Annotated in this window: 50 protein-coding genes and 1 pseudogene (1 of these 51 running past the window's edge); 12 read left to right on the forward strand and 39 right to left on the reverse strand. The window is 54.7% G+C overall.

Annotation, left to right across the window (positions count from 1 at the left end):
• The first annotated feature begins 370 nt into the window (after positions 1–370).
• Positions 371–592 (forward strand): hypothetical protein, encoded by a 222-nt coding sequence (locus tag WC859_08315; GenBank protein ID MFA5976149.1) that lies wholly within the window; start codon positions 371–373, stop codon positions 590–592.
• A gap of 104 nt (positions 593–696) precedes the next feature.
• Here WC859_08315 and WC859_08320 read toward each other — a convergent pair whose 3' ends face one another.
• From WC859_08320 to WC859_08330, 3 genes are all read right to left on the reverse strand, one after another.
• Entirely contained in the window at positions 697–1,074 is a 378-nt protein-coding gene (locus tag WC859_08320) for a DUF4405 domain-containing protein (protein MFA5976150.1), read from the reverse strand.
• Between the two features lie 77 nt (positions 1,075–1,151).
• Positions 1,152–5,516 carry a PAS domain S-box protein gene (locus WC859_08325; GenBank protein ID MFA5976151.1) on the reverse strand — a complete coding sequence of 1,455 codons (4,365 nt, stop codon included), beginning with the start codon at positions 5,514–5,516 and terminating at the stop codon, positions 1,152–1,154.
• Positions 5,509–5,754: a hypothetical protein gene (locus WC859_08330; GenBank protein MFA5976152.1), complete on the reverse strand. Its 246-nt coding sequence runs from the start codon at positions 5,752–5,754 to the stop codon at positions 5,509–5,511. The genes WC859_08325 and WC859_08330 overlap by 8 nt, the downstream gene beginning before the upstream one ends.
• Before the next feature lie 128 nt (positions 5,755–5,882).
• Between WC859_08330 and WC859_08335 the strand changes: the two genes are divergently transcribed.
• Genes WC859_08335 through WC859_08350 form a run of 4 tightly spaced genes read left to right on the forward strand, consistent with a single transcriptional unit; the run spans position 5,883 to position 10,054 of the window.
• Positions 5,883–7,070 carry a DUF1343 domain-containing protein gene (locus WC859_08335; protein MFA5976153.1) on the forward strand — a complete coding sequence of 396 codons (1,188 nt, stop codon included), beginning with the start codon at positions 5,883–5,885 and terminating at the stop codon, positions 7,068–7,070.
• A complete protein-coding gene (gene nagZ, locus WC859_08340; GenBank protein ID MFA5976154.1) occupies positions 7,067–8,593 on the forward strand; it encodes a beta-N-acetylhexosaminidase in 1,527 nt (508 codons plus the stop codon). The genes WC859_08335 and nagZ overlap by 4 nt, the downstream gene beginning before the upstream one ends.
• Positions 8,590–9,507 (forward strand): BadF/BadG/BcrA/BcrD ATPase family protein, encoded by a 918-nt coding sequence (locus tag WC859_08345; protein ID MFA5976155.1) that lies wholly within the window; start codon positions 8,590–8,592, stop codon positions 9,505–9,507. The genes nagZ and WC859_08345 overlap by 4 nt, the downstream gene beginning before the upstream one ends.
• Entirely contained in the window at positions 9,500–10,054 is a 555-nt protein-coding gene (locus WC859_08350; protein MFA5976156.1) for a mismatch-specific DNA-glycosylase, read from the forward strand. The genes WC859_08345 and WC859_08350 overlap by 8 nt, the downstream gene beginning before the upstream one ends.
• On the opposite strand, the gene WC859_08355 is transcribed toward WC859_08350, so the two are convergent.
• The 9 genes from WC859_08355 to WC859_08395 form a co-directional block, all read right to left on the reverse strand.
• Positions 10,038–11,234 (reverse strand): MltA domain-containing protein, encoded by a 1,197-nt coding sequence (locus tag WC859_08355; protein ID MFA5976157.1) that lies wholly within the window; start codon positions 11,232–11,234, stop codon positions 10,038–10,040. The two genes, WC859_08350 and WC859_08355, sit on opposite strands and share 17 nt — an antisense overlap.
• A gap of 105 nt (positions 11,235–11,339) precedes the next feature.
• Positions 11,340–11,912: a hypothetical protein gene (locus tag WC859_08360; GenBank protein ID MFA5976158.1), complete on the reverse strand. Its 573-nt coding sequence runs from the start codon at positions 11,910–11,912 to the stop codon at positions 11,340–11,342.
• Positions 11,909–12,832 (reverse strand): hypothetical protein, encoded by a 924-nt coding sequence (locus tag WC859_08365; GenBank protein MFA5976159.1) that lies wholly within the window; start codon positions 12,830–12,832, stop codon positions 11,909–11,911. Before WC859_08365 ends, WC859_08360 begins: the two co-directional genes overlap by 4 nt.
• Positions 12,829–15,888, reverse strand: a complete 3,060-nt coding sequence (locus WC859_08370; GenBank protein ID MFA5976160.1) for a tetratricopeptide repeat protein — start codon at positions 15,886–15,888, stop codon at positions 12,829–12,831. The genes WC859_08365 and WC859_08370 overlap by 4 nt, the downstream gene beginning before the upstream one ends.
• The gene (locus WC859_08375) at positions 15,863–18,889 is read right to left on the reverse strand and encodes a gliding motility-associated C-terminal domain-containing protein (GenBank protein ID MFA5976161.1); all 3,027 of its coding nucleotides are present in this window, start codon (positions 18,887–18,889) and stop codon (positions 15,863–15,865) included. The genes WC859_08370 and WC859_08375 overlap by 26 nt, the downstream gene beginning before the upstream one ends.
• 3 nt (positions 18,890–18,892) lie before the next feature.
• Entirely contained in the window at positions 18,893–20,140 is a 1,248-nt protein-coding gene (locus tag WC859_08380) for a PorV/PorQ family protein (GenBank protein ID MFA5976162.1), read from the reverse strand.
• Between the two features lie 259 nt (positions 20,141–20,399).
• On the reverse strand, positions 20,400–21,977 hold the full coding sequence (locus WC859_08385) for an FAD-dependent thymidylate synthase (GenBank protein ID MFA5976163.1): 1,578 nt from the start codon (positions 21,975–21,977) through the stop codon (positions 20,400–20,402).
• Positions 21,978–22,089: 112 nt separating this feature from the next.
• Positions 22,090–22,791 carry an HAD-IA family hydrolase gene (locus WC859_08390; protein ID MFA5976164.1) on the reverse strand — a complete coding sequence of 234 codons (702 nt, stop codon included), beginning with the start codon at positions 22,789–22,791 and terminating at the stop codon, positions 22,090–22,092.
• A complete protein-coding gene (locus WC859_08395) occupies positions 22,778–23,434 on the reverse strand; it encodes a 7-cyano-7-deazaguanine synthase (GenBank protein ID MFA5976165.1) in 657 nt (218 codons plus the stop codon). Before WC859_08395 ends, WC859_08390 begins: the two co-directional genes overlap by 14 nt.
• A 107-nt stretch (positions 23,435–23,541) precedes the next feature.
• On the opposite strand from WC859_08395, the gene WC859_08400 reads away from it, so the two are divergent.
• Entirely contained in the window at positions 23,542–23,943 is a 402-nt protein-coding gene (locus WC859_08400; protein ID MFA5976166.1) for a 6-carboxytetrahydropterin synthase, read from the forward strand.
• Positions 23,944–24,091: 148 nt separating this feature from the next.
• Here WC859_08400 and WC859_08405 read toward each other — a convergent pair whose 3' ends face one another.
• The 7 genes from WC859_08405 to WC859_08435 all read right to left on the reverse strand — a co-directional run bounded on the left by WC859_08405 (position 24,092) and on the right by WC859_08435 (position 29,802).
• Positions 24,092–25,600 (reverse strand): cellulose synthase family protein, encoded by a 1,509-nt coding sequence (locus tag WC859_08405; protein ID MFA5976167.1) that lies wholly within the window; start codon positions 25,598–25,600, stop codon positions 24,092–24,094.
• A 13-nt stretch (positions 25,601–25,613) separates the two neighbouring features.
• Complete coding sequence (locus WC859_08410) at positions 25,614–26,360, reverse strand: energy transducer TonB (GenBank protein MFA5976168.1); 747 nt, start codon at positions 26,358–26,360, stop codon at positions 25,614–25,616.
• 10 nt (positions 26,361–26,370) lie between these two features.
• The gene (locus WC859_08415) at positions 26,371–26,730 is read right to left on the reverse strand and encodes a biopolymer transporter ExbD (protein MFA5976169.1); all 360 of its coding nucleotides are present in this window, start codon (positions 26,728–26,730) and stop codon (positions 26,371–26,373) included.
• 50 nt (positions 26,731–26,780) lie between these two features.
• Entirely contained in the window at positions 26,781–27,416 is a 636-nt protein-coding gene (locus WC859_08420) for a MotA/TolQ/ExbB proton channel family protein (GenBank protein MFA5976170.1), read from the reverse strand.
• 22 nt (positions 27,417–27,438) lie between these two features.
• The gene (locus WC859_08425) at positions 27,439–28,050 is read right to left on the reverse strand and encodes a DUF502 domain-containing protein (GenBank protein ID MFA5976171.1); all 612 of its coding nucleotides are present in this window, start codon (positions 28,048–28,050) and stop codon (positions 27,439–27,441) included.
• A 111-nt stretch (positions 28,051–28,161) separates the two neighbouring features.
• Positions 28,162–29,292 carry a glycosyltransferase family 9 protein gene (locus tag WC859_08430; GenBank protein ID MFA5976172.1) on the reverse strand — a complete coding sequence of 377 codons (1,131 nt, stop codon included), beginning with the start codon at positions 29,290–29,292 and terminating at the stop codon, positions 28,162–28,164.
• Positions 29,293–29,373: 81 nt separating this feature from the next.
• A complete protein-coding gene (locus WC859_08435; protein MFA5976173.1) occupies positions 29,374–29,802 on the reverse strand; it encodes a hypothetical protein in 429 nt (142 codons plus the stop codon).
• 213 nt (positions 29,803–30,015) lie between these two features.
• Here WC859_08435 and uppP point away from each other — a divergent pair, with 213 nt between their 5' ends.
• Positions 30,016–30,816: an undecaprenyl-diphosphatase UppP gene (gene uppP, locus WC859_08440; GenBank protein ID MFA5976174.1), complete on the forward strand. Its 801-nt coding sequence runs from the start codon at positions 30,016–30,018 to the stop codon at positions 30,814–30,816.
• Between the two features lie 20 nt (positions 30,817–30,836).
• Entirely contained in the window at positions 30,837–31,616 is a 780-nt protein-coding gene (locus WC859_08445; GenBank protein ID MFA5976175.1) for an outer membrane beta-barrel protein, read from the forward strand.
• Here the strand turns inward: WC859_08445 and amrS are convergent.
• Positions 31,587–32,654 (reverse strand): AmmeMemoRadiSam system radical SAM enzyme, encoded by a 1,068-nt coding sequence (amrS, locus tag WC859_08450; GenBank protein MFA5976176.1) that lies wholly within the window; start codon positions 32,652–32,654, stop codon positions 31,587–31,589. The two genes, WC859_08445 and amrS, sit on opposite strands and share 30 nt — an antisense overlap.
• A gap of 54 nt (positions 32,655–32,708) precedes the next feature.
• On the opposite strand from amrS, the gene WC859_08455 reads away from it, so the two are divergent.
• Positions 32,709–33,197, forward strand: coding sequence for a hypothetical protein (locus WC859_08455; GenBank protein MFA5976177.1), 489 nt, complete (start codon positions 32,709–32,711; stop codon positions 33,195–33,197).
• A 25-nt stretch (positions 33,198–33,222) separates the two neighbouring features.
• Here WC859_08455 and WC859_08460 read toward each other — a convergent pair whose 3' ends face one another.
• Entirely contained in the window at positions 33,223–33,810 is a 588-nt protein-coding gene (locus WC859_08460; protein ID MFA5976178.1) for a M15 family metallopeptidase, read from the reverse strand.
• A gap of 227 nt (positions 33,811–34,037) precedes the next feature.
• Between WC859_08460 and WC859_08465 the strand changes: the two genes are divergently transcribed.
• Positions 34,038–34,679 (forward strand): class II aldolase/adducin family protein, encoded by a 642-nt coding sequence (locus WC859_08465; protein MFA5976179.1) that lies wholly within the window; start codon positions 34,038–34,040, stop codon positions 34,677–34,679.
• On the opposite strand, the gene ychF is transcribed toward WC859_08465, so the two are convergent.
• The 4 genes from ychF to ispH form a co-directional block, all read right to left on the reverse strand.
• Positions 34,669–35,745: a redox-regulated ATPase YchF gene (gene ychF / locus WC859_08470; GenBank protein ID MFA5976180.1), complete on the reverse strand. Its 1,077-nt coding sequence runs from the start codon at positions 35,743–35,745 to the stop codon at positions 34,669–34,671. The two genes, WC859_08465 and ychF, sit on opposite strands and share 11 nt — an antisense overlap.
• 3 nt (positions 35,746–35,748) lie before the next feature.
• Complete coding sequence (locus tag WC859_08475; protein ID MFA5976181.1) at positions 35,749–36,543, reverse strand: alpha/beta fold hydrolase; 795 nt, start codon at positions 36,541–36,543, stop codon at positions 35,749–35,751.
• Positions 36,544–36,547: 4 nt separating this feature from the next.
• Complete coding sequence (locus WC859_08480; GenBank protein MFA5976182.1) at positions 36,548–38,749, reverse strand: HEAT repeat domain-containing protein; 2,202 nt, start codon at positions 38,747–38,749, stop codon at positions 36,548–36,550.
• 95 nt (positions 38,750–38,844) lie between these two features.
• Positions 38,845–39,783 carry a 4-hydroxy-3-methylbut-2-enyl diphosphate reductase gene (ispH, locus tag WC859_08485; protein ID MFA5976183.1) on the reverse strand — a complete coding sequence of 313 codons (939 nt, stop codon included), beginning with the start codon at positions 39,781–39,783 and terminating at the stop codon, positions 38,845–38,847.
• Between the two features lie 176 nt (positions 39,784–39,959).
• Here ispH and WC859_08490 point away from each other — a divergent pair, with 176 nt between their 5' ends.
• Positions 39,960–43,391 carry a response regulator gene (locus WC859_08490; protein MFA5976184.1) on the forward strand — a complete coding sequence of 1,144 codons (3,432 nt, stop codon included), beginning with the start codon at positions 39,960–39,962 and terminating at the stop codon, positions 43,389–43,391.
• Here WC859_08490 and WC859_08495 read toward each other — a convergent pair.
• The 13 genes and pseudogenes from WC859_08495 to WC859_08555 form a co-directional block, all read right to left on the reverse strand.
• Positions 43,375–44,406 (reverse strand): hypothetical protein, encoded by a 1,032-nt coding sequence (locus WC859_08495; protein MFA5976185.1) that lies wholly within the window; start codon positions 44,404–44,406, stop codon positions 43,375–43,377. The two genes, WC859_08490 and WC859_08495, sit on opposite strands and share 17 nt — an antisense overlap.
• Before the next feature lie 16 nt (positions 44,407–44,422).
• A complete protein-coding gene (locus WC859_08500; GenBank protein ID MFA5976186.1) occupies positions 44,423–45,097 on the reverse strand; it encodes a carboxypeptidase-like regulatory domain-containing protein in 675 nt (224 codons plus the stop codon).
• Between the two features lie 4 nt (positions 45,098–45,101).
• The gene (locus WC859_08505; GenBank protein ID MFA5976187.1) at positions 45,102–46,118 is read right to left on the reverse strand and encodes a serine hydrolase; all 1,017 of its coding nucleotides are present in this window, start codon (positions 46,116–46,118) and stop codon (positions 45,102–45,104) included.
• Positions 46,119–46,302: 184 nt separating this feature from the next.
• On the reverse strand, positions 46,303–47,217 hold the full coding sequence (locus tag WC859_08510) for a PfkB family carbohydrate kinase (GenBank protein MFA5976188.1): 915 nt from the start codon (positions 47,215–47,217) through the stop codon (positions 46,303–46,305).
• A gap of 7 nt (positions 47,218–47,224) precedes the next feature.
• Positions 47,225–47,680: a response regulator gene (locus WC859_08515; protein MFA5976189.1), complete on the reverse strand. Its 456-nt coding sequence runs from the start codon at positions 47,678–47,680 to the stop codon at positions 47,225–47,227.
• Between the two features lie 75 nt (positions 47,681–47,755).
• Complete coding sequence (locus WC859_08520; protein MFA5976190.1) at positions 47,756–47,938, reverse strand: Trm112 family protein; 183 nt, start codon at positions 47,936–47,938, stop codon at positions 47,756–47,758.
• A 390-nt stretch (positions 47,939–48,328) separates the two neighbouring features.
• A pseudogene (locus WC859_08525) lies at positions 48,329–48,652 on the reverse strand (methyltransferase domain-containing protein).
• The gene (locus tag WC859_08530) at positions 48,649–49,719 is read right to left on the reverse strand and encodes a hypothetical protein (protein ID MFA5976191.1); all 1,071 of its coding nucleotides are present in this window, start codon (positions 49,717–49,719) and stop codon (positions 48,649–48,651) included. The pseudogene WC859_08525 and the gene WC859_08530 overlap by 4 nt, the downstream one beginning before the upstream one ends.
• A 110-nt stretch (positions 49,720–49,829) precedes the next feature.
• Complete coding sequence (locus tag WC859_08535) at positions 49,830–50,618, reverse strand: hypothetical protein (protein MFA5976192.1); 789 nt, start codon at positions 50,616–50,618, stop codon at positions 49,830–49,832.
• A gap of 154 nt (positions 50,619–50,772) precedes the next feature.
• Positions 50,773–51,933 (reverse strand): hypothetical protein, encoded by a 1,161-nt coding sequence (locus WC859_08540; GenBank protein MFA5976193.1) that lies wholly within the window; start codon positions 51,931–51,933, stop codon positions 50,773–50,775.
• A gap of 20 nt (positions 51,934–51,953) precedes the next feature.
• Positions 51,954–53,312: a VCBS repeat-containing protein gene (locus tag WC859_08545; protein ID MFA5976194.1), complete on the reverse strand. Its 1,359-nt coding sequence runs from the start codon at positions 53,310–53,312 to the stop codon at positions 51,954–51,956.
• Complete coding sequence (locus tag WC859_08550; protein ID MFA5976195.1) at positions 53,294–54,199, reverse strand: hypothetical protein; 906 nt, start codon at positions 54,197–54,199, stop codon at positions 53,294–53,296. Before WC859_08550 ends, WC859_08545 begins: the two co-directional genes overlap by 19 nt.
• Positions 54,200–54,273: 74 nt before the next feature.
• Entirely contained in the window at positions 54,274–54,765 is a 492-nt protein-coding gene (locus tag WC859_08555; protein ID MFA5976196.1) for a HEAT repeat domain-containing protein, read from the reverse strand.
• 275 nt (positions 54,766–55,040) lie between these two features.
• Here WC859_08555 and WC859_08560 point away from each other — a divergent pair, with 275 nt between their 5' ends.
• Positions 55,041–55,901 (forward strand): alpha/beta hydrolase, encoded by an 861-nt coding sequence (locus WC859_08560; GenBank protein ID MFA5976197.1) that lies wholly within the window; start codon positions 55,041–55,043, stop codon positions 55,899–55,901.
• On the opposite strand, the gene WC859_08565 is transcribed toward WC859_08560, so the two are convergent.
• On the reverse strand, positions 55,886–57,671 hold the 3' portion of the coding sequence (locus WC859_08565; GenBank protein ID MFA5976198.1) for a DUF4105 domain-containing protein. It continues 107 nt past the right edge of the window; the window shows 1,786 of its 1,893 coding nt (coding positions 108–1,893); the start codon falls outside the window, past its right edge; its stop codon occupies positions 55,886–55,888. The genes WC859_08560 and WC859_08565 overlap by 16 nt on opposite strands.

A 57,671-nucleotide genomic window follows, 5' to 3' on the forward strand; every position in this document is an offset into this window, starting at 1 on the left:
GATGATCTCGTTCTTTATCAGACATATGTGTGTAGGTCATACCTGCCCATTGTAGGCCAGGCCTTCATACCGTCACTGTGTTGCACTAGCATATGGAACTTCGGTCCCTCACAAACCCATTGCGAAAAATGTGGAAAACGATTATAATTCAAGTGTTATGAAAAACCAGTTCTCCACGAAACACCTTATTTGTACGCCGGTACGCCGATGGATGGCGTATCCGGGCGGGGTGCTTTTGGATCTGGCCTCATGACACAGTAACTAAACCAGACAACCCAAACTCCAAAAGCACCCATCCCCCAGAGGATGGGTTTTTTATTTTCCGGGGGATGGGTCAAGAAGAGAGGTTATCAGAAAGAAGAGAAAAAGAATGAAATCATTAGAGCAATTGGCACGAGAACAAAAACTGGCTGAGCTGGCTATTGCCCGGCAATGCCTGGAAGACAAAGATCGAAAAATCTGGGAGTTGCAGAAAAAGGTGGAACTGTTGGAAAACCTGCTGAACAGGGCATCGGCTTCGCAGGGACGGCTGCCCCAACCGCAGCCGTTCCAGGAAATCCGGCAGCTGCCCAAAAGATGGGGTGTGCGATGATTGCCATTCTACCGACAGGCACAGACTTTATCATCGGGGCTGTCGAATACGGCGTCCATCGCTTTGCCGGTGCAAACCGCAAAGCGTGGCGCCGTCCGTCGTTCTTAAAACAAGCTGCTGGCAACAAAAAGAACAAAACCAACCAAGGCCACGCAGAGTGCCGTCCAGGTGCGGGTCCGGTTCATGGGTTCGCCAAACAACCGGCCTTCAAAAGCTGATGAAATCCATCGCCGGTGGCGGACCAAATGATACCCGATAAGCAAAACCAGAAGAACCCCGAGCCGTTCATGCAGTTCATGCCAGGCATGACGGTCGATCCCCCAAAAAACCCGATTCATCGGGCCCTTCAACTCATCAAAAACAAATAGACCTGTCCAGGCCAGCATTACCACGCAAAGGAACGCGAGCCCATTTGCAATAAAATCCAAGCTCGTCATATTGATCAGGGATCGTTTTGGTTGTGGGTCCAAACTGTCACTCATGGCATTGTCCTCCATCTGCTTTTGGGACATTGACCGCAGGTTTTTAATGATTATAGGGAATCGAGGGGGACTACGTCCTACAGTTGTTGCATGTTATGGGCCGGGAACTTTACACAGAACTCGGTGCAGCCGGGTTGACTCTGAACCGTGATCAAACCGGAGTGTTTCTTTATAATCTCATACACTAAACTGAGTCCGAGACCTGTTCCCTGCCCCACCGGTTTTGTGGTAAAGAAGGGATCGTATATTTGGGGAAGCACATCGGCGGGAATTCCACTCCCCTGATCGGCCACTTTCAGGCAGACCCACGATTGGGGACTATCCGACAGAAAATACGTCGACACGGTAACCGCCCCGCCATCGGGCATCGCATCCAAAGAATTCTTGGCCAGGTTGATGACAATCTGTTGGACCTGTGTTTTGTTACCCAAGATGTGTGGTAACGAAGCGGCAAAATCTTTTTTTACTTCACATCGTATAATCCGCGCATGGGCCTGAACGAGCGACAAGGCTCCCTCGACGGTTTGATTGAGATCCAAGGCCTCCAGTTCCGATCGGGAGGCGCGCGAAAAGGTCAAGAGATCTTGTACCAGATTTTTACAACGAATGGCTTCCCGTTCAATGGAATGCACCGGTGGACTGATTGGATCATCCGTTTTGATACGACCGCTGATCCCCTGAGCAAATCCCAATATAATGCCTAATGGATTATTGATTTCATGAGCCACGCCAGCGGCCAAGGTTCCTACGGCAGACATCTTTTCCGATTGCCGCACCACCTCCTGGAGATGCGTTTTTTCAGTAATATCGCGCTGAACCGCCACATAATTGATAACGTGTCCGGTTTTATCTAAAATTGGGCTAATGGTCTCCTCCATCTCCATAATCTTTCCGTTTTTGCACTTATTTTGAATCACGCCCTCCCAAACATTTCCTTTTGAGAGCCGTCCCCACATCAACTGATAAAACGCTGCATTCTGGTGGCCACTGTGAAGAAGACGGGGATTCTTTCCCATAACCTCCGTACGGGCGTATCCGGTTAACCGTTCAAAGCTTGAATTGACATACACGATGGTCCCATCTGCATTCGTAATAATAATGGATTCAAGCGATTGCTCCATGGCGGTCATCAAGAGAGAGCGCTCGTGCTCGGCTTGACGTCGTTCGCTAATATCCATAAATGTGGCAATCGCCCCAGTAATACGATCCCCCTCGAAGATGGGGTAAGACCAGTATTCAACAGAAAACGAGGTCCCGTCGAATCGCCAGAAGACCTCATCGTCAGCATGGGTCCCCTTCCCAATTTGAAAAGCTTTATACATTCGGCATTGGTCTGCGGCTAACGATGTTCCATCGGCGTGGCTATGGTGAATAAGGGGATGCACGTTCTTCCCCAACAGCGCACCGGGATCGGAGTACCCCAGCATCCTTAAAGCGGCCGGATTAATAAACGTGCATTTCCCGTCAAGATCCGATACATAGATCCCCTCTGTGAGAGAATCCAGAAGAAGTCGCAACTTTTGCTCGCTTTGCTGAAGCGCTTTTTGAGCCGTTTTTATTTCCGACACATCAAGGAAAGTCCCAATGACTCCGGCAACATGGCCTGCTTCGTCATTATAAGTCGCTTTATAAAATTGCACCTGATGCAGGCTCCCGTCATGAAACAAAACCTCCCCCTCGTAGCTTTGAAGACCGGGATTCTGAAGCAACGCCAAATCCGCCTGATGGAATTTTTCCGCCAAAGGGGAGAGGTTCACCTCATGAACCGTTTTCCCAACAATGCTTTGTTGAGAATAACCAATGTAGCTTTCGAAAGCTTTATTGCATCCCAGATAACGCCCCTGCGTGTCTTTATAAAAAATGGGGTTGGGCATCGAATCCAGGAGGACACGAAGGAACGCTGTTCGCTCCTGAACACGATGTTCCAGCCCTTCATTCACTTTTTGCAGAGTCTCTTCGATTCGTTTGCGATCCGTGATGTCACGGACCGACTCAATGGAACCAATGATGTGACCGGCTGAGTCATACAGAGGAGCGGCCGTTCCGCTTAAATAACGCAATCCCTTGCGAAGGGTCGGACAGTTGTTTTCGCCAATAACAATCCCGTCTTGAATGGTGACCTGAGGATAGGATTTCCGGATCTCTTCAGAAGGTTTGAGCGCCAGGTCCAACAAAATGGGACGCCGGTCGCCGTAAAAAGGGACGGCATGCTCGTAATTTCCTTTACCCAACATCTCCGACGACTTGACTCCGGTATATTCTTCCGCCGCCCGGTTCCAGAGAATCACTTTCCCGTCCAGATCAATGGCAAACGTGGGATCCGGAAGCAGGTTGACAAGGTCTGACAGTCGTCGTTCGGAATCTCGTAGAGCCATTTCCGCTTTTGTTCTCTCGATGATTTCTTTGTCCCGCTCCAAAATTCTCTTTTCCAGCACCGCGGCTTGATCTTTCAGAAGCTTTTCCCTCTCCTGGAAATAATCGATCTTGCGATGCATGTCGGAAGGCGTCAGTTTTAAGTCCGCCATCATATCGGCGTAAGTCTGTTTTAAAGCGTTTTCTTCCGAAGACGTAACAATGCTGCTTTTGCCTACGGCTTGATGCGCCGCCGCCGCACCAATAACGCTGGCTAAGCGTTTTTCCACTTCATGGTAGAGTTCCGCCAACTCCGTAATGGATAGAGTGTTTTTTTGATCAAATTGCAGCGTCAGCAGGCATTGTTCAGTGGCTTCGGATGATTTTTCAACCTCAAAATACTCCTTAAATAACTCCTTGATTTTCTTCTTCTTGTTAAAGAGATCAATTATTTGTTTTCCAAACAATTGCTTCCTCGGGGCAGTCTCCGTCAACACGTTCACAAATTCCTCGGAGAGATCCCCCTCCGCCACAGCAGGGGAAGAAGTCAAAGAACCGAAAATGTAAAATCCTATATTGAAAATGAGGGTCCAAAAAACAGCCTGCGAAAGAGGATCAATCCCATTTAAACCGAGAAGATGTTCCGGCCGAAGCAGATCGATGTGCCAAGGTCCTTCATCCAGAAACGTTTGAGGTAGCCAGCCCCCCTTAACAAAAACAGGAAAGATTAACGTATAAAACCATGTTAGGAAACCTGCTCCAATGCCCCACAGAGCCCCCAGTCGATTCCCTCTTTTCCAGAACAATCCTCCGATAATGGATGGACCAAATTGCATCACCGCCGCAAAAGAAAGCATGCCGGTGTCTACCAATGAGAAGCTCATGCCCACATACCGCTCGTAGACATAGCTCGTCAGAATAATGCCCGCCACGGCAAACCAGCGGCACTGGAGCATATAGCGCTTCAGGAACTTGATGCGCGGCATCCATTCGATCACGGGAAGCATCAAATGATTGGTGAACATGGTTGAAAGGGACATCGCACAAATCATAATCATGCCGCTGGCCGCGGAGAATCCACCGAGAAACACCAACAGGGACAAATATGGCTGTCCAGCCATTACGGGCAATCGAAGAACAAAGGTGTCCGCCTGCGTAACGGGCAATCCGCTTAACAATCCCCCCATCGCGATCGGCATGACAAAAAGCATCAGCAACAACATATAGAGCGGGAAAAGCCACATGGCGGTCCGAATATGTTTCTCGTGAAAGTTTTCAATCGTCTGAATATGAAACTGTCGAGGCAGAAATGAGAAAGCCGCCATCGAGAGCACCAGATAGGTGGTCCAGATCATGAAAAAGGATGACCCCGTTTCGGGATGGGCCAACGACTGGCTGACCGGACTTTGCAGAAAACGTGTAAAAAGAGGACCCACTCCTCCAAAAAGGGCATACGTTACGAAAAGGCCAACCGCTACAAGAGCAACCAGTTTGAACAGGCCCTCCACGACCATGGCGGCCACCATGCCTTGGTGCCGCTGGGTGGGGACCTCTCGCCGGGCGCCAAAGAGAATGGTGAAAAGAATAATAAAACCAACAATCACTGGTTCGATTAAGGTGTGCATACGGCTCTGACTATTCGTTAAGTTGGATAGAATTCCGAAAGTCGAGATGATGGCCTTAAGCTGAAGAGCTATATAGGGGACAATGCCAACGATGGCACCCATAGAGACCAGAGCAGCGATCCCTGTCGATTTGTTATAGCGAAGTGAAATAAAGTCCGCCAAGCTTGTCACTTTATAGATGTTTTTAATCCGGATCATCTTACGCAAGGTTATCCACCAGAGCATCATCACCAGGGTGGGTGCGAGATAGACCGTCAAAAAGAGCATCCCTGTATTGGCGGCCTTGCCCACGCTCCCATAGAACGTCCAGGCCGTGAGATAAACTGAAAGAGATAGGGTATACGTTAGCGGATTATTGCCTACATCCTGTCCGGCGGCGGCTTTTCGTTCCGCCCATTGAGCAACAATGAATAGGATCAACAGATAAGCGGCCATCACTCCGCCGATGAACCAAGGGCTAAACACGGGGCTCGTCCTTTTTGTTTTGTCGGCTTTCAGGAGGCGCGTCTTGCTCGAGACAGCGAGTGATCAAGAAAATCACGGCGATGAGAATGGCCCAGACTGTGAAAAGATAGATAAACTGCGCTTTGAGCCCGGCGTGGCTGGATACGGTCAGAAAAGGCCAGTTCAATAACATGCAAAAGATCCCAAACAAGAAGAGCTGGAATCCCTGTTGACGCAAAAGGGAAGAGAGCTTTTTCATCGTTTTCTTCTATTAAACACCTCTTCCTATGTAAAGAGACTATGGGATTCAGTCAAGGAAACATTTTGCTAACACCGCGGCTATTAAATGAGGCTTCACTGATCGGCTTTCTTGTTATTATTTAAGGCATGTTGAGGCGCCCCAGGGTTCAAACAGGATTGGATGTACTGGTCAACAAGAAATTCGTGCTCTTGAAAGGAGCCCGAGTTGGCCTGCTCTGCCATCAAGCCTCTGTTGATCGATCCCTGCGACATCTGATGGACCTTTCCTCAAATAATGACGTGACAATCTCCGCTCTGTTTGCCCCGGAACATGGACTATCAGGAACCGCTCAAGACCAGATTCCAATAGAGAGGGAACACTCTTCCACCGTTGGAATTCCTGTTTTTAGCCTCTATGGCCGTCAGAGAATTCCTTCGACTCAACAACTTTCTTCTTTGGATGTTCTGGTGTGCGATTTACAGGACGTTGGAAGCCGTTATTACACCTTTATCTGGACCATGATCCTAGCCATGCAGGCTTGCGCAACGTTTGGCAAACGCTTTATTGTCCTGGATCGCCCCAATCCCATTGACGGCCTCACCATGGAAGGACCGGTGCTGGACTTGGTTTTCGCCTCTTTTGTGGGGTTGTACGCACTTCCCGTCCGGCACGGAATGACGATCGGAGAAATTGCCCGATGGGCGAATGAGACCTACAACATCGGGGCTGACTTAGAAGTGATCCCGATGCAAGGCTGGAAACGATCCATGTCTTTTGCAGAAACGGGTCTTCCCTGGGTTCCCCCCTCCCCTAATATGCCGACGACCGATACGGCACTCGTTTATCCCGGAGGCTGTTTGATTGAGGGGACGAACCTTTCCGAAGGACGGGGAACCACGCGGCCTTTTGAGTGGGTTGGGGCGCCTTTCATCGACGGCGAAGCACTGGCGGTGGATCTGAACACCGCTCAACTGCTCGGAGTTTGGTTCCGCCCCTGTGCGTTCGAACCGGCTTTCCACAAGTTCAAAGGGGAACGCTGCGGCGGTGTCCAGATCCATGTTCTGGATCCGAAGCAATTTAAACCCTTCCTTTGCTATCTCATCTTGATCGAGCGGGTTTACCAACGCTACTCGAAACAGTTCGCCTGGCGACGACCGCCCTACGAATACGAAAAGCAGAAGCTTGCTTTCGACATTCTCTGCGGAACGGACCGCATCCGGCGAACGATTGAAGCGGGTCGCGCGGTCCGTCCTCTGGAGAAAACTTGGGGACAATCCATTGAACACTTCCGCCAGGAGCGCCGACCCTTCCTTCTGTATAATGAATCCCTGTGACGCTTGAAGAATTGGTCGGTTCCTGCCTTGTTTTTGGTATTCCCGGCACGCACATTACACCGGAAATCATTCAACACTTTCGAGAAACCCGTTGCCGCGGCTTGATTCTTTATCGCATCAACTTTGAATCTCCTGATCAACTCCGTAAACTGATTTCCGATCTAGAGAACGCCCTGGGGTGGAAACTGCTCGTCTGCGCGGATCATGAAGGCGGACGGGTGATCATGTTCCGCGACAGCATCACTGTTTTCCCCTCCGCCCAGGCGATCGGACAAACCGGAAACACCCCCTATGCGCACCATCAGGGAGAACACGAGGGACGGGAGCTTCGGCGCCTGGGGATCGACGTGAATTTCGCACCGGTTCTGGATGTCCTGACCGAAGCCTACAGTCCCAATATCGGCATCCGGGCTTTCGGAAAAGACCCGGAGGTCGTGGCGAAAATGGGCGCGGCTCGCATCTCCGCCATGCAGGTGGAAGGCCTTTCCGCGTGCGCCAAGCATTTTCCGGGCCTGGGCCCGGCGACGCTCGACCCCCATTTAAACCTTCCGACGATTGCCGCGACCTGGGACGATATGGAGCGCGTTCACATGGTCCCCTTCCTGAGGGCCATGCAAGCGGGTGTGCACGGCATGATGACGTCCCATCCTCTTTATCCGAAGCTGGACTCTACCCCACGAACCCCGGCCACCTTCTCGCGAAAAATTGTTCACGATTATCTACGTCAGAAAATCGGCTATAAGGGCGTTATTTTCTCCGACGATCTTGAGATGGGCGCCATCACGGAGCTTTGCCCTATCGGTGAAGCCGCCGCTCGTGCCGTGGCCGCCGGGCATGATGTGGTCCTGTCCTGTCATGACATGAAGGCTCAACAACAAGTTTTCGCGTCCCTGGTTGAGGCCTATCGCAGCAAAAGACTTCTCAGGAAGGATCTGGAAGAAAACGTTCAGCGGGTCAACCAGCTGCAGGCTCAGCGAACCGAACGCTTCGCCCCGCCTCCGGTAACTGAAGGACGCGCACAGGAGGAATGTCAGGAGGCGCGGACGCTGGTAGAGACGATCTGTCATCAGTCCGTGAGCGTTCTCCGCGCCGGTCCTTCTTTGTCGCCATCGGCCCGGACGATTATTGTTTTTCCCCGTCTGTCGGATCTGGCTTCGCGCATTATGATTGAAACCGCCTTATTGGATGAGATTTCCTTCTTTGAATCCCGGTTGAAACCCGTGGGGTTGCCGCACAGGGTCCATCGCGTCGCCATGAATCCAACGGAAGAAGAAATCCGCGCGGTACGCGTTGACATGGAATCCGCTGAGCAGACGCTTTTGTTTGTCTTCGACGCGCATCTCTCCGCGGGGATGTGCTCTCTCCTGGAATCGGCGCAGAAGAGCGCCAAAAGACTGGTGGTGGTCCTGCTGAGAGACGTCTACGACGCGGAGTTTGTTCAGCCGGGAGTCTATTGTCTGACCAACTATGGTTTCCGCGTCTGCGACATCGAGGCGGTGCTGCGAAAGATTTTCCGGCGATGATCCCTCCGGCCAACATCATCGGTATTGATTTGGGAGGCACCTGGATCCGCCTCCAGGCCCTGGATGTGTCCGGACGGCCGGTCTGGTCGCTAAAACAATCTACGGTATCACCCGAAGCCTTGGCGCCGTTTTTGAAGCGCGTCTGGAAGAAGCGAGGTAGACCGGAACATCTGGCCGTTGCTTCCCGGGGCATCTGGACCGTTGCCGAACGTTCCCGGCTTAAGAAACAGCTGCTCCCCCTCGCGACGCGCGTCACTGTCATGTCAGACGTCGAAGCGGCGTGGTTGGCGGCATTTGGTTATAGAACCCTCACCCCAACCCTCTCCCTCAACAGGAAGAGGGTACCCTTCACCACGAAACCACGCAAAATAACACCCCTCCCCCTGCTGAGGGGGAGGGCAAGGCCGACCGCAGGGAGAGCCGCGGGTGAGGGTATGGGCGTCCTGATCATTTCCGGCACTGGTTCGATCGCCTACGCCCGGGATTCCGACGGCTGTGCCCGCCGGGCAGGAGGCCTGGGACCCCTTCTGGGTGACGAGGGATCAGCTTTTTGGATCGGACGCGCCTGGCTGCGCGGCCAGGCCAAAACAACGAATCTCCCGGTGAGACAGGTCGCTGCCCTGGCAACCAAAGCGATTCGACTGGCTCATCAGGGGGATCGGAATGCTTTAAGGATCATCCGTGAAGCTCAAGGCGCTTTGGCAAACCTGGTGGCGGAGTCCGTCACGGACATGCATTTTCCAAAGGCCGTCCCTGTCAGTTGGGCCGGAAGCGTTTTGAATAATCCCTGGTTTCGTGTAGGATGGGTCCGGGCTGTCAGGCGGCATCCGAAACTGGCTCGCCGGACGATTCTCTGGCAGGAGCCCCGTACGGACGCGGCGACCGCCATCGCTTATTACGCTCTCTATGGTTAACATCGAATCCTCTCTCGCAGAAAATACACTGCCGGACTATTTGAAACCCGGTCTGCGGCTTCTTTTTATTGGGATCAATCCGGGGACCTATTCCGCTCACGTGGGACATTACTTTGCGCGTCCCGGGAACCTTTTCTGGTGGGCGCTGTCCAACTCGAGGCTCGTGCCACGACCGGTGGAACCGACGGATGACGCGGCCCTGCTCGAGTGGGGCATTGGTCTGACGGATGTGGTGAAACGTCCGACGAACAGCTCAGGGGATCTGCGACAGGATGAATTCGACGTAGGAGCCAAGGCGATCGTGCAAACGCTGGAAACCTATCAACCCGGCGTGGCTTGCTTTGTCGGGATTCTGGGAGCCACCGCTTTTGTCGGACGCCAGGTGAAACCGGGACCGCTGACGGAAAAAATCGGAGCCACTCGTCTTTTTGCTATTCCCTCCCCCAGCCGACGCAACGCCCATTACGGCCGCGAAGGAATTCTGAATTACTTCAAGCAGTTGGCGGGTTTCGTCGGCGGGACAACGACTCCTACGGTTTCCGTTTAATTAGAAAATATAACTGGCCGGTGTCCCAGAAATGGGTGGCGAAACCCTCCGCTTCGGTCCCATGGCCCACAAAGAAATCCACACGTCCCGGCCCTTGAATGGCGCCGCCTTCATCCTGATTTAGAACAAATCGCGCCAATGCTCCCACGCGGATCCAGGCCAGCAGCCCTTTTGGAAAAAGCTTGGGATCCGTCGCAATTGACCGTCCCGGCGTCAGAGGGACATCGATATTCCCGTACGCGTCAGGCGCCGCGGAACTCGTATCGATCCGAAAGAAAATATACCGCTCATTGACATTCAGCAGCGCCTGGCGCTGGCGCGGATGGCGATCCATATAGCGAAGAAACGCCGCATGGTTAAACTGCTTTGCCGGGATCCTGCCGGAGGCAATGACATGCTGTCCGACCGAGCGGTATTTCCGCCCGTTGTGGCCATCATAGCGTATGCGCAGCGGCTTCCCATCCCCCACATCCAGCCAACCGGAGCCTTCGATCTGCAGGAAAAAGATATCCATCGGATTTTTCGCCCAGGCGATTTCCAGTTTCCGGCCCGCCAATTTTTGATCGCCGTCAATTTCCCCGCGCGTCCAGTAAGGGACGAGGGCCTGCCCTTGCCGGCGCCCGGCGAGTCGCGCCCCATCCCAAGCTGGATCGAAAAGACCCAGGTCCACATCCACCAAGTCGTCCGGGCGGGAATAGAGGGGATAACAGTAGAGGGTGTCGGGTTGCAAGCGGGCCGAGAGGATCGGTTCATAATAAGATGAAAACGTCACCGCGCGATCGGAAGTTGTTCCAACCGATTGGTAGGCCACGAACTGATCGCGCACAGCGTGAAGCCACTCCGCAGGCGTTCGGGCGGCCTGAAGAAGACCGGCAAACGATTCCATGGACTCAGCCAGATCCCGAGCCGTGTACGTGTCGTCGGCGATCAGATAAGCTTGGCGGACGGGAAGCTGGCGGAAATACGAAGCGCTTTGCAGCGCGGCGGTGCGCAAGGACTCCGTATCCGCGTCATCGGAGAAGACGGGAAGCGCCTCGGGAGGGACGCGGCGAAGGGCGGAGGCTTTTGTCACCGGAACCGCGGGCGTCACGGCCGAGGGCAGGAGAGAAGGCGTGGTCACGCACCCCGACAACAAACAGGATGCCAGGACTCCGGGCAGAATAAGATGAATGCGATTCATTTTCCTCTTCCTCCGTCATCCTCGGCGGTCACTGGCCGGGGATCCATCATTATTGTTTAGATCCCCCGCCAGAACCCGCGGGGGATGACGTCTGTGGAGGCTATTCTAATATTTTGGGAGGAGGTCGCGAGCGGCTAACGACAGATAGGAATAGACAGCGGCCAGCTGCTGGGCCACGAGTTCCGGATTGGAAACCACCTCTTGACGAAGCTCGTTGACGAGATCAATATCCACCGTCGTATTGCTGGCTTTTTGAAGGCTCTGAGACAGTTGATACAGGGCGTCCACCGCTCCCGGACGGAAGTTCAAGCTGTCCCGTTCGAAAATTTCCTGCGCCGAAATCCCAACCCGGACACGGCCGTCAAAAACGAGCATGTAGTAATACTTGGTCTGCCAATTGGCCTTATTGACCCCCGTCAGCGCGCGGTTCCGGATGCGCTCGACGGTTTCTTTGCGGATGCGCTCGATATAACTCTGTGCTTCGTCGGCATGATCCTTATGTCGAATCGCCTGATCAAACTGTTCAACCGCATCGCTATAACGCGCGGCCTGATAGAGTTCGACTCCATGCTGAAAGTATACGGAAGGAGTCGAGTTGGCTGAAAAAAGCGGCCCGGCCAGTCCCAAAACCAGCAGGGAGGCAACGAAACCGCGGAGAGGAAACGGGAGAGCCATCATTTCGAATTCCCCCCGGTCTTTAACCAGAACACAGCGATTTCGCCACGAATCGTCGGTTGAGTGCTGTCGTGCTCGATCTGGCCCGGCGCGAGACGCAACGCCTTCTCCAACGCTGAAACCAATGTAGTCTCCCGCTGGGCCGATAAATTTTTGTCTTCCCCGGTGATCCGGACGTGCATCTTGGTCAGGCCTCGCTCCCGCAGGCGTTCCTGAAACCGGCTGATCATCACCAAGCCTTCAAGGGATAGATCCGATTTACCGGCCGCAAACAAGCGTGATAAAGAAAATTCGATGGTCTCGGATTCCTCGGAACCATACGCCATTGCCGGAAGAATGACGCTGTCGCCCTGAATCACCGTCGCCTTTTCATCCGGACCGATAAGGGTCAGCTGCGCGCTGTAAAGACGATCTACTACCGCGAATTTCTTCTCCGAATCCTTACCCTCCCAGATAAACTCATCCGGAAGCCCATTGGTCCCCCGTTGGCGGAAAATCGTCTGCCCCTGAGGATTAAAGACTTCAAACATCCAGTTCACAATTTGAAGTTTCTTATCCCTGGGCGGCGTCATTCGGAGGAACGGCGTCTCCGAGATCGGCGTGACCCATGGGTAGAAAGGCGCGTGGCCCTTCACTTCCCGCCGGGCGTTAAACTCGGACGCGAGCGCAATTGGAAGTTTTTCGAGTAATATTTTCTGGGATGGATCTTCCGGGAAGTCTTGAAGCTTTTCCAGGTTCATCGTCACCGGCGCAACGATCTTTTTGACAAGGTACCGGCCTTTAAACTGGCCCTTGATTTGGACTTCCATTTCATCCTGGATCTGCCGGCTGGGGTTCGCCGATGCAGCCGTAGGCGTCGCCGCCATCGTGAACGACGGCAAAGATAAACCGACCGTCAATGCGATGAGTTGATGGAGTCTCATTTGAGTTCCGCCATCCGCGTCCGGGCCTGTTTGGCCACTTCCGGATCCGACGTTGAAGCAGCGATGTCCTGATACAACGCTCGCAACTTGGCGTTTGGAGCGCTTTCCTGCTCATACAACTCACTCAATTTGATGAGCGCCGCCATTCGAAATTCATTCTTCCCCGCCGGGGCGGCCCGCAATTGTTCCAGAAGCTGTTTGGCCTGAACGGTATTGTGCTGCAGATCGCTCAGGAGCGCCCGGCGATAAAGCGCCTCCAGATACTCCGGCGTTTTCTGGGGCACCCGGGCATAGATGGCCATCGCATCGCCCATTTTGCCCTGGACTTCAAGCAAGGAACCCATCTGGAGCCAGACCGCATTGATTTTGGGATCGGTCGGATAATGTTCAATCACATACCGGTAGGCATAAACCGCCTTATCCAGATGGAAGGCCTTCTTGTGCGCCAGCGCGATATTCAACCAGGCCTCTTTGGCCAGGGGATGCGCCGGGAAACGTTGCAGGAACGCTTTAAAATCCGTCACGCTGTCGTCAAAGGCCCCCTTGCGGAACAGACAGACCGCTTTCTGGAACATGGCATTCGGCACGCGTTCATGCTTCGGGAACGAGAGGTAGAAATTCTGGTAGGAGTTGGCCGCGTCGTCCCAGCGCTGGAGCCAGAAATAACAGTCGGCGTTATAAAAGTAAGCCAACGGGGCATACTCGTCGTTCGGATAGCTCAGCATGATCTTTTCGAAGAGCTTCTGAGCGGTTTCGTACTTTTGCGCGTTGAAAAGCGCCGCGCCTTTTTCCCACAAGAGCGCCGCGCCGCCCGCGCTGCCCGGGGCCAGCTTCAGAAGCTCCGCCTGCTGGGACGACGAAATAGAGACTTTCTTCTGATGGAAGGAACTCAAGAGGTTATCGGCCGCCTTCGGAATCCGGGCATCATCCGGATATCGTCCGGCAAAAGACAGCAGCTCATTGACAGCCGTTTTAAGGTTATTCTGATTGAACGCGCACTGAACCAGCTGAAAGGCTCCTTCCTTACCCGCCTCGGTATTGGCATAGGAAATCTTTAAGGTTGAGAAAGTCGCTGCAGCCTCGGCCCACTGGCCCAGCCCGGCCTGCGTATTCCCGATCCGCATCAACGCATCCGGAACCATGGGACTTGCTTTGAAATTATTGGCCAGGTTTTTCCAGCGTTTGATCGCCTCCTGATAATACTGCTGATGCGCCAGCGCATCTCCGGCACGATAAAGCGCTTCCGTTCGAATGACCGTCTGGGTTGATGCCTGAACCAGATGTTCCCAGGCGCTCGTGGCTTTGGCAAATTCGCGCTGGTTGTAAAAGATTTTGGCCAATTCCAGCTCCACCTGCTCAGCGAATTCCTTATTCCCCAGATCGCGCGCACGCATCAGGGCCTGTTGGAGCGCGATCACGGCTTCCCCGTCACGGCTGGGGCCTTGCGCGGACATCGCCGCACCGAGCGCCTCCAGGGCGTAGGGAACCAGCGAGCTTTGCGGCGCCCGCATGATGAATTCCTTGTAAATCTTCTCAGCGTTGGTGAGATCATTCAGCTGGTAGTAGGCATCCGCGACCCAGTAAAGCGTATTCTGGGTCCATTCATCCACACCCAGGGTGTTCGCCTTGGCCATCCGGTTGTGGACTTCATTCAAAATACCGGCCATCCGGAAGGGGTCTCTCGACGAATGCAGACACAACGTCATTAAATACGCGGCTTTGCCGCAGGCGGAACTGTCGGGATACTTGTTCAGGAGATCCTGATAAACCTCCAACGCATGATCGTATTCCGCCATCCGGTAAAGCGCCAACCCCTTCGCTAAATACGCATAAGAGGTCATGATCTCCTTGGGATAACGGCCGATAAATTTATCCGCCAGGATTTTGGTCCCGTTGAAGTCGTTCAGCAGCAGGTGAGCCCAAAGAATGCGGAACTCCGCGGAAAGTCTCAGTTGGTGGACATCCACTCCGTGCATGCGCGGCGCCAGACCGCGTTCCATTTCCAGCGCCATTTGCTGTTCCTGGATGGCCTTCTTCCAATCTTTCTTAAAGATCGGCACCGAGGCATATAAATAGGTCCACTGAGGACACAGCGAATGATGAGGATACTGCTTCAGCAGATCCGTCAAAATCTTCTCGCATTCGTCAAAATTCTTCTGCTCAAAAAAGAGACAGGCCCGGCGATGCAGCGCCAATGGACGCAATCCCGGGTCGGCCATGGGCCGCGTAACCGGCTTAAAGAACTCCTGCGCCAGCGTCAGGTCTTTACCGTTATAAAAGGCCTCGCCTAAGCTCAGACGCATCCGATCCACCCATTCGCTGTTCGGATCTTTTTGAAGACTCGTCTGATACAAAGGAAGCGCGTGGGCGATCTCTTTCTTTTGAATGTAGCTGACCACCTGGTAATACAGGGAAGACGGCTCATTCGGGAAGCGCTGCAAATACACGAGCGCCTCATCCGGCTGTTCCTGTTCCAGCGCGGCCACCGCACGCATGAGGTTGATCGCCAGATCGTTTGAGAATGCAGGGTTTTCCTGGATCAGTTGTCTGATCAGGCGGCTCATGTCTGACCACTGACGCTGGGTCAGATAACAGCGGGCCTGCAGAAACAGAATCTCCTGCTCGACGTACGGATTGCCGTCCTTGGCCACCTGATCCAATTGCTTGAGCGCTTCATCCGCCTTCCCCTGAAGCAGATGGATCTCCGCCAGGCGCAGGTTGGCGGTTTGTTGAATAAAAATAGAGGGCGAGGGTTTTCTGGCCTTCAGCAGTTTGTGGAAGGCTTTGCGACTTTCATCTAATAAGTTTTGGGAGAAGGCCTGTTCGGCCGCCGCACTGGTGAGTTGAAACCGTATCGGCTCATCGGGAAGCCCTTCCTGCAGGCGCAGGAGCATCTCCGGGACTCCATTCCAATGGCCTTCACGAACCACCACGCCGCCCAGGACAGGAAACGGGTTCACCGTTTCTGCCATTCCGGGGACAGCAACGATTTGAGAAAACAGGGCCCCAACGAGGATAACGCGAAGGGATTTACTGAATGATGATAAGCTTGCCATCTTTCTTTGTTTCAGGAGACTCAATTACGTAGAAGTATACTCCGGAGGCAAGTTTCTCGCCACTATTATTTATCACCGTCCAGTCCAGTGTGCCGGACTGCACGTCGGTGTTAAACACCAAGCGGCCGGTGGCGGTATAGACGCGGATTTTGGCGCTGGAGCCGAGGTTCGTAAAGGTGATGGTCTTCTTCGCACCAGTTGATTTATACGGGACCGGATAAGCATAGGCGTTACCGACGTCATAGCTGACCACGCTGACGGTCGCCTGACCTACAATATTCCCGCTGCGCGCCCGCACCGTAATATTATTGCCCAGAGAAGGTGAGTTGAAAACCCCTGCCCCGCTGACGCTGCCGCCCGTGGTGCTCCACTGGACATTCGACGGCGTCATCGCGTCTCCAAATTGATCCAATCCGGTGGCGCTGAACTGCTGGTTTTGCATCGTCTTGATCGTGATATTGTTCGGGCTGACCGTAATGGCCGACAGCACCTGGACCACGGTCGCCGACGGCGTATTGGCATGCACGGCCCCGTTGGCATTGCTCAGCGTGCACCGCAGGACATAGGTTCCGGCCCTTGAGAAAGTCACCACGGCATTTTTGGCCGCATTCGTACCGTTCGGGCTGGCGCTGATGGCCGCCGGACCGGACTCCAAGGACCATGTGTAATTGATGCTCGCCTCTCCGGACACATTATCCGCGCCCAGCGCCGAGACATTCGCTGTTTTTCCATCCGCATTCAGGCTGATCGTCGGCGTCGTCACAAAATAGGCGCCTGCCGCGATGATATGGAGAGCGGCCGTTCCCGGCGTGGCGCTGCCTAAGGACGCGGTCAGCGTAAAGTCACCGGGTGCCGTAGCACTAAAAACGGTCGAAGCGCCGGAAGCAGGGCTGACGGATCCACCGCCGCTTGTGCTCCAGTTGACGGACGCTCCGGCAATAATCGCATTGAATTGATCCCTGACCGTTGCGGTGAAGCTCTGGGTATTGCCGGTCGCAACCGTTGTGGTAGTCGGAGAGATGGTGATCGAGGTCGGATTGGCCCCCACGCTGACGGATCGAGAGTTCGTCCCGGTTAAACCGGTTCCACTATGGTCCGTCACCGCAATGGTCACGGTGTAGCTCCCATTGCCCGGGAAAGTAATTGTTGTTGCGTTATTGTTGATCTGGTCATTGGGATTGACCGTTACTCCCGCTGACGGACTGACGCTCCAGTGATAACTCAAAAGTGCTGTCCCCCCGTTGTCGGTGGCGGCATCGGAACAACTGGCGGTCGTATTGTTCACCGTACAGGTTGGGGCCGGCACCGTCGGGGCCTCGTTCGGCGTTGTCACCGAGCCAAGATTCAGCCAGGCGCTATCATTGCTTGACGTGCCGGAGGCGCTGACGGTTTTCACGCGAACATAATAGAGTGTTTCAGGAACAATTCCACTCGTAATCGACGCGGTCATGCTGGTGCTGTTTTTCGTCGACGTTTGAGTCTGGCATGTTCCCGTCCCATAACCGGTTGTACACGTCTGGACCGTGTACTGGCTGCCAGTCGGATTTCCCGTTATCGGAGCAGCATCCGTCCAGCCGGCACTCAGAGTCCTCGGACCACTCGCCGAAAGGCTTCCGCCGGTCGGCGCAGCCGGCAAGGTATAAAAGTTGGCGTTCCCCAACGTCGAACTGCACAGGGACCCTTCGTAAAGGACAATTCGGAAGTAATAACGCGTATTGGGAGTCAGTCCGGATAACGCCACACTCAGAGAACTGCCCCCGGCCCATGCGGTCTGGGAACCATAGTCGGACCAGGTGGAATTATCCAGGGAACTCTGCAGCTTATAAGCCGTCAACGACGTCCCGCCGGTAACCCCCGAGATGGTGTAAGTAGCCGTATTGACCCCAATATTGCTGATGCTGGCCGTCCCTCCCCAGCTATCCGTTGTAAAACCGGTATAAGAAATGGCGCTGCTGGATCTCCAGCTTGCGCCGCCGCGGTTGGTCGCGGTGACGGTCGGGGAATACGAGGTTCCCGACTGAAGGTTGGTATACGTCACAGAGTTCTGATCGCTGTAGACGCCCGTTCCGCCAATAACCCTTGTTTGCGTGGCCGATCCCGAAGAAACCGACCCTCCCACGTTGACGGAATAGGTCGTATCGCTCGGGTTGGCCGGAGCCGCCGCCGCATTCTGAAAATTGAGCGTCGCCGAGCAGTGGGTAATGCTCGTCGCCGGGCTGATCGCGACAGGGTCCTTCGCCTGTGTATAAAAGGTGCTCGTCACGTAATCGGGGGCGGCCTGGGTGGGATCATAAACCAGGTGCTCCGTCAGCGTATAGGGCCTGTTGGGTAACAGCGTGGCACAGTCCGCCGAAGCAATGGTCAAAGACGTTGCCCCTGACGCAGGGAACGGCTGGACGCTCTTGGAAAGAGAACAATTTCCAACTTCCGAGCTGGTCAACTGGGTCGCCAACCAGGCGATGACGTTGGTTTGGTCGACAACGCTGGTGTTTGTTCGAGCCGTAAACTGAAGCGGCAGCGTGTCAGCCGAAGCAATATTGTCGAATCCCGCATTGGTGAGGACATCCGTTACCTGCGAACCGATAGAAACCCAGGCGGAACAACCGGCGTCTGTCGGCGAAGAAGAACCCGGGGGACAGGCTTTGGCATAGGTATTGTAACTCGCGTTAGCCAACAGCGGCTTGATGGTCTGGGCAATGACATCGGTGGAAAGCGCCGGGTTTGTGTAATCCGCCGTATAGACAATGACCGTGTTTCGATCGAGTGTCCCGTTGTTTTGCGCCGATCCCAAAGTCGTCGCCTGGAAGAAATAAATGCTGTTGGTGACATTGGGCGTCGCCGCGTTTTGCACCGATTCCGATATCGTGGTGGCCGTATGTCCTGTGATTGATCCGTTTCGGGGTGCATTACAGGGGTCCCCACCACCCGTACAGGTGGCATGGACCACACGGGTCAATCCCAGCGCGAGGCCCAATATAAGGAATAATCGAAAATTTCTCATGGTTTAGTGTCCCCCTCTTGTCGAGGCTGGGGTAGTGGTGTTTTGTGCCGATCGAGGAGTTCCCATATTCAGGAGTTGTTCCAGGTCATCCATTTCCGGCAGCGCTTGTTTGCGCTGGCCGCCCATCACCGGGTCATAGGACTTGCCCTGGCGGGCGATCATCTGCGCCTGCTGCCCTTCCAACTTGGCCATGGCCACTTTGATGTAGCGCCGGGCCGGTTTATAGTGGGGTTCCATCTCAATTAAGCTATCAAATAGAAGAACGGCTTGCTCATAACGTTCCTGCCGCATCGCGGCTTTGGCCTGCTGCAAAATCTTGCGCTCCTCGGGAGAGAGGATCGGCCGCGGCTCGCCGAAGCGGAAGGAAATCTCATAGCGGTGGTTCATGCCCAGTTCGCCCTGGCCGGAATACGCATAGTCAAAGGAAACACCCTTGATCCGAAGACCGATGCCGGCGCGAGCGCCTAACCCTTCCGTATGGTTCTTCACGTACCCGCCCCGAAGCGCCAGCTGAGGAATCAACCAATACTCCGCGCCTCCGGAAATAATAGCCTCATCGTCTCTCGGCATACCATAATCGAGTGATACATTCAGTTTCCGGTTCATCATCTGTACGGCCGCGATGCCGAAACGCGTCTGGAGCGGCAGCGGATCGCGCTGCTCTAAAAATTGAATCCCATTGCCCAGGTTCTGAACAACCGCTCCCAGGCGAATAGTCCCCCCCAAAACCGGCTTGGGATAAATCACGGTCCCGCCCATGTCAAACGCGATTCCATTCGCTTTCACATCCGCCAACTTTTCCTGAATTCCTTTGACGTTGAGGCCAGCCGCCCACTGATTACCCAGCCAGGAAGCGCCTAGCGTTCCAACCGCGCTATAGGCACTTTGATCGCCGGCCTTATTCCCGTTGTCGTCATAGCCTTGGATGTTGCCATAGCCGAGATAAGAAACATTCGCTCCGATGGCACCGTTTTCTAAAGGAATGCCAAGGTTGGCGTTCTGATATTTCATGTCTTGGATGAGCTGACTGTACATGAAAGAAGCCTGACGCTCTTGCATCAAAGCCAGGCCTCCTGGATTCCAGTACAGGCTGGACACATCATCCGCTTGAGCAACATACGCCTCGCCCATACCGATAGCGCGTGCTCCCAACCCGATTTTGAGGACTTCTGCGGCGGTCGTGCCGGGACCAGAGCCCCAGGCCAGACCTGAGACAAAAATAAGAAGCGTTCCCGAGACGCTGAGATGCATGAGTGGATTCTTCATGGGACTAGTATGGCGAATGAAGATTACACGGGAGTATCGCCAAAGTAAATTCGATGTTAACTGAAACGAAGGACCCATGGTAGTCTTTCCTTACCCCAAATGCCCTCCCCTGTCAATGGAAAATTAACATCACTTCACAGACTGTTAATTTTCGTGCTTACTTATATGCTCGAATTGCTATATGTAAATTTCTACAAGCTGTTTTTGCGCGTCAGGCAGGCAAGCAGACTAAAGGAAGAATATCCTAGATAAATCGTTGGTATTGATGAATTGGGAGTTTCCAGACTGTCACGCCGCAGAAGCGGTCCCCCTCCGGGCAGAATGGTTTGACACCGGCCTGCTGGCGCATCCAGCAGGGCGCGCCGAAGTAACGGCCTAGGAGCGGGAAGCGTTTTTGGAGTTGAAGCACTTCCTCCTGCGAGATTTTCCAGATTTCTTCCTGCGCGTTGTAGCAGAGACGCTGGGTCCATTTGTGATGGAAATTCAGCAGCTCACCCGATTCCTCAAAACGAATCGGAAACGCATTGGGCAGCAGATAAAGAACGTCCTCTTCCTTCTCCCCCGCGTTGACGAGATCCGACAGATGCGTCCAGAGCCGCTGCATGCTCCGGCGGTAGTAGTCGAGCGCCTCGGGCGTGGCCTGGATCAGTGCCGGGATGATGTAATCCGGCTCGTTCCAACGAACCTGTTGAATGAGAACGGGCCGGGAACCCGGCGTCATGCGGTGACGCTGGTTCTGCGAATCCGCGGCATGCGAGATCTTCTTCTTGAAAGTGAAATGGGGATGAGACAGGACACGCATCAGTTTACTGATCGACGAGAGGTTGAGCGTTTCGGAAAGATAGGGGTTCCGCGCCGGATTGAGGACAGCATCGATCGCCGTTTCATCGCTCATCTGATTTTTGGGCAGCCCCAGAACGCTCCGGACACCCTGGGCCAGGACCGCTTCGGCATTCGCTTTATAGTCCACAAGCTTGGACGAGTAGCCGCCGAGGTCCTGGTCAAATTCACGGACAAACGCGTCGGGCCATCTGCCTCGAGCCCCTTGATCAAAACCATTGATCAGCTGATACTCCAGCGTTTTTTCCAACGGCAGGGGATCTTCAATAAACTTAAAAAACTCAGGGTCAAACCGGTTTACCGCGTCAACCATTTTCCGGATCACGATTTTCTGTTCCACCGGAGCGTCAAATTGTTCGCAGAGGCGATGGTAGCGATGGAGCGTTAAACCACTGATGGTGTGATAGAGATGCGCGTGCGTCGCCACCGGAAGCGCGTAACGGGCCACTTCCTGACACCGCTTCCGGATCGCGCTCACCCCGTTCTTGTCCTTCGTCGAACGCGCCGGGAAAATACGCTGGTATTCCCGAGCCACCGTCGGTTCCAGAAGCCGGCAAAGGTCGTGATACGTCTCCATTTGCTCCAGGATCGCCTGCTGATAGAACGCCACATGATCGTCCCGAAGCGCCGGAATCGTGAAATTCCCGGGTTTCACCTCCACATAGCGCTGGCTGACCTGCTCGGAGTTATAAAACGGATGGCTATGCAGAAACGACCAAATGAACTGCCGGGACACCTTGTCCAGGACGAACTGGAACGTGGCGTGCTGGATCGTCGTGTGATGGCCGGCCTTGTAAATGGATTCGGCGATACCATCCCGCCGGGCGCGGGCGGCCTCATCATTGGACACGTCCTCCGCATGGATCACCTTGGACGAATAGCAGGTGCGTGCCGTGGCCACTGAGTTGTTGTAGGAATCCTGGAACGCGTTTTCCAGGATCACCACCGGTTCTGGAGATGTTGACCGAACAGGGTGGGTCATAAATCCTTTTGAGTCGTCATCCCCGAGTGACTCTGTCGGGGATCCATGGATTCCCCGCCAGTGACCGAGGGGAATGACGACTTAGCGACACGTTTTCCTCTACAAATAACTATCACGAGAGGAGGTCAGGGAGTTTCAAAAGAGAGTCAATTCGCACCGTGTCATTATAGGGTTTGGCATGACGGTCCAACAACACCGCCTGCATGCCGACGGCCCGGGCCCCCTGGTAGTCGTCGACCAGGCTGTCACCGACATGAAGACATAAGTCGGGAGTCACCTGATAGAAATCCAAGGCATGCTGAAAAATACCCGCTCCCGGCTTGGCGACACCAACGGCCGAGCTGGCGGTCACATGATCAAAGTAGCTGGAGAGATTCAATTGATCCACGATAGAAAAGAGCCGGTGGTCCCAGTTTGAAATAATCCCCATCCGGTAGCCGGCGGCCTTCAGGGTGTCCAGCACCGGAAGAGCATCGTCAAACAACCGCCAGCACTCGGCACGGCCAAAAAGATCGTAAAGCTCCTCAAAGAAAGTGTCGAAATCCCGGAAGGAATCCAGTTGGCCGAAGACGTCCCGCACCAGGTGATACCACCAATCGCGCTCAATTTTCTCGCTGGTTTCACCGGAAAGAGCCGACAACCCATTGCGTTCATGCCACCGGGCGTAAAAGGCTTTTTCCACGGTTTCGGCTTTGACGGATACGCCATGCCGCCAGGCGGTTCGCGCATAGACCTCGCCCACCGAGGGATAGGGGCGAAAGAGGGTTCCCCCCGCATCAAAAAAGATGACCTTTGTTTTCTTATCGTTTGGCATAAATGGTGCGATCCAGAACTCCCGCTTCCCGAAAGGCCCGCCGGCGTTCGGCGCATTTATTGCAGCGTCCGCAATGCACCCGTCTTTTCGGTGCCAGGCATGAAAAACTGTACTGCAGGGGCAGGTCGCGCCCCCGTCGAATCACTTCGGCTTTGCTGAGTGAACGGAACGGGGCCCGGATTTTGAGAGGGCTGGCGAGTCCCTGTCCCAAAGCCTTTCCCCAGATTTTTAAAAAAGCCGGCGTCGCATCCGGGAAGGGGTTGTGATTCAAAGACCCTAAAGCGATCTCAAGGATGCCTGTCATCGCACAAAAGACCGCGGCTTTAACGGTGAGCCCCTGGTTCCGTCCCGGCAGATAGACCGCCGCATCAGCCGTACCAGACCCCGGCGCCGGTTTCCGTCCCAGGCTCCAGTGCGTTTCATACACGTCCTCCATCGGAAGCGTCAAAACGCGAAGGGGTTTGATCCGAGGAGAATGGAGGGCCCGGAGATAACGCTTTAACCAGTACAGCTCAACCGTTTCCCAAACCAGATGTTGGCGGATATAGACTGGCCACACACATGAATACTGCTTCGCCAGCTCGGCCAGAAGCACATCGCTATCGAGTCCTCCGCTCACCAGAACGCAGATCGATCGCCGCATTTTCCCCCCGTCATCTCCCGCAGTCGTAAGCGGGGGATCCAAACATCGATGATGGATCTCGGCCTACGGCCTGCCGGGATGACGTTCTTTAATTATATGATGACACTATGTTCCGTGTGACGAAAGAAATTCATTTTTGCTATGGGCACCGGCTGCTGAACTACAAGGGTCCCTGCCACCATTTTCATGGCCATAATGGAAAGGCAGAAATTCAACTTCAGGCGAAAAAGTTGGACAAAAAGGGCATGGTCCGCGACTTTGGCGAGATCAAAAATATTTTGCATAAGTGGATTAATGAGACCCTGGATCATCGCATGATCCTGAACGAAAAAGATCCACTCCTTCAGACGCTTCAAAAGGCCGGCGAACCCGTCTTCGTTTTAAAAACAAACCCCACCGCCGAAGCCATCGCCCGGCTCATTTATAAAATCGCCCAATCCAAAGGCCTTCCGGTGTCCGTCGTCACCCTCTGGGAAACCCCCAACTCCTTCGCGACATACAGCGAATAAAAGAACGAATAGAGAAGACACCCTCACCCCTGCCTGCTGGTTGGCAGGCAGACCCTCTCCCTCAGCAGGGAGAGGGAGATGATCCCTACTGAAAATCTGATACACCCTCCCCCTGATGAGGGGGAGGGCTGGGGTGAGGGTAAATATCTTATTCAGCAGGAAGGGCTTGGCGGAAAAAGAAGGTGGGGCGACGCCAGTGTGTGAATCCATGAATCGCCGTCAGGAAAGCGACATAACCGTATCCGAAAGCAAACAACGCGATAAAGGGCAGGCTGAACCAATGACCCAGATCGTACGCGGCATACAGCGCAAACACAAAATAAACGGCAAAGGCCAGCTCAATAAGACCTGAAAAACGTTTGCGGGATCTGTAGTTCTTCTGCTTCCAGCTTTTATCGCGCTCGATCACGGAGTACTTGGGTGTACGGTAAAACTCAAAGCGCCGGTTCGTCAACCCCTGCAAAACAGCTTTCGAGTTACTCAGGCACATCCCTACTCCCACCGAAACCATCAGCGGCAGATTTGCCAGGCGCATTTTCCAGTTCGGGTAAAGATGCTTCTGACAAACTGCATAAAAGATTCCCACCGACAAGGTCGTCGCCGCCAGTGCCAACCCTTCTAAAAAGCCTGTCATGGGCCAATGACTCCGGGTGCGGAAGTACAAACTCATCGGCAGCAGAATGGAAAGAACGGCCATCAGCACATACCCCACGCAGGCGGTGAGGTGAAACGTGGCTTCGACTTTGACTTTTAAACTGACCGGGCTCCGCCAGATCGTGGGCAACATTTTCTTAGCGGTCTGGATGGCCCCCATGGTCCAGCGGTTCTGCTGGGTTTTAAACGCGTTGATGTCGACCGGGAGTTCCGCCGGACACACCACATCCGGCAAGAACATGAAGCGCCAGCCGTTCATCTGGGCGCGGTAGGAAAGATCCAGATCTTCCGTCAAGGTATCGTGCTGCCAGCCGCCGGAGGATTCAATCGCCTGCCGCCGCCAAACCCCTGCCGTGCCGTTGAAATTGAAGAAAGCCCCCGAGCGGTTACGAGCGGTATGTTCCAGCAGAAAATGCCCGTCCAGGAAAATCGATTGGATCCAGGTCAACAGGGAATAGCCCTCGTTCAAATGGCCCCACCGCGTCTGGACCATCCCGATTTTGGAATCCTGGAAATACGGCAGCGTCTTCAGCAGAAAATCGGGGGGCGGAACAAAATCAGCGTCGAAGATCGCCAGAAATTCTCCCTTGGCTTTTTGCAGCCCGTTCGCGAGCGCCCCGGCTTTAAATCCTCTGCGATCTTCCCGGTGAAGATAATGGATATCAGTCCCCTGGCCCTTCCACCAGGCGATTTTGTCGCTGGTCATTTTTGTCGTGTCATCCGTGGAATCATCTAGAACCTGGATTTCCAGTTTCTCCCGGGGATAGTGAAGACGGCAAACCGCATCGATTAAACGTTCAACCACATAACGCTCATTAAAAACAGGGAGCTGCACCGTTACAACGGGAAAAGGATCCTTCAAGACGGGGATTTCATTCGGTTTGGACCACTTGTAATGCCGGAAGTAGAGGTACAGAATCCAATAACGATGGAACCCGTAAAAAGATAAGAGGACGATTAAGAATAAATAAACGCCCATGAAGATTTGGCTGAAAGAATGCATTAGATTGGCGACATTATATCCGTTTTCCGACAAACTTCATATGGACGCGGAGCGTATCATCGGGGAACCCGCTCGGCAAAGGAGGCAATGGATTGGAGTACAGGACCGCCCGCAGGGCCAATTGATCAAAAAACGTATCCCCTGATGGTTTCTCGATTTTTGACTCCGACAACTGTCCATCCCGATGAATGACAAAGGCCACCTGGCAAACCGTATCGGCTTCAAACTCCTGCGACGGATGCCATTGTTTATCCAGCCGGTCGGCGATGGATTTCAGATACCACGGATAGGGAAAGGTGGTTCCCGCTTCGGCGACGATGCCGGATCCCCCTCCGCCGCTATTTCCCGGAAGCCCGGTGGCTCCTCCGGTTCCGGCGCCGGAGGCCTGATTGTCTTCACGGCCCAACGCCCGCATGGCAGCTTCAAAATTGGACGAAGGTTTTGGTTTGGACACAACGGCCGGCTTCGGGAGGACCTTCTTTTTCACTTTCCCAATCAGGCGGATGGCCTCTTTCGACAGGGCCTTGGAATGGGGAACCACGCGCTGAAATTCCTCCGGCTTGGCGGCTGTTTTGCCCGGTGAAGGAGGCGGGGAAACGGTTGCCGCCGCAGGACTACCGCCGGGTGTGCCGGATGGCATGCTGAACAGGTCGATCGAGTAATAGGCCAGGCGCGGTCTGGCGAGCAGGGTCCCCAGGATCATCAGAAAGCCGAAAAAAGCGCTGTGGGCGGCCAGGGATAAAGCGAAATAGCCTTTCATCTGGAAGACCTTATTTTTTTTGTTCCACTGAAATGCCAAGTTTGGCGACGCTGAGCCGCTTGGCCACATCCATGATCGAGACAATCTTTTGCAGAACCACGTCGCGGTCGGCTTGAATCATGACGGGGCGATCGCGATGCGTGGAAAGCTCGGACTGCAGCGCACTCTCCAATGTGGCCGCGGACACCGCCCGGCCGTTGATGCTCATCTCCCCCTCCCGCTGAACCATGACCACGATGGGCCGGTCCGGGGACTCGCTGGTGGAGACCGAGTGCGGCAGATTCACTCGGATTTGATGCTGAACCAGAAAAGGGGTCATCACCATGAAAATAATCAGCAGCACCAGAGAGACATCAATCAGCGGAATCATATTGATATCCGTGATCGGCGCGTGGCGCCTGTGCGAACGGCGGACCCCGGTCATGGGCGCGGACCGGTCAGATCAATGATTTCCTCGGCGCACAATTCCATATCTTCCGTGATGCGTTCGATCTTGCGGATAAAACCGTTATAGGAAACCACCGCGGGGATGGCAACGAAAAGCCCCAGCGCTGTGGTGATCAGCGCTTCGGCGATTCCATTGGCGACGACCGCCGGGCCGCCGCCGGCGTTCTCGGAGATGGCACGAAAGGCGTGAATGATCCCCACGACGGTCCCGAACAGTCCGACAAACGGGGAGACGCTCCCGATGGTTCCGAGGACGGTCACATAATGCATCATCCCGGCGGTTTCCGTCCGGATGAGGCGAAGCGCCAGGCGCATCAGATGATCCCGTCCGGCCGTCCTGTCTTCCAGTGGAGGATCAATTAAAAACGCAAGAATTCCCCCGATCGGCTTCTCCAATGTTTCACATTGGGCCACCGCGAGATCCGCTCTCCGGTCCGTCAAGTGCTTGCGGAGACGATTCAACAGCCAGTCCCGGTCAAAGTCAATCCGCCGCAGGGCAAAAAAGCGCTCCAGCATAATGGCGCCCGAAAAGATCGAGCAAAGAATCAGAATGGAAATAACAGGCCAGGCATTGGCCCACATTTGTTTCATCGCCGCGTACTCGAACATGTGTTTATCCTTTCTTCTCTTCTTAAACCTTTTTAAAAGCGTTTTCTGGAATAGGCATAAATCCGTGAGAGACCAGAATCTTAACGACATTCTCGATACTGATGTCCAGAGGAATCACTTGCGATTTAGGGACATACAACAAAATGCCGGATGTCGGATTCGGCACAGTAGGGATAAAAATACAGTAATGGATCTCCTCGGAGCCGTAGGCTGTCCCGGGCATCTGGCTGGTGACAAAACCGAAGGTATAAACTCCTTTTCTCGGATACTCGACGAGAACAGCAGATTGGTAGATCGAATTGACGCCGAAAAAAGCCTCTGTCACCTTTTGAATCGCCTCATAAAAACCACGGAAAAACGGCAGGAAGCGGATCCCGGCTTCCACCCAACCCATAATCCGCTTACCTATAAAATTGGTTGCGACAACCCCCAGCAGCCAGATCAGGAAAAACGTCAGAACAAACGACAAGGGCCGGATGGCGGCCGTCGGCAAAGGAACCCATTTCTGATGGGTCAAAGAAGGTGTCAATCCCTGGCTCACCAACAGGAAAAACATCCAGATAAAATAAATGGTCAGGCTGAGCGGAACGAAAATAACAAGGCCGGAGAAAAACTGGCGTTTGAGTTTGTTCATGGTTCGATTGCGCTTTGCTCCACTCACCATGCCCTGAGCGAAGTCGAAGGGCATACGACGATTTTGTTATATTCCTCGAGGGAAATCAAACGAGGTCCCGGACCGGAAGACTTAATGCGGACGGAGGATTTCCTGAATCTTCTGAAACACCGTCTCAGATGAAAGCTGGTCGGGTCGATCCGTCTTTAAACAAAAAACCCAGGGAACCGGCGGGACCCACCGTGCCGGGTCTGTAATAAACATCAATCCCAGGGTCCGGACGCCGGCCGCCACCGCGACATGAAAAAGCCCTCCGTCCACGCAGACAAAGAGATCCAGTCCTTTCAGAAAAGCGGCGACGGCTTCGAGATCCGGATCAGAGAACTGCGGAGGGGAGCGCTTCAAATAGGGTCGCGCCTGATCAAAAACGCCTCTTTCCAACGCCCGCGTTCCGGAACGCAACGATTCGGGAGGCACGATGGCCACCAGTGAGAAGGTTGGTTCTGCCTCCACATAAGCCGCCAGACGCCCCCACGTTTCCGCCGGCCAGAGACGGTCCGGGCGGTCCGGATTGCCTCCGAAGAAAAGTCCCACTTTCCGGTTTCCAGCCGGGAACACCCACTGACGCCACCGTTCCGCGGCTCGCTGAACAGCCTCCGGGGACACATTAAACTCCGGGGTATAGTCCACCGAAACACCCAAGGGCTTTACAATCGCCATAAACTTGGCCGCTTCAGGGGAATCCTCGGGAGGCAGAGGGATTTCGACATGCGCCAGAGTGCGGCTCCAGTTGGCCCCTCCGTAAAAGGGTTCGGTCGAACACGCCAAGACCGTTGCACCGGTCATGCGCGCGAAGAGAAACGTCGTGAAGGACGGGATGTTGCTGGTCAGGATGATCGCCAGGTCAAAACGCTCCCGGCGAATGCCCCGCAGAAAAGAGACCAGCCGCCAGGACGACCGCATCCCCTTTTTATCCCAGACCCAATGCCGGGTAATCCGGGTATTGGTCAGGACAGACAGGACATTGTAAGCTTCCGAAAGAAAATGAAGTTCGGGTTCCGGCTGAAGGTGTTTGAGCGCGCGCAAAACCGGCGTGGCCAGCAGCAAATCGCCGAGCCCTTGATTCGGACGAATCAGGAGTACTTTGCGGATGCCCCCCTTTTGCCACTCCTGGCGAAGTTGTTCAGGTGTTTTCTTTTGAACTGGGAAACAAACTCCGATCAACCAGGCGAGCACGTTCCGTCCGCGTTGTTCTAACGTCATGGCCATTGGATGATTATACTCGTTTATAAAAAAAGCCCCGAAGAATCGGGGCTCTTTCCAGAAGGATGCAACCTAAATTCGTCAGTTCAAGTTGCGGGCGATATCTGAAGGGACGCCGATACGGCTCAGTTCCGCGTAATCGATATGGTTGAGCGGATCCTCAACAGGCTTCAACGTGAGAATGATTGAAACATTGTCCCCAGGAATCACTTCGACGTGCGCCTCGTGGCTGGCAAATCGGTCGAGATACTCCCCGGTTTTGCGCACGAGCGCTGTCGAGATACGGTAGTGCCCGGCCGGCATCGTTAAGGTAGTGGTTCCGGGAATTTCCTTCCCCCCTACAAAATGAGTTTTGTGCTCGCCGTAGATATAAACAGGAGCGTCCTGCACGACCGCTCCATTTTCATCTAAAACTGAAATATTGATTGTGCCCACCGGCTTTGCAGAGGCATATAAGGAGGACGAAACAGCGGCTCCGATCAGCGTCGCGAACAAGATCTCTTTGATCATTCTGTTTTTCATGGCCCTAGTTTAACTGGACGCTGTTCACATGCTACGTCTTTCGAGGCACGTTAACCGGCGTTTGGGATCAAACGAGACAAAATAGGGCCCTGTAATTATACGTATTTTTACGGTCTGATTTCATGGAGCATCGTTAAGCCTTCTGCTTGTGAGTTTTCTGTGTTTTTGTAAAAAGGTATGTTACATGTTAGACTCACCCGAATGACCCTTGACATACCCCATTCTTTCGCCTTAGGCGTCCTCCAGGGCCTGACCGAGTTTCTTCCGGTTTCCAGTTCCGCGCACCTGGCCCTGTTCCCCCGTTTCTTCGGATGGACCGACCCAGGTCTGGCATTCGATGTGGCCTTGCACCTGGGAACTCTGGCCGGGGTTGTCGCCTATTTCAGGAAAGAGCTCTGGCGGTTTGTCGAAGGGCTGCTGCATTTCAACGATTCGGCCTATGAACAGGAGCGCCGGACGGTCCTGTTTCTCCTTCTGGCCACCGTCCCCGGAGCGCTTGCCGGGTTTCTTTTCGAGCAAAAAGTTGAAACCGTCTTCCGGAACCCGAAACTCATCGCGATCGTGCTGATCGTGATGGGAGTCGCTCTGGGCTTCATGGATCGGTTTTTTGCCGGGCAGAAACGAATCACCGACCTGTCCGTGACAACAGCCGTCGGAGTGGGGATGGCTCAGGCGCTGGCGCTTATGCCGGGAGTATCCCGCTCGGGGATTACCATCACCGTCGCGTTGGCGTTGGGATTTGCACGCGAAGAAGCGGCTCATTTTTCATTTTTATTATCGATACCGATTATCGCCGGCGCAGGAATTTTTAAGAGCAGGGAACTCTGGCTTTCTCCTGAAAAAGGTCCTTTGGTGGTCGGTTTCCTGGGAGCCGCGGTGGCGGGTCTGGCCGCGATCGCGATTCTGATGCGCTACGTTCAGAAGCACCGATACACCCCGTTTATCCTTTACCGGTGGGCGCTCGGAACGTTCGTTCTGCTGAACCTCAGCCGGTTTCTCTAGACAGACCCCTGACTTTTTCCGTGAAAAAACTCTTGTCCCTGCTCATTGTTTTTACCTCCTTCGGGATCATGCCGTCCGCCCGTGCCGATCAGGTCATTATGAAAGACGGTACGGTCTACAAAGGCAAGATCCTGATTCATGCCGAAAAAGCCATCCTGATCGGCAACCCGCCTTTTGATCCGAATTCCTACCTGCTTGAAAACAAGGACATCGACAAAATCATTTTTGACGAGTACCACCCCAACCCGCCGGCGGAGCGCCGCCGCGGATTCACATCAGCGCTGCACATGACCGGCCAAACCTTTTCCTCGGATGAGCTGTCTCTGGGGACAGCCGCGGGATTGTCTGGAGAAATTGGTTTTCGGGTTCACCCTTTGGTCGAGATTGACGGCGGAATGAGCTGGATTCCATCCCTGAATTCAGACGACGGAATCCTCTTGTCCGATGGCACGGTGGCGCGACAGTATAAACATTTCTGGCTTTACGGCAGCGTTGTTTCCGGGCGGCTGTATCCTTTTTTTAATCAAAAGAAATGGAAACTGGAACCTTATGTTCTGGCGGGCTATCAGTGGAATCGACTGATCCCGAAAGCCAGCGGCGATCGCTTTCAAGGGAATGGATGGCGTTTCGGCGCAGGGGCCCTCTATCCGTTGAGCTCCCACTGGTTTCTGGATGCCCGCCTGCTTTTCGACGATCTTTCGTTCGATACGGTTCAGTTTCAGGGCCGCGAAGGGTCCGTCCAACCCACCGTCAGCCAGCACCTTTACGCCTTAAGTACGGGAATCTCCTACCGGCTTTGACGGGGTCGTCCAGAACCCCGGGATGGCCCGATGGCACTTGGGGCACCGGCCGTCCTGCAGATGATTGGCTAGCACGCGAAACCCCGACCGCTCAATCAGAAGCGTGCGGCAGTCCGGGCAGGCCGTATGTTCAGTCTCCTTCACCTGGCCCGGCAGATTTCCCGCATACACGAAACGCAATCCGGCTTCCCTGCCGATTTCAACCGCTTCCAACAACTGGACAGCGCTGGTGTTCTCCGGATCCGTCATCTGATAGTTCTTGTGAAACGCGGTGACATGCCAGGGAATATCCGGAGAAACGGACGCCAAGAACCGCGCGATGTCGCGCAGCTCTTCCCGCGAATCATTAAACCCGGGGACCACCAGGGTGACCACTTCCAGCCAGAATCCCATTTGGTGCAGAAGCCCGATGCTATCCAGGACAGGCTGAAGCACGCCGCCGAGTTGACGGTAATGGGCGTCCTGGAAACTTTTCAAATCAACCTTATAGAGGTCCACCCATGGGCGCAGGTAGCGCAGGACCTCCGGAGTGGCGTTTCCATTCGACACACAAGACGTGACCATCCCGTGCCGGCGGGCTTCCTTAAAAACAGCTACCCCCCACTCACTGGTAATGAGCGGTTCGTTGTACGTGCTGGTCAGGAGTCGGGCGCCGCCGGCCAGTGCCGCTTCCACAATTTTCCCCGGCGTGATTTCATGAATGGGACTACCGGCGTCGGGATCACGCAACGCCTGGGAGGTGTTCCAATTCTGACAATAACCACAATGGAAGTTACACCCCAGCATGCCAAAACTCATGGCCACTGAGCCCGGCAGGGCATGGAAGAAAGGCTTTTTCTCGACGGGATCCAGCTGCAGGGCCGCGACATAGCCCCAGGGCACGTGCAGCCGCCCGTCCGAATTAAAACGAACCCGGCAAATGCCCGGCTTCCCCTGCGGGATCAGGCAGCGATGCCCGCACGCCAGGCAACGCAGCTTCTTCCCGGGCAGCTTTTCATAAAGCTCGCCCTCCCGAGTCAATTCCTCCAATGTTTTCATGAATTTCTCATTACGATTTGAGAGCGGCCAAAATATTTTCTACAATCTGCGCCTATGAAAACGAATACCCTTATCATCGTATCAGGATTATTGATTTTTGGATTGATCTCGCAACGCCCCGCAAACGCCGTCACCAGCCGGGTCGGGTCAGCGCAGGATCTTGGGATCGGCGCAGGAATCGGGCAGCCCATGGGGGCCACCGGAAAATACTGGCTTTCCACCACAACAGCGATCGATGCTTTTGCCGGTTACCATTTCAACAGCAACTTTGATCTGCACGCTGATTATTTGTGGCATTCCTTTTCCAGTTTTGATGTTTCCCGCGGCCGGCTGCCGTTTTATCTCGGTTTAGGCGGCCGCATTAACGCCGGGGATGACACCCATTTCGGGATGCGCATCCCGCTCGGTGTTTCCTATCTTTTCCCGACGGATCCGCTGGAATTCTTCGTCGAAGTCGCGCCTGTGGTTAAACTCGCCCCGGATATCGGCGCGGACGTGGACGGGCTCGTCGGCTTCCGCGTTTACGTCAATTACCTTAGATAAGTAGGGGCGGACCGCTGTCCGCCCGTTAAGGTTGTAACCACCAGCGCAGCGCTTCTCCCCAGCTTCTTCCCCAGACCCAAAGCGCCTGGCGGCCTTTTGGGTGAAAGGCGCCGCGGGCGTCCGGCGTACCGACAAATCGCCAGTGCCACGGTTCATAACCAACTCCCTGCCAATTGCTCAGCCTGAACGAAAGTTCAAACCCGAACGCTCTCGCATGCTCCTTCAACCAGCGGAACGCGCGGGTCCGCTCAAAGAGTGGATTGTCATCGGCTTCCGGATCCGCCTGATCGCCCAAATCCAGAACCCAGCCGGTCTGATGCTCTGAAAAACCCGGCGGCGCCAGCCAGCGAATGCCGCCACGCTTCCCGTGTTTCAATTGCGATTCACGAAACTGCTCCAGCTGCAGCGCCGGCGGCCGGTACGCCCAGATCACGTGCAGGCGAACATTTTCTTTCCCGGCGGCCTCGCTCATGCGGCGAAACGCATCGACCGTTTCCGTGCGCGCCAGATGAATCAGTTTACCATCACGAGAAGTCCCGATAGGGACCAGGGACAGGGGATCGGCCAGCGGACACAAACGGTGAATGACGAGACTCGATGGCAACCATCTCATAAACTTTATCCTACAAAACCGTGGTGACAGGCACCGAATACGCTGACTGATTTCAGCTTGTCTTAAATATCTATTTCGACTGAGTCATTCAAATTGGACCAACTTTTTGTCGATTGCCTATTAAAAACAGGTCCAAAATCCTTCTCTCATTAAAAAATGGTTCGTCCAACATGATGAAATGAATCACCATTTGCGGTGCCTGTCACGAGGGTGTATGATTGAGATGGATGAAATCTTCGACGGCAGCTCTGCAGGTTTTGGTGGATTGCGGGAAATTATTCTACGAACGCCGCTGGATGTGGGGCACGTCGGGCAATCTTTCCGTACGACTGTCCAGTGACCCGCTTCGGTTCGCCATCACGCCCAGCGGCCTTAACAAAGGGCACATGAAAATGGGCGACCTTCTGAAAATTCAAAATGGTCGCCCGGTGACCGGCTCCCGGCGGGGTCTCTGCCCCTCAAGCGAAACGGTCATCCACGAAACGATCTACCGGGCGGTGCCTTCGGTCAACGCGGTTTTCCACGTTCATCCGATCTATTCCACCCTGATTTCCTGTTTTCATGGCCACCCGAAGGAGCAGCGCTTTCTTCATGTCGATTGGTTTGAAACGCTCAAAACCATCGGGGTGGGAGACGAGGAAAGCGCCGAAATCGCCCTGATTCCAAACTGGCAGGATGCTTCGCGAATCGCCAAAGACATCACGGCCTACTGGACCACCGCCGCGAAACCCCTTCCGGTCGCACTGATCTACAATCACGGACTCACGGCCTGGGGAGACACCCCCGAACACGTCCGGAATTACCTGGAATCCATGGAATATGTCTGTGAGTATTTGTATTTGAAGCAACGGGCAGGGTTTAAACGTTAAACCGGAAGTAAACGACGTCGTTGTCTTTCATGAGGTAGTCCCGCCCCTCCAGCCGGATCAAACCTTTTTCCTTCAGCGCCGCTTCGGAACGGTATTTCACAATATCTTCGTACGAATAAATTTCCGCACGAATAAAACCACGTTCGATATCTGAATGAATTTTCCCTGCCGCTTTCACCGCGGGGGTCCCTTCGCGGATGCTCCAAGCGCGTGATTCGTCCGGACCAGAGGTAAAGAAAGTCATCAAGCGCAGTAACTTTTGTCCGGCATGCACGAGACGGTCGAGCCCGGACTCTTTCAAACCCAGGGACGTTAGAAACTCATTGCGCTCTGCCTCAGCCAATTGGGCGATTTCCGCCTCAATTTTCGCCGAGAGCACCACGACCTGGCTGCCCTCTTTGGCCGCATAATCGATCATCGGCTGAACCAGGGCGTTCCCGGACAACTCGTCTTCCCCGACGTTGGCCACATAGAGAAGCGGTTTGCCCGTTAAAAACTGGTATTTCTCCTGTGTCGCAGGCGCCAGCCCCTGCTGCCGGGCGGGGACTCCCCTATTGAAACCCTCAATGGCTTTCTCGAGTTCCGCAATAATGTCACGGGCCTCTTTATTCCCGGAACGCGCTGAACCCAGATATTTTTCACGAAGCTTCTGGGCTTGGTCCAAATCCGCCAAGAGCAGCTCCGTCTGGATCACTTCGAGCGATTGAATCGGATTGAGCTCGCCGGTGACATCCACCACGTTGGGGTCCTTGAAACACCGGACGACCTGCGCGAGCGCGTCCACCTCGCGGATATGGGAAAGAAATTTATTGCCCAGGCCCTCCCCCTGGCTGGCTCCCTTCACCAGACCGGCGATATCCACGAACCGGACCCCGGCCGGCGTGACTTTTTTACTCTCGAAGATCTCCCCCAGTTTCACGAGGCGCGGATCACGCAGAGGGACAATCCCGACATTGGGTTCGATCGTCGTAAATGGAAAATTGCTGGCCGCCACAGCCGCGCCGGTGAGCGCATTGAACAGGGTGGATTTCCCGACGTTTGGAAGACCAACGATGCCGATTTCCATAAATTATTGTCTCCGTTCGTCCATCTCTTTCATCCAATCAATGAGTTTTTTTGTGAACACGGGATTCTTGGCCATCGCCACACCATGAGCCGCCCCATCGCCTGAAGCCACACGGAGATTAGAATCCCCGCGCTGCGCTACAAATTGCCGCACGGTATCAAATGCATCGGCATCCTCAGGACTCGCGGCCAGAAAAAGCGGGCGTTGGCCATACCCCCGATAAGCACCGGGTGTCACGACCCCGGCGTAGGCAAGACCCGGAGACAAAAGAATGACCGCCGGAACAGCCTGATGCCTGCCGGCATACACCAGGGAAACATTGGCTCCGAGACTGGCACCCCCCAGAGCGATCCGGTTCTCTGTTAAATGATAGCGATCCATCAGCATGGCCACCGCGCTCTTTAAATCATCCCCCATGAGGCTCCATGGACTCCCCGGCCCGGCTTGTCGCCACTCCCGGTAATCGAGTTTTTCCCCCGGTTTTCCCTGCGTGCTTGCGCCATGCCCTCGCAGGTCATAAATCAAAAATCCATCGTCCAGCGTCCGCGCCGCCTGCTGAGCAAAATCGCTCCACTCCTCCTTGACACTTCCAAGGCCATGCAGCAGCACCCAGGTGAGTCGGCCCGCGCCACCGGCCGGATGATAAAACCCGACCAGGCTGACCCCCTCAGGCGTTTTCCAACTGACATGCTGCCAGAAGCGATTCGGGTTTTTCGATTCCGGTGTCGCCGCGGGCAACAACGGAGAAACAAGACTCACGAGTAGCATTCCGACATAAACGCAGGGAAAGAATTTCATAAAGCTATTGCGGGCTTTTTGTCGCCGGAATAGTCAGCCGGCCCAGGGCATTCTGGGCGGTACGCCGGATGTTGGGGTTTGGATCTTTGAGCGCTCGGGTCAACGTTTTCTGTGCCGCCTCATCCGGCAGGAGTTGTCCCAATGCCCAGAGGGCGCGGGCCCGTACGGAATCCGTTGTTCCAGGCACTCGCCGCCAGAAGGACTTCTGTGTCTGGAGGATCTTAATCAGATCCGGAATAACGCTTTTTTCACCGAGATGGCCAAACGCCACGCACATCTCCTCCTGCACAACCGGCGAAACCGCAGAAAGACGCCTGGCCAATTCGGGGCAGGCCTGTTTTAAATGCAGCTCCCCGATGAGCCGCACCGCCTCAGCCTGAACATCGACGTCGGCGTCATCCAGTAAACCCGTCAGCAGATTCTGCACCTTCGGGTCATTCACCTTCGCCAGGAGCTGGGCCACCTGCCGACGAACGCCGGCATCCGGGTGTTGCAGCAATGCGCTAAGGGTCGGCAGTAGCGAGGCATCGGCAAAATCTTCCAGTACGGGGATCAATTTGATAAGCACATCCGCGGACATTTCCACATTGAGTTGCTTCAGAAGCGAATTTTTGACCGTCGCTCCCAGATGTTTCATCGCCTGGATCGCCGCCTGGCGCGAACGCAGATCAGACGATCGCTTCACCGCTTCAACCAGAGGCCCCACCGCTTCCTCTCCCAGCTCGGCCAGAATACGGTAAGCGCCGTTCTGGCGATCTTTTAAAGGAGCATTCAGATCCGCGCAGATCACATCGAGGCCACGGGTGGAGAAGTCGAGCAAGGCTTTAACCGCCAGCTGCTTCTTCTTGTGTCCGATAGGGCTTTCCTCCCGGCTGTGCCGGCGCAGCGTGGCCAAGAGCAGCGCGCTTTCCTCAAATTTCCAATTGACCAACAGTTCCATCGCGGCCAACTGCAGAGACTCGGCAATCTGGCCATAGACATCCGGAGCGCTCTCGGAATCCGCGCGGACATGAAGAGTCGAGACAATCTGCAAAAACGGTTTTTCTTTCCGATTGGAGGCCAGGGTTTCCTGAAAAACCCGGATCACTTTAGCAGCGGTCTCGCGGACCAAGGGCGCGGGATTATGCAGGTTATCCAGCATCTTGTCCGTCAATTTCTGAAGCGGTCCGTCAAGCCCCATGGCGCACATGGCTTTTAAAAGCTCAGGGAAACGCTGGCGCACCGCCGGCTCGAGCAGCGCCTCGCTTTTCTCATTGACCAGATGCTCCACTTCAGCCAATAACCCTGCATTTTCACCCTTTTGAACCCCTGCCGGCATCTGGTCGATCAGTCCGACGTTCAAAAGCTCTTCGTAGAGAGCGAAGGGAACCGTTTTGCTGGCCGGCGAATGAAGAATCTTGCCGAGAAAACCTTTGAGCCCGTTCAACTTTTCGACGACTTCCAGTTCGGACTTGGTTTCCTGTTTGATCTGCTGATACCACCGGTGCACCTCTTCCAGCGTTTCTTCCAGCTTGTCGCGGGACATCGCCTGAGCGATATCGTCGCGCAATGAGGAATTTCCGATGCGGTCGGGCAGCTTGCTGTCAAAAAATTCCCGGAGCTGCTGAGGCGCCATGGAGCTCGCCAGCTGGCTGGCCATCTTCTTTTGAACATCCTTCCTGGCGGCCTCTTCGGGCAGCTGATCGATCATCCGGAAGGATTCTTCCAGCGAATTGACCAGCGTGGGAACATCACCGGTCGACTGTTCCAGAAGGGACAGGACCTGCTGAACAACCACTTCCCCTTTTTTCAGCTCGACAAATTCGATTTCCTCCACCTGGACATGGGTGACCCCCTGCGCGGCCAGCCACTCGCTGAGAGTCTTCTGACCCTCCAGCTGCCCTTTTCGTTTGCCGAGACCTTCCAGCAGCGCGGCGACTTCCGCCAGGGTCAAACCTTTGAGAATCTTCAAGCTTTGGACTTCGTGCTGAACCAGGAAGGGACGGAAATCCTTGGCCTCAACGCTTTCCTTGCCGTTAATGCAAAACTTCCCTTGGACATCGCTGAGGATAATGGGAGTGGTTTCCTGCAGGCAGGTCTCCAGGGCCTGCATAGCTCCTTTCAGGGACGATTCAATCATCTGGCTGCCCTTCGGATAAATGCGGGCATTCACGATCGCCGAACGCAGAATGGAAACAGCCTTGCCAATCGTCATCACAGGGGGCATAAATCAGAATCCTCCATATCGATATCGGCTTGAGTCTATCGATTGTTGATTGTTTCTGCAACTTTATTTTATTGGACAGGGAACGCGCCGGAGAGCTAAAGGGGCGTAGTTAAGGAAAGAAGTTCCCGGGGCAGGGCGAAACTGACGTCCTCTTTGATCACTTCCAGCTCTTCGATGGAAGCCCCACGCTGTTTCAGATAGGCTTCCACTTCTTCCACCAGATATTCCGGTGCGGAAGCTCCGGCGGTCAGGCCGACCTTATCGACGGCCGCGAGCCACTCCGGCTTAATCTCCGACGCGTTGTCAATCAGATGGGATTCAACCCCCTGGGCGCGCGCCACTTCACAAAGACGGATGGAGTTGGAGCTGTTGCGGGATCCGACCACGAGCAAGAGATCAATCCCGGCAGAAATGAGTTCTTTCACCGCGTCCTGGCGGTTCTGGGTAGCATAACAGACATCGTCTTTGGCAGGTGAAAGCATTTCGGGAAAACGTTTTTTGATCGCCGCGGAGATATTCCGGGTTTCATCCACGCTCAGCGTCGTTTGCGTCAGACAGATGACTTTCGCCGGATCCAGAACCTTCAGGCGGGACACTTCCTGGACATTACTGACCACTTGAATGTTGTCAGGAGCTTCCCCCGTGGTTCCGATGACTTCATCGTGCTCTTTGTGACCGATGAGAATGATGGAATACCCGTCGCGGGCGTATTTGTGGACTTCGAGGTGGACCTTGGTGACCAGAGGGCAGGTGGCATCGATCACTTCGACATGCCGCTGTCGTGCCTCTTCCCGGACCGCCGGAGGAACACCATGAGCGCTGAAAATGACCAGGCTGCCCTCCGGGGCTTCCTGCAGGTTGTCGATAAAGATCACACCCCGGCGTTTGAAATTTTCCACCACCGCCCGGTTATGCACGATTTCCTTGCGCACATAAATCGGGTGCGGGTATTTCTTCAAGGCAATATCAACAATATCGATTGCCCGGACCACGCCGGCGCAGAATCCCCTGGGACGGACCAGAATAACTTTCATTTTCCTCCGTCATCCCCCGCGGTTGCTGGCGGGGGATCCAAACATCAATGATGGATCCCCGCCTACGACCTGCGGGGATGACATCCACAATTAAATTATACATACCCCAAAGACTCCCTCTCCGCTTTTTCCCTTGCGCAAAATTTCCTACGCCTTATACTTAAGAAGGTCAAAATATGCCTATTTTCAATCTATCCAATTACACCTTCTCCTATTACGCCATTCCCAATTTTGTTGTGGGATGTTTCATTCTGGGTCTCGGACTCTATACGCTGCTGCGGGAACGCTTCTCCCTGGTGGCCATCATTTTCTTTCTGGACACCCTAAGCGTCGGCGGCTGGCCGCTCTCCCAAGCGGGAGCCTATTTATCCAACAATCCAACGACCGCCTTGTTTTGGAGTCGCTCAATCCTAATCTCCGCGACGTTTATCCCGGTTTGCAACTACTGGTTTGCACTGATGGAGGTTCGACAATATCGCCGCTACCGTTTTCGGGCATGGGCCGCCATTTGTATTGCTTTTCTATTCGCCTGGGCCTTCGGCCAGACGGACTATTTGGTCACGGGTGCTTATCATTATTTCTGGGGCTACTACGCGAAGCTCAGGCCCCTGTCATTGGTTTTCCTCCTCCTTTTCGGCATCTTGCTTACGGAGGCTGTTCGGCTTTACTGGGTTGGGTATCAACAAGCGTTTAACGACAAACAACGACAACGACTGAAAGTGTTAGGGATCGCTTATGCGATCGCGTACGCTGGAGCGGTTGACTTTATAGGCGGCTTTGGGTTTTCTCTTTATCCCTTCGGATATCTTTTTGCTCTCATCTATGCGGTGATCGTCGCGCACATGATTCGCCGTTATCGACTTATTGACGTCACGCCGTCCTTTGCCGTCCACCAAATCATCGCGACCATGGCGGAGGCGCTGCTCATCATCGACCGCGATGGGATTGTCCGGGTCGCCAATCCCTCGGCCGCCATCCTTTTCAGCCAGCTCCAGGAGTCTCTTATCGGGCGTCCCTTTCAGCAGATCAGCCCGTGTCTTTTCTCCCTTGGCGAGTTGGAGTCTCTGATCCAGCAGGATTCGTTGCGCGACCGCGAAATGGCCTTTCTTTCTCCGGATGGCCAACAGCGCTATTTGAGCGGCTCAGCCTCCGTGGTGCTCGACAAGTTCCGGCAACCCGCGGCATTCGTTATCCTGGCGAAAGATATCACTGAGCGCAAACGCAACGAGATCGAGCTTGAAAGAGCTAAAAAATCTGCGGAAGAGGCTCGGGTCGCCGCGGAGGAAGCTAACCGCGCTAAAAGCACCTTTCTGGCCACCATGAGCCACGAAATCCGAACCCCGATGAACGCCATTATCGGCATGACGGGACTGCTCCTGGACTCGCCCCAGCCGCCGGAGCAACGGGAATTCACTCAAATTGTAAAGAATTCCGGCGACGCTTTGCTCGACATCATCAACGACATTCTTGATTTCTCCAAAATTGAAGCCGGCAAACTCGCGTTTGAAACACTGGACTTCGATCTGCACCAACCGGTCGAAAACGTCGGGGAACTTTTGGCCGCCAAAACCCAGGAAAAAAAGCTTGAGCTGGCAACCTTCATCCATCCGAATGTTCCGACCGCTTTGAAGGGGGACCCCGGACGGCTGCGGCAAATCCTGATCAATTTGATGAGCAATGCCATCAAATTTACTGAGAGAGGCGAGGTGGTGCTGCGGGTTAAAAAGGAAAGCGAAACCGATCAGGACGTGACCCTTCGTTTTCTCGTCACCGATACGGGTATCGGCATCTCGCCGGAAGCGCAAAAACGTCTGTTCCAATCGTTCTCACAGGCGGACAGCTCCACAACACGCAAATATGGCGGCACCGGACTGGGTCTGGCCATCTGCAAACGCCTGGCCGAAATGATGGGCGGCCAGGTGGGCTTGGAAAGCACGCCGGGGAAAGGATCGACTTTCTGGTTCACCGCGGTCTTTCAAAAGCAAACCCAGCCGGTCGCAACGCCTAAACCGTTCTTGCCGGATATTTTAAAAGGCAAACGGGTCCTCATTGTCGACGATAACAAAACCAACCGCAAAATCATGCAGGAACAGCTCACCCCCTGGGGGATGATAACCGCCGAGGCCGCCGGCGGCAGGGATGCCTTGCAAATCCTGCGGCAGGCCGCGGCCGCGCAAGCTCCCCTGGCCATCGTTCTTCTGGATATGCACATGCCCGAGATGGATGGCCTGGAGTTGGCCCAAGCCATTCAAGCGGATCCAACCCTGGCCCAGACGCATCTGGTCATGATGTCCTCGATGGGCCAACGGCCTCCCGAAGCCAGTCGGATTGAGCGCTGGTTGACCAAACCCATCAAACAGATGGATCTGTTAAAAAATCTGGCAGCGGTGCTAAGCCATGCACCCGCAGAAGCCGTGTCCGAATCCGCCCCGGCTTTTTCCGCCTATAGCTCCCGTCAGAAAAAACAGGCCCGGCTGCTGGTGGCTGAAGACAACACTTCCAATCAGCAGGTCGCCGTCAATATTCTTAAAAAGATGGGACACAAGGCGGATGCCGTGGCCAATGGCCAGGAAGCGCTGGAAGCCCTTTCCCGAATCGCCTACGACCTGGTCCTGATGGACTGCCAGATGCCCGAAATGGATGGTTTTCAGGCCACCGCGGAAATCCGGGCCCGCGAAGGCGTTGAGCGTCACACGCCGATCATCGCCCTGACCGCCAACGTCATGCAGGGTGACCGCGAAAAATGCCTTTATGCCGGCATGGACGATTACCTGCCCAAACCCCTGGACCTCAACCAGCTGGCGGCGGTCCTGGAGCGATGGCTGCCGGTCAAAATCCTGCTGGCTGAAGACGACCTGTCCAACCAGAAAGTATCCCAACACTTGCTGGAGAAGATGGGATTTATAACCGATATCGTTGCCAACGGCTGGCAGGCGCTGGAAGCCTTTCAACACAACGCGTATGATCTGGTGCTCATGGATTGTCAGATGCCCGAAATGGATGGCTTTGAAGCCACCCGGCAGATCCGCCGGAAAGAGGGGCCGGGGCGGCACACGCCGATCATCGCCTTGACCGCCAGCATCCTCGAGAGCGACAAACAGGAGTGCCTGTCGGCCGGGATGGACGACTGTCTATCGAAACCCATCGATGAAGACAACTTAAGAAAAGCATTCGCGCCATGGTTGTCCCAAAAAGCCCCCGCGCGTTCCCTCCCGCCCGTAACAACAGAGGGGACCCCATCCGACACGCTTTCCGAGGTTACCTCCCCCCTCAACATGAAACACCTCTACGACTTCACCCGCGGAAATAAGACCATCATCGAGAAGGCTCTAAAACTTTACGTACAGGAAACCACGGCCCGATTGGAGCGCATGGCGAAGGCCATTCGAGAAGGCGCGGCGGACCAGGTCAAAGCCGAAGCCCATGGTTGCCTGGGATCAAGCCTCACGTACGGCGCGAACGGTTTAATTGAACCCCTGCGGAAGCTGGAGCAGATGGGCAAAGACAAACAGTTGGACGGCGCGATGGCGCTCTGCGAACAGGTTCAGAAAGGGTTCAAGGAAATCCAACAGTTTCTGGATACTGATTTTCTTACAAAAGGGGCATGAGGGCTTCAGCCAGGGTATTGAAAAGGATATACCCGATGTAACCCGCGAGTGCGGTGAGCAGCAGGCCGAAGAGCCCCAGGAAGATATTGATCGTACCCAGGAAATAAGCGGCCACGAGAGCGACCACCGTACTGGTGGTGCTGCAAAGCCTCCCGAGATACTGACAAGCCGAGATAAAGCGGGCCAGCGCCTGACGGCGCGGCAGTTCCAGTTTCTCAGGCGGAGCCGAGAGCTGCAGCACCCCGCCGCAGGAGGCGCAATACCAGGCTTTCAGGACATTGTCGTAGTGGCAGACATCGCATTCTTTGTAGCTGATCTGGCCGGTTAAGCGGCGCTTAAAGATGAAAAATCGTTCGGCCAGCGCGATCACGAACCAGAGCACCGCGCCCAGAATAGCTCCTGCCGCGCTTTCACTCACCCGCTTCAGGCTCCATAAATCGGCCCGGGCAATATCATTCAAGCTGGCGTACATCTGATAACCCAGCCACCCCCCCAACGCTCCACCCAGAGCCCCGGCGAGTGCCCCCGCCAGAATCCGCGGCCAACGCTTCTCCAGCCACGCGCTGATAATTCCGACACAGGCCCCGGCGGTCCCCCATGTCACGATGACGGCCAATATCCCGCTGGAATCACCGGGTCCTCCGCGAAGGATCCAGATCGCCGCCAGGCTCCCCAACAGGCCGCCGATCATTCCGGTGATCCCGCCTGTAACCGTCTTGAGAGAGGACTCTTCCATCATCCCTTCAACGGTCCCCAGGAAAATCCCCCCCAGCGCCCCGGTGAGAAGAACGTGTGCGGCCTGAGAAAAGGAGGCCCCGGCCGCGCGGCCGGCGGCTGGAATCACCAGCCACCCCACCATCCCGGCCGCAAAACCAGCCAGGCTCCGCCGCAACACCCAGGTCCACGTGCCCCGGAACTGAGCAAAGATCGGGCCGTATCGGACAAAAGAAAAACCACACCGGATGCAGTAGTCGGTGTGGTCCGCGGAGTGAAAGTTACAACTGGGACAAGTCATTGATGTGAAAGGCGGCTCAGAAGCCGCCGCCGAAAGCCTTAAAGAAATCGTCTCCGCCGCCCGCGTCCTTTTTCTCTTCCGCCTTCTTAGGTCTCTTGGCCCCGGGCTGTTCTTTTTTGGACCCGCTGTCCGCATGTTGAACAGGACTCACGAAACTTTTGCGCAGGCCTTCCGAGAAAGACAGCGTCTTTGACGAGCGGTCATACGACAGATGAAACGGGGTTTCCTTTTCCAATGGCTCATACGAATTGCCCAAACTGTCCCGTTTTTGTTCCCAATCGGGAGCGTAGACCAGCTTATTCCGGATATTGACGCGGTTTTTCTTGTCGAACGGGATGGAAAAACGAATACGATAAATGCCGTTAAAATTGGTCACGGTGGGGTCAAACATGGCATTTTCTTCGCCGGGATCCCCCACCCGCACGAGGACCCCTTCGACCGGATTGTCGCTGTAATCCACCACCATCCCCCGGACAAAACCTTCCAGGTACTCCGTATACCGGGGCGTCTTGATAAATAAAATCCTCTTTTGTCCGGTCACTTTTTTCACAATCTGAAGGTCGACCACGCGTTCTTCCGCATAATCGTGTGCCACGAGGTCCGCCCGGTTCTCGGCCGCCGCTAAAGGCGCAGCCGCCCACCAGACTCCGCAAAACCCTGTTAGAAGGGATCGATAAAATCGTCGGAACATGAGATTAAGAAGCGGTCGAGGCATCGCTGGGGGTTGGACGTCGTCCCTGGATGATTGGGCGACGGGAGCCTCCCTGGTAATAACCGTAGGTAATGCGTCCCATGGAGGCGATGAAGCGTTTGGCCGTTTTATACGTCCGGTCATTGGCTGTTAAAACACAGATCATATAATCGCCCCGCGGCGAAAAAACAATGCCGACGTCATGGCAGGCCTTCCGGAGCAGCCCTGTCTTATGGGCAATCTCCCAGCCGGTCGGCAGGAAGCGGGGCAGCCGGTCCCGGAGTTTTTGATGCTTGAGAATGTCGAGCATCTGATCACTGGCTTCCGCGCTGACCAGCCTGCGCTGGTAAATTTTCTCAAGCAGATACGCCATGTCCCGCGGGCTCGTCCGGTTGTCCTCGGCCACAGGCCACGGCGTCAGACGGAATCCTTCCGGGTGAATTTCCGTATCCAAGAGCCCCAGATGCGCAAACGTGCGCTGCAGATAGTCGATGCCCAGCTGGCGCACGACGAGTTCGGCCGCGATGTTGTCGCTATGAATGATCATGTTCTCCAGCAGTTCACGATTCGTGAAGATGGAGCCGGAAGGCGAGAATTTGAGAATTCCTGAACCGCCGCGCCGGTCCGATCGGCGAAGCACCACGGGCGTATTCAGGGAAAGCCGTCCTTCCTGAACCGCCTGAAATGCAGCACACAGAATTGGGAGTTTAATGAGGCTGGCGCTGGGAAAGACCCGGTCCGAATTGGCTTCCACCACCTGCCCGGTGTGCATATCTTTGATGACATACCCATAAGCACCGGGAAACCGGCGGGCTTGCCGGCGAACCGTATCCGCCAGCGACTGCCAATCATCCGGATTGATCGTAATGGCAGCGCCCTTGGGAGCGGCGGCCGCCGGATTTTCCGGCCGTAACGCATCGCCGGCCAACGGCATCAGCAACCCCATGCCGATCAGCGTGCTGTAAACGATGGATTTCTTAACAATTAACGTTTTTTGGCGCTTATGTTCCATCTCACTCATGCTCCTACCACGTTTCTGCGAAATTGCAAGCTTTTTTAGCATTTTTTCGCGGTTCTTTACAGCCGAGGCGCTAGAGGCTAGGGGACGTAGTTGAGTTTTGTAGTTTCTCCGGCTCAAGGGGGTACGCGCGACAAACAACTACAAAACTCAACTACGTCCCCTAGCCCAACTACGTCCCCTAGCCTTAGTCCACCTCAAAATGGGCGAGTTCTTTCAACTGGCGCATTCGCGCCTCGGCTTGTTCAAGGGTAAGCGTTTTAAGGCGTTCCAAGCTGAATTTTTCGACCGTAAAGGAAGCCATGACCGTTCCATAAGCAACCGCCCGGCGCAGAGAACGCTCGGAGATATCGCCGCCCTGCCGGGCCACGCAGCCGAAAAAGCCGCCCGCAAACGTATCGCCGGCCCCGGTCGGATCGAACACCTCTTCCAAGGGGAAGGCCGGCGCTGAAAAAATGGAGTTCTGTCCAAACATCAGGGAGCCGTGTTCCCCCTTCTTGATCAAGACGACTTTAGGCCCCCAGGACTGCAGTAACCGCCCGGCTTTGATCAGGCTCGGGATTCCCGTAAACTGACGCGCTTCTGCGTCATTCAAAAACAGAAAATCAACCCGTTTGATCACCTCGCGCAGGACCTGGGGTTTGATTTTGATCCAGAGATTCATCGTGTCGCAGGCGACCAGCTTGGGCTTTTCGATCTGATCGAGCACATTGAGCTGCAGCTCCGGATCGATATTGGCCAGGAAAACAAAATCGCTTTTCTTATAGGAGGCCGGGATTTGAGGTTTAAACGTCTCAAAAACATTCAGCTCCGTCGCCAGCGTATGCGCCTCGTGAAGATCGTATTCATAGGAACCGGACCAGCGGAACGTCTTCCCTTTAGCCACCTGGAGCCCGTCCACCTGGATCCCGCGCCCTTTGAGTAACGCGATATGCTCCTCGGGAAAATCCTCCCCCACCACCGCCACCATCCGGACCGGCGCGAAGAAACTCGCCGAGTAAGACGCATAGGTGGCGGAACCTCCCAGCGCTTCCTTCGCCTCACCAAAGGGCGTTTGAATGGTATCCAGGGCCACCGAGCCGACGACTAAGATGTCATTCATAAATCCTCTACTCGTTATCCGGGATCAGATTAATTTTATCCGGAGGCTCAACCCCGGCGGCTTGAGCCACAGCGCTTAAAAAGTCATGCCAGCCATACGGTTTCTCAAAAAAACCGCTGACCAGCTGTTTCTCCTGCTCATTGAGTTGATCCACCCATGACTTGCCGGCGCGCGGCCCGCGAAACGCCTTGTTGCCCATGGCCGTCGTGATAACAACCTTTGGTTTCTCCCGCAGGCCGCCCTGCCAGAGCTGCCGGATCACTTCAAGACCGTTGACCTCATCCGCCAGAGCGATATCCAGGATCATGACATCGGGAGGATTGGCCAGAGAGCGTTGAATGGCATCCGTTCCGGTTGAGGTATTTTCAATGACCCAATCCTCAAAAACAAAATGGATAAAATCGCGAATCGCATCCGCATTCGCCTTGTGGTCCTCCACGATCAAAACCCGCTTTTTAGCCATCGTCATTTCGCCTCAAATCTCCTCGACAGATTGTATCCAGCCCGCGCACTGATTGTCATTCTTTTTAAAGATTTTTCATCGAAGAGGTGAAGCTGTCTCTTTCAATAAAATGGGGATCTCCGCTTGAATCGGATACGAAAGTCGACAAGACGCGCACTCATAGGTCCCTTCTTTTCTGAATAACTTCCCTTTGCACGTCGGACAAGCGAGAATTTGAGCCAAATCAATCTTTTTGCCTCTTAAAAACCACCAGCGAATCACTTTCTTTGCAAGAGCAGGCAGGCTCAATCGGCGAATCTGTTTTTGTTTCTGCGGGGATACTACGGAGGAAGCTTTTTCAAAAAGCTCTTGTGCTTTTTCCGGTGATTGAATTTGACCGTCAAGACGGTAATTGATTTGCTTCTCCCAAAAAAAACTGACTACTCCAAGAGTGCTCATTCGACCGTAGTAATAGATCGAAAATAAGGAATCTATATCTAGTAAATGGTTGTCGTAGAGATCATTAATCTCGGAATCCAAGGTCCCTTGTGGCTTGGGTTTAAACACTATCGTTCCCTTCTCGTTGTGTACGAACCAAAGATGTCCCGGGTAGCTTCGAAAGACCTTTTCAAAATAGGACGAAGGCATCTCAATGTATCCTCGTTTTCCAACCCGCATCAGCTCTCGAATAGCAAGATCCGGGTGGCAAACATGCTCTAAGACATGGCAACAGTTGATAAAATCAAACGATTGGTCACGAAAAGGAAGGGCTTCTGCATCACCGATCACGAGTGGCCGATCATGGATGAAACCGGTTACCCGCTCCGAATCATCCCAAGGGAACTTCTCGCAGATGACATCCGCTGGAGGGAACGGGCTGTCCCCTGAGCCAATATCCAAGACGCTCCAATTCATAGAAACGCGAAACGCGCGAAAGAATCGTTTTGCGCGGTATCTGGTCTTGTAGTATCTTGCCAACAATGAAGGAATCATGAGGTAAATGGGGGACGTAGTGGACTTACCCCGCTTTTGTCATTCGCTTTCAAACGACCAAAACTTCCAAAAACACATTTCAACTCATCTGCAATCCAAGCAATAAGCAAGAAGAAAAAGGGGATTACAACTCGAGAAGAACCAGCATGATAGTTCCATAGATCGCCCCGCAATAGAACGATAAATAGGCCCTGCGAAGCAGCCAAACAACTCCACAAAGTGCGTTTTATACTAAAACCCACCCAGCTAATCAAAACCAAGCCCCCTGAAACGATGAGTAAGCTAAGCGTTCTTTTCAATTCTGTTGCTGTTGTGAGATGTCGCCAACCAAAAACACCCTCTTGCCACATTCCCAGGAAAGGTAAAGTGAATCGACCCCATCCGAAACTTGGAGGAGACCACGACGGGATACCAAATGAGGATTGACCGGGCAAACAGAATCCAACATACCCCCACCATAAAAGCGCAGGCAATAACACTAACGATATCTTTATCAACACTTCTCTTCGAAGAAATTTTCCTTCAATTAGTTGGAATAAATAAACAGTCAGAGGGACAGTAATTGAAATCTCGCGTGCTAATACACTCGACGCAAACGAAACAACCGCCAGCCGATGACGACCCTCTGCTTCTGCACAAAGTCCTGCAATGACGAGGGTTAATGCCAAAGGTTCGGTAAGAGATCGAAACACACTATAGACAAGTCCGGAGATGGAAAGATATCCCGCCACCACAACCCAGGAGGGCCATTGAAGTCGACAAGAAAGCCTCCTCGCAACAAAAGCACCTGTTACATATGAGGCTAAATTAATCAGAAGAAGAGCATATGGAAAACATCTCGGGAGACTCCCACTCAAAACATAGGCCATCCAAGGGTAGAGAATCCGGTGATACCGATAGGAAGCATTATCAAACAGATCCAGATTGTTCCGTTTAATCAGAAGCGGGTCGTACAGAATCGAGTAAACGTACTGACCATCATCGGCTCCACGGGAGGAGATCCGGAGAGAGGGATCAAAAGATTTATACCGAGCGACAACATCCGGACCGAGAAGCAGGGAATCCATAAGCCTGGGCGGATTCCATACCCCCCGTTTACTGATATGCCAAATATTAAAACCAACTAATGCAACAAACAGACAAAGAAACGAACACTCTTTTCTCGTCAGTTTAACCATTATTGTTTTTGGCAATAATTAATCGACACAAAGGGCGGTAACGAACTAGAAGTTCCGGTAGCCCCACCGTGGCTGTGATCTCCGCTCAAACTGGTCGATTCCCCTGGAAATAGAGGTGACCAACCTGTTGGATTGGATTGCAAAACCCAGCTACCTTGAGAATCTGATGTTGGAACAGTCTTAATACTTGAGACATTATGTGAGTGTGCACCATCTCCGCTGACTGCATGATTGTGCGTCTTAGAACCACCCATTTGACCGATGGAGAACTGAGGATCATTAGGATCAGCTCCGATTGGAAAATGGCCTTGTAATCCAGTGAAGATACTCCAGCCGGAGGGGCAGGCGTTGGCGAACATCATGATGGCGCCGGAGGGGACGAGGCCGTAGTTGGGAGCGATTTTGGCTGGGGTGATGGCCCCGTTCGAGACGGTCTGGGCCACGATGGAATAGAGATTGGAACTCAGCGGCTGGTTGGGGCCCAGAACCTGCCCCTCGATGGACACCTCGATAAAAGGCGAGTAGGACTGCCAATCCACCGCCTGCGCAAGCGTCAATTGGACCGCAAAGAGGCCTTGCGTCACCGACACATTGGCCATGTTGATGGGGGCGGTTCCCGGGATATCGGCCCCAGAAGCATCCACAAAACGGAAACGCATGTTCCGTGTTCCGGTGACTGGAACGCCTTTTTGCTTGAGCGTCCCCTGGTAGTTAATCTGATTTGGAATGGCCTTCAGCGGTGCGGCCATCCCCATCAAAAACAGCCCGATCATCAGTAGCTTTTTCATAAGATCCCCGTTCCCCCTCCCCGTCGGTGTTCAGTGGCACTTGCTTCAGTCCACAATGATAGCAATATCCTTTCCGTCATTGTGCTGCCTCCCCATATTAGATGAACTTCCATGATATTTATTCATCCGGCATGCAGGAACCACCCTGCCGGCGCTACTTCTCCGTCGAGATTTGGCGGGAAATAATCTGCAGAAAAACCTGAAGATCGAACGGTTTTGTCTCTTGTCCGGGGCCGCCGGCGAACCGGAGCTGCCCCCGTGGATCCTTAAAAATGGCACAAGGCTCGCTGAGCTGGACATGGGGAACGGTGTCGCGATGGGAAGCGGTGAGAATCATCAACGGCTGGCCGCGGGCGGCTAATCGCTGAACCAGTACCTGAAAAAGCCGCTGGCGATAAGGCACCGGCAACTTCCACTCCCGAGCGAATTGATCCAGAAGCTCCGTAGCTTGTTCGGAAGAGTACCCCAGCTCCGAGAAAAAGGCCTGGATGGCTTGCCTCGTTTTCCCCGGGAGTTCCCCCTCTTCTGCCGGCCGGACCCCGTCGACCGCTTCCATGAGAATTTCAAAAAACCGCTTCTCCGCCGCCCGTTTGGGAACCGGCCAACGGGTGGGCTTCAGCCGCTGAATGAACTCCCGTGCGGTGTAGAGCATCCGGGTGTTATACGGAAGCCCTCCGCCGTGCGCCATCAGGATAGGATGGCGCTTCAGCCGGCGGAGCAGCTGCCAGGCGATCCGGTCATATCCGGTCCCGCGAAGAAGAACGCGGCGCTGAATCCACGACTGGGTGGAAGGCTGGCGGTCCCACACGAGATAAACCTGCTTCATGAACCCCGCATAGAACCCGCCAACCGCGGGCGAGACGGTGTCCAGCGCATAAGGGTCGATGGCCAGGAAGCACTGCGGAAATTTACTGTTACCCTGCGCCACCGCTTCGGTCACGACCAAGGCCTGACGAAGCAGCTCAAAGCGCAGCCAGGCCAGGGGCCCGACGGTTTCAGGATGAGAGCTCAGAACGAGAAACGCAGGCCACCGGCCGGTGGCCTCTTGCAGCTGGTGCGCCAGCGTTTTGCAGGCTGAAAGGGTTCGCGGGAGTTCTGGATTCTCTTCCGGAGCGTGTCCGGCCATTTTTCTATTCAGGAAGAAGTAAAACCGCTGTCTCATCGACGCGGGAAGCCATCGGGACTTAAAACCGGCCAAGGCCCCCAGCACGTTAAACCAGGGTTCAATCCAGACGCGCTGGAAAGGCCGGTACCGCGCCTGGCCCCACCCCATGGCCTGGCGCCGCCGCGCATCCGCGGCAATTACGGTGGCCATCAGATCTTCAGGAAAGATTTTCAGGGGAGTTTATAGCCGAGCAGGATCGTTTTCCCTCCGGAATTCACAACCGCCAGCCAGAGCTGGTCTGTGCCGCTGCGCATCCCGTCGCCCAAGTCATAATCGGCGAGATACCCTTCCACGGGCAACCGCCAGACCGAGGCCATTTCCAGTCCATTCCACGACAACGCCAGGATCTCCGACTTTTTATAGAACTTAAAATAAGTCAGCCGGACACCCAACCCGGGGATATTGTGCGGCACCAGCAGTTGATCGCGGCCCTTCCCGTGAAGGGTCACCAGCCGCGGGGAAAGGCTGGCCATTTTGTCGTCTTCCAGAGACAAATCATTCTTCGTGCCGCCATAAGCATCGGACGCGCTCCACTTCATATCTTTGAAGAAGAACCGCAAATGCTCCCCGCCCTGCAGCAAAGACAGATCTTCGGATTTGTCCCCGTCCCAATCCCCGAGCGCATAGCCGAACAACTCCTCATCCCGGACCCGTGTTAATTTCATCGCCGGACCAGGCGTGTATGTTTCTTTTTCATACACCAGTTCAGCGGGAGCCGCAAAGCGCGCCTCGTGACCAAAGCTCAGGTTCTGCCAGGCCAACGTGCGGGGACGGTCCGTCCGGTCGATCGCGCGCACAAACCCCTCAAAATCAGCATCCGGCTGAAACTTGCCGTCTGCCCAGCGCAGCGCCACGACATGAGGACGATGCACCGCGTCAAAAAAGGCGGAGGCAAAAATCTCGTCGCGGCCCTGATGGCGCGGATCCCCCGCCGCCAAGGCGACCCAGTGACGGTAGGTCTTGTGTTTAAACGTCGCCAGCGAGTCCAGACGGCTGCCATTCCACCGGAAGGCTTCGATCTGGTCACGGTAGGCAACAACAACCTCTTTCTGGCCGTCTCCGTCGATATCCGCGAGCGCGATCCCAACGGCTTCCCCTTTGAGCGGCTCGCTGCGCCAGATTTCCTGGGGCACCTGGGCAGGCGTCGAAGTCCCCGACACAATAGCAGGAACAACCGCCGGTACCAGCAACGCAGGGGTTTCCATTAATCGGGTCCGATCCCCCGTTTTCACCGTCTCCTGGCCGCTCAAGATCCGGCCGATGGAAAATTTATCCTCCACACGATCGATCATGCCTGCACCAACCGGATTCTCTGTTTTCCCCAGAATCTCACCAGAAACCGGATGCTTCAGCTCACTCCCGAAACGGTAGACGGAAAATTGGGCGCCCGGTTCAATGCCGGCGGCCTTGCCCCAATCGAGGTAGACGGTCGCGCTTTCCACCTTGACGATGTAACCGTCAGGAACAGCGGCAACCAACAGATTCGGCACCATCAACACAACCGCCAGAATTAAACCGTATATTTCCATGCTTGCTCCAATTCATTCAGGCTGTGGAATTTGCCCGGGTAGGCGTTGCCCAGCGCCCGGTCTATGTCTGAACCGCCTCGAATTTCATTCAGCATACTCGCAAAATTCAGGGCGCTTCCCTGCGACATCAGGAAGGCGATCACGCTTTCAACCTGCTGATACCAGATTTCCACCCGGCGCTGTTCTTCCGTCAACGGCGTAAAAAAGGTCATTTGTGAGAAAGACATTTTCCTGTCCCGGAGCTGCGTCAGCTGGGACGACGTAAAAGCCGCGCGGTCGGACTCCGGCATTTTAGACAGCTCCTCATACATCGCCAGCCCTTCGTTGAGCCAGCGCAGCGTGGTGGCCTTGTCTCCCATATAGGTGTTGAAAATCAGGTGCGTCATCTCATGCACCAGAACCGGTTCCAGGTCGTCCCCCGGATACAGATAAATACTGTTGCCGGTCGCTACCGCGCGCGACCAGCTCGGCAGGTGCGTCTTGCGAAGGTACTCGTCCTTATCGTGGTAAACCACCAGCGTGAAGCTGCCGGAAGCCAGGAAGGAGTAAAGCCCGGTGTCATTTCCGATCTTGTTGTAAAGACTCTCGGCGATCATCGAGACGGGCCGCAGATCGTTATCGTTGTAGCCGCGCAGGGTAAAGTGGAGCGTCGTGATCTGGGTGCTTCCCGGGTCGAGATCGGCAAAATTGGCGGCTTTGCCGCCGGTGGCGCTGGATCCCGGCACCGGCCCGGGGATCGAACCGGGAGGAAGCTGATCGAGAGGAACGCAGGCGGATAAACAAACCAACAACACCAGGAGCTGTAGGGGCGCACCGCTGTGCGCCCGCCATCGGAACCCATTGCGACGACCGGGCGGACAGCCCCGTCTTCCTATCGATGTTCTCAATTGTCGGGGCCGTCCCGACCGTTGATTTGTATAGGTGACGGGACAGCGGTCCGCCCCTACAATCCCATTCATCATTAATCCTTCTTCTCTTCTTTCTTCGGAGGGGCGCCCAGCTCGCCCAGCGCGCGAAGGGCCGCGGCGCGCACCAAGGGTTCCTGATCGCTGACCGCCAGATCGCTGAGCCATTTAAGTGTTTTCTTTTCACCGACCCTGGCGATGACCTGGATGGTTTTGGCTTTGGCGCCGTTGCCCCAGGTGAACTGCGGGTTATAGAGGGCATCGCTCAGCCGCTTCACCGACGACTTATCCTTGATCGCGCAGAGGGCTTTCACCAGCGCATCCTGCTCCGCCGGATCGCTGCTGGCCATCAGCGCGGACTCGAGCGGTTTGACCGCGGCATCATCCGGAACCTGACTCAGCGCCTGAGCCGCTGCCACACGCACTTCCAGGTTCTGATCCTGAAGTGTTTTAATGATGGCCTGCAGAGAGGCTTTCGGCAGTCCGGATCCCCATACAGCGACACTTCCCGACAACAAAACAACCGTGCATAAAATAGATATTTTCATAGTGGTTCCATCGTAACTAATCGGAAGGAATTGGTAAAGGGGCCAGCCTTTAACACCATGGTGTCAGTCACCTGAAATGCCGTTTGAATTCGGCATATCAGATGTTATGTTTCTTTCATGTTGCTCATATCTGACCCGTTTTGTTTCAGCCAATCCGACACAACCAATTTGCTCAAAATCAGGTCCATCTTGAATAACATAATCGAAACCCCTCTAAAAATATTCTAAATTTACTGTCACTGGTTGGTGACTGACACCATGGTGTTAATAAAACTATGAGGCAATGGTTTGTTTTTCTATTGATTTGTCTTTTGACACTGGGCGGCTGCAGCCCGCAGCGCTTTTTTTACTATCCGAACCAGGTGCTCTATAACGATCCGGACCGCCTTCGCCTGGATTACAGCCTGGTGGAGTATCCGAGCCTGAACGGGCACAAGCTTTATGGTTTTTTCTTTCGCACGCCGGGAAAACCCCTGGGGACCATTGTTCACTTCCATGGGAATTACGGCAACATGACCAACCATTTCCCCCTGACGATTTTCCTCCTCAAAGAAGGCTTTGATGTGTTGAGTTTTGATTACCAGGGTTATGGCGAATCCGAGGGAGCTCCGGACCAGAAAAATACGATTGAAGACGGCCTGGCCACAGTCCGTTACGCACAGGAACACCTGCGGGACAAACAAACGGGTGTCGCGATTTTAGGGCAATCGCTCGGCGGGGCGATCGGGATCGTGGTTTGTGCCAAAGAACCGCTGGTTCGCGCCGCCGTCATTGAAGCCTCTTTTACCTCCTACCGGCAAATGAGCCGCGTGGTCCTGCGCCGCCATTGGTTCACCACTCCGATTTCCTGGGTGCTCCCTTTCTTTCTCAGCAAAAAGAATGATCCCCTCGTCTATGTGGATCGGATCGCCCCTCGTCCGCTCTTCTTCATCCATGGAGAAGCTGATCAGATCGTTCCCTCCGCCATGTCCCAGACGCTTTATGCGAAAGCGTCTGAATCCAAAAAACTATGGATCATCCCTCACGCGAAACATTTGGAATGCCGAAGAGTGGGAGGCCGAAACTACGATCAGAGGGTAGGCGATTTCTTTCGCGAAGCACTTCTTCCCGCAGCGACTTCTTACAAAAACCAATAAAACGAGAACAACGCTTCCTTGTAAACACTCTGGCGCTGGAGCTGGACACGAAGGCCGAGATCGTTTGTCAGTTGAACGCTGGGAACCAGCTGGAGTTTGACCATAGATCCGGGTTCCCCCAGCGGGTAGCGAAGATACGTGCTCTGGAAACGCAGCCGGAACCATTTCCCCCACTCCGCGAGCGCCCCGCCGCTCGCCCCGCCTCCGAGGCGATACGCATCTCGGAACACACCGCCGACACCCAGATCCGTTTCCGCCATCGCATAGACCCACGCATTTCTGGCCCACGGCATGCGCAGGGAAGGACCAATCCCCAGATTCAGACCATAGGTCAGGCTGTTCTCGGGATCCCGCCCCAGATCCGAAGCAACGGATAGACCGGTGTTCACTTTCCAGGACGGGAGATGAATCCACCGGTCCCAGGACGTCAAGGACATGAAATCGATCAGGGCAAATTGCTGGATATAGGCGGTCTTCCGGTCATTGTCATAACGCAGTTTGAGATGAAACATTTCGAGCTTACTGGCGGGAAGAAAACCTTCGGAGGGATCATCTTGATCGTGCGCCGCCGGACGGATGGAGAGTTCTTCAAAATGCCCGCGGCTGGCAAAACCGTAACTCAGGCCCAGACGACCGGTCTTGTGCATCTGGTCCGGACGCGCAGGGGTTTCTTCCTGAGCCGGAGTCTCGAGAACCGGGGTCGGCGTCGCCCGTTTCTGACGCAACAACAACAGCTCCCTCTCCCGCTCCAGAACGACGGCCGGTTGCGGGCGCTTGAATCCCACGTCATATCGAAACAGGTCATAAGCGGAATCCAGAACAAGCGCCTGTCGATCCTCCGGAAGAGCGTTCAGCTTTCCGTTAGCCTCCTCATCCGTTGGATGCCGCCCCAATCGTTTGGTGAGACTCCTCTCCCGCTCCAACAATCCGGCCCGGCGGCGCAGCATCTGGCTCGTATGAGAAGGCCTCCGGTTCACCCGCACGAGAGCCCCGGGAGCTTGTATCGTCTGACGCAGCGTGTCCACCGGGATGGTCTTCAGCAAAAAGGGATCCTTCAAGTGAAACGCCGGTTGCGCGACTTCCAGAACAGGAAGCAGTTCATAAGAGCAGTTCTTGTTCAGAAAGAAATACGCCTGCGACGTTCCACCCAGCTCCCAGAGATGACCGACGAGACGATCCATGCTTCCGGGGCCCAGGTCGAGTTCGTACTCCCATAAATCACGGGATTCCAGGTTGTTGTACTCCTGGACCTTCATGTAATACGGGATACTCGAGAAACGCCCGCGATAGAGCCCGCCCAGACCATAAATAATGAAAAGGACATCGCTCTTGGTTGTGACGTCGGCCCCATAGTTCACCGCATAGTCCAGCAAATGCTCGTCGGGTTTGCGGTTTTTCCCATTGAAACGCAGGAAGGTATGGCCGTACATCGACGCCGGGTTATTCATGTAATAGGAAGCAAAGACCAGGCTGGCGGATTCGACATCCATGCGGCTTTTCCATTTTTCAAACCGTTCACAGCTCTGGGGCGGAAGACGCTGATCATCGATCGCCAATTCCTCGTGAAGCCATGCGTAGCGGGCGGGAAAACGGCACTGCGGATGGAGGGTGGCCTCCGGGTCTGCCGGCGCAGGATCGAAAAAGGCCTTCAGGGTGGCATCGAGTTCCGCGGAAGGATCGCGGCGCCCTTGCGGCGAATAGAAGAAGGCCGGATCATCAATTTCGCTCTGAAATCGTCCTAAAAGGCTTCGGCGGAAGTGCAGAAGCAGC

This window comes from Elusimicrobiota bacterium (genome assembly GCA_041660185.1).
Lineage (GTDB): Bacteria > Elusimicrobiota > Elusimicrobia > 2-01-FULL-59-12 > 2-01-FULL-59-12 > JBAZWU01.

Coding starts and splice junctions, on each gene's coding strand:
- WC859_08315 (MFA5976149.1), top strand. CDS start 371: ATGAAATCATTAGAGCAATTGGCACGAGAACAAAAACTGGCTGAGCTG.
- WC859_08320 (MFA5976150.1), bottom strand. CDS start 1,074: ATGAGTGACAGTTTGGACCCACAACCAAAACGATCCCTGATCAATATG.
- WC859_08330 (MFA5976152.1), bottom strand. CDS start 5,754: ATGAAAAAGCTCTCTTCCCTTTTGCGTCAACAGGGATTCCAGCTCTTC.
- WC859_08335 (MFA5976153.1), top strand. CDS start 5,883: ATGTTGAGGCGCCCCAGGGTTCAAACAGGATTGGATGTACTGGTCAAC.
- WC859_08345 (MFA5976155.1), top strand. CDS start 8,590: ATGATCCCTCCGGCCAACATCATCGGTATTGATTTGGGAGGCACCTGG.
- WC859_08350 (MFA5976156.1), top strand. CDS start 9,500: ATGGTTAACATCGAATCCTCTCTCGCAGAAAATACACTGCCGGACTAT.
- WC859_08355 (MFA5976157.1), bottom strand. CDS start 11,234: ATGAATCGCATTCATCTTATTCTGCCCGGAGTCCTGGCATCCTGTTTG.
- WC859_08360 (MFA5976158.1), bottom strand. CDS start 11,912: ATGATGGCTCTCCCGTTTCCTCTCCGCGGTTTCGTTGCCTCCCTGCTG.
- WC859_08365 (MFA5976159.1), bottom strand. CDS start 12,832: ATGAGACTCCATCAACTCATCGCATTGACGGTCGGTTTATCTTTGCCG.
- WC859_08370 (MFA5976160.1), bottom strand. CDS start 15,888: ATGGCAAGCTTATCATCATTCAGTAAATCCCTTCGCGTTATCCTCGTT.
- WC859_08375 (MFA5976161.1), bottom strand. CDS start 18,889: ATGAGAAATTTTCGATTATTCCTTATATTGGGCCTCGCGCTGGGATTG.
- WC859_08380 (MFA5976162.1), bottom strand. CDS start 20,140: ATGCATCTCAGCGTCTCGGGAACGCTTCTTATTTTTGTCTCAGGTCTG.
- WC859_08385 (MFA5976163.1), bottom strand. CDS start 21,977: ATGACCCACCCTGTTCGGTCAACATCTCCAGAACCGGTGGTGATCCTG.
- WC859_08390 (MFA5976164.1), bottom strand. CDS start 22,791: ATGCCAAACGATAAGAAAACAAAGGTCATCTTTTTTGATGCGGGGGGA.
- WC859_08395 (MFA5976165.1), bottom strand. CDS start 23,434: ATGCGGCGATCGATCTGCGTTCTGGTGAGCGGAGGACTCGATAGCGAT.
- WC859_08400 (MFA5976166.1), top strand. CDS start 23,542: ATGTTCCGTGTGACGAAAGAAATTCATTTTTGCTATGGGCACCGGCTG.
- WC859_08405 (MFA5976167.1), bottom strand. CDS start 25,600: ATGCATTCTTTCAGCCAAATCTTCATGGGCGTTTATTTATTCTTAATC.
- WC859_08410 (MFA5976168.1), bottom strand. CDS start 26,360: ATGAAAGGCTATTTCGCTTTATCCCTGGCCGCCCACAGCGCTTTTTTC.
- WC859_08415 (MFA5976169.1), bottom strand. CDS start 26,730: ATGATTCCGCTGATTGATGTCTCTCTGGTGCTGCTGATTATTTTCATG.
- WC859_08420 (MFA5976170.1), bottom strand. CDS start 27,416: ATGTTCGAGTACGCGGCGATGAAACAAATGTGGGCCAATGCCTGGCCT.
- WC859_08425 (MFA5976171.1), bottom strand. CDS start 28,050: ATGAACAAACTCAAACGCCAGTTTTTCTCCGGCCTTGTTATTTTCGTT.
- WC859_08430 (MFA5976172.1), bottom strand. CDS start 29,292: ATGACGTTAGAACAACGCGGACGGAACGTGCTCGCCTGGTTGATCGGA.
- WC859_08435 (MFA5976173.1), bottom strand. CDS start 29,802: ATGATCAAAGAGATCTTGTTCGCGACGCTGATCGGAGCCGCTGTTTCG.
- uppP (MFA5976174.1), top strand. CDS start 30,016: ATGACCCTTGACATACCCCATTCTTTCGCCTTAGGCGTCCTCCAGGGC.
- amrS (MFA5976176.1), bottom strand. CDS start 32,654: ATGAAAACATTGGAGGAATTGACTCGGGAGGGCGAGCTTTATGAAAAG.
- WC859_08455 (MFA5976177.1), top strand. CDS start 32,709: ATGAAAACGAATACCCTTATCATCGTATCAGGATTATTGATTTTTGGA.
- WC859_08460 (MFA5976178.1), bottom strand. CDS start 33,810: ATGAGATGGTTGCCATCGAGTCTCGTCATTCACCGTTTGTGTCCGCTG.
- WC859_08465 (MFA5976179.1), top strand. CDS start 34,038: ATGAAATCTTCGACGGCAGCTCTGCAGGTTTTGGTGGATTGCGGGAAA.
- ychF (MFA5976180.1), bottom strand. CDS start 35,745: ATGGAAATCGGCATCGTTGGTCTTCCAAACGTCGGGAAATCCACCCTG.
- WC859_08475 (MFA5976181.1), bottom strand. CDS start 36,543: ATGAAATTCTTTCCCTGCGTTTATGTCGGAATGCTACTCGTGAGTCTT.
- WC859_08480 (MFA5976182.1), bottom strand. CDS start 38,749: ATGCCCCCTGTGATGACGATTGGCAAGGCTGTTTCCATTCTGCGTTCG.
- ispH (MFA5976183.1), bottom strand. CDS start 39,783: ATGAAAGTTATTCTGGTCCGTCCCAGGGGATTCTGCGCCGGCGTGGTC.
- WC859_08490 (MFA5976184.1), top strand. CDS start 39,960: ATGCCTATTTTCAATCTATCCAATTACACCTTCTCCTATTACGCCATT.
- WC859_08495 (MFA5976185.1), bottom strand. CDS start 44,406: ATGACTTGTCCCAGTTGTAACTTTCACTCCGCGGACCACACCGACTAC.
- WC859_08500 (MFA5976186.1), bottom strand. CDS start 45,097: ATGTTCCGACGATTTTATCGATCCCTTCTAACAGGGTTTTGCGGAGTC.
- WC859_08505 (MFA5976187.1), bottom strand. CDS start 46,118: ATGAGTGAGATGGAACATAAGCGCCAAAAAACGTTAATTGTTAAGAAA.
- WC859_08510 (MFA5976188.1), bottom strand. CDS start 47,217: ATGAATGACATCTTAGTCGTCGGCTCGGTGGCCCTGGATACCATTCAA.
- WC859_08515 (MFA5976189.1), bottom strand. CDS start 47,680: ATGGCTAAAAAGCGGGTTTTGATCGTGGAGGACCACAAGGCGAATGCG.
- WC859_08530 (MFA5976191.1), bottom strand. CDS start 49,719: ATGGATTCCCTGCTTCTCGGTCCGGATGTTGTCGCTCGGTATAAATCT.
- WC859_08535 (MFA5976192.1), bottom strand. CDS start 50,618: ATGAAAAAGCTACTGATGATCGGGCTGTTTTTGATGGGGATGGCCGCA.
- WC859_08540 (MFA5976193.1), bottom strand. CDS start 51,933: ATGGCCACCGTAATTGCCGCGGATGCGCGGCGGCGCCAGGCCATGGGG.
- WC859_08545 (MFA5976194.1), bottom strand. CDS start 53,312: ATGGAAATATACGGTTTAATTCTGGCGGTTGTGTTGATGGTGCCGAAT.
- WC859_08555 (MFA5976196.1), bottom strand. CDS start 54,765: ATGAAAATATCTATTTTATGCACGGTTGTTTTGTTGTCGGGAAGTGTC.
- WC859_08560 (MFA5976197.1), top strand. CDS start 55,041: ATGAGGCAATGGTTTGTTTTTCTATTGATTTGTCTTTTGACACTGGGC.